Raw genomic sequence first — 41,946 nt, forward strand, 5'->3', positions numbered from 1 at the left:
CGGGTATGAAGATCGCGGACTCGAAAAAGATCACGAAGGGTATGAGGAAATATCAGGCCAAGTACCGCCGTCTTCAGGGTTTTCGGCGATGGCGGACTGAGGTCGGCCTCTTACCGGTCGAGCGTCCGGATACGACAGCGGCATATTCCCAATCTCGCCTTTTAAGACAGTCGCTCGCGCCGAAAGTGTGACGGCACGAGCATGCTGCGCGAGTAGTGCAGTACGACCGACGTTTCCAACCAATTCATAGGCTGCCAATCATTTGAACTGATCTGCGCCGCCTCCAATTCCATTGGAAATGAATGTGGCAAGCATTTTTGTCTTTGTCTCAACATCGGTTTCTTCAATTTTATTTTCAGAAAGCCGTCCAATTCGATGATCGAATGCGCCCATAACAAGCGCGCCAACCGCAAACAAGTAACTCCAGCACAGGTACTCTTCCGAGGCCTTTGGCAACGCTCGTCGCAGTGCCGAGATGTATGCTTTGGCAAGTGGGTCGTAATATTCTTCAACGATGCCGCGCGTTGCCTCCTGCGGATCAGATGCCTCTCGCGCAACGAGTTGCGCATACTCCCGGCCCTCTGGAGTTGCATAGCTCATAACGATCGGCGATACCCAGGCCATCGCGATTTTCAGCAAGATGTCGGGTTGATCGAAATCGGAGATTTGCTCAAGCTGAGCCAGACGCTCTTCAACCAGTCCCTTTCTGTATTCAAAAATTGATTTATACAGTCCAAGCTTCGTTTCGAAGTGGTAGACAATAAGCGGAAGACCTACTTCTGCTTCCTTTGCTATATCACGCATTGAAACTCCGTGATATCCCTCGCGAGCGAAAAGCCGCTCGGCCGCAAGAATCGCGCGTTCCCGCTTGTCTATTTCCGGCTTCTTGTCGGATTTGCCACGCCCACGTTGCGTGTCGCGCGACGTCGTCTGAGTCATACGTATTTGTCCCATTATTGCTATCGGCTTCGATTGTACTGCAGCGTAGAAAACGAACGCTCAGTCAGGCGGTGGGCACACCCGCCACATAGGTATTAATCCTACGTGACACTAAAAACTAGACACACGTACAGTCAGCTCCGTGCTGATCATGGGACGATGAATTTCCCGACGCAGCATTCTTTTTGGCCGGTGCTTTCACGAGAAGCAAGGTCTTTGACTCGTGCCCGACATCCGGTGCGATCCGTACCCGGCTCGTGCCTTTCCATTCATGACGGGTATCAAGCCAGCGCTCGAAAGCGCGCAAGGCGACCGTGGGAATTTCAAAGCCCCCGAGAAGCGTGGCGCGAAGACCTTCCCCCGCCCGTCTCCCAAGCTTCGGGTGACGGCCGCTGGCTTCAAGCAAACCATTGCGATAGTGGGCCGGGATTGACCAACAAAACAATCGACAGCCGCTCGGGCGCCATAGTCTGACTCAACGGACATATTGGAATAGGAGACAACATTATGATCAGGATTGCGAAATTTAAGAGAGCCGCATTCCTTCTTGGCAGCTGCATTTCTACTGCGGCGATAGCACAGCAGTCTTCGGTGCAGCTCTACGGGATTCTCGATGCTGTCGTCGGATCCTTCAAACCAAGTGGCGCAAGCGGTAGCAGTCTGGCGATGCTGAGTGGCGGTCAAACGACCTCCTTCTACGGCATCCGGGGCTCTGAAGATCTCGGCGGCGGTCTCCGCGCCAACTTTGCCGTAGAGGGCTACCTGCTCTTGAATTCCGGGCAGTCCGGTCGGTTCGCAGGGGACAACGCATATTCACGAAACACCTATGTCGGGCTGTCGGGTCAATGGGGTGAAATCCGAGCGGGGCGGCTAATCAATCCTCTTTTCTTCATCACTGCCCGAACGAATTCATTGGGTGGGTCCACGCGCTTTAGCCCGCTCATGGTCCAGACTTGGATAGCCGACTTCGGGCGAGCAGTGGCCGGTGATACCAGTTGGGACAGCGCTGTTTCCTATGAGTCGCCCGCCATAGCCGGCACGAAGGTCACGGTGCAATACGGCATCCCCGGGAGTGGCGCGCACGATATCTCCGCGGCCGTTGTCTACGATCAGGGGCCGCTTTATGCGTCCGCCGTTGCGCAGCGGACGGGGTATGGGCCCGGCTTCACCCCGGTGACCTCGCATCAGAACGTCTACTTTGTCGGTGTCACCTACAAGTTCCAATACCTGTCGCTGTCTGCGTCGTTCGACCGCACGCTGACTTATCCCTCGGGGCGCTCAACCAAAACATGGCAAACCGGTTTCTCAATTCCAATTGGCGTCTCGAGCATCGGTGCCTCCTGGGCTCGTACGGACTTGTCCGCGGCGACGACGCATCAGCACCGCGACACCGCTGGCCTGACTTACAACTATCCACTTTCCAAGCGCACCGACACCTATCTGAGCTACCTGTACGACAAGCTCAGCACCGCAGGCACCGGCAACACCTTCGGAGTCGGGCTTCGTCACCGCTTCTGACAGGCGCGCTGATGTCGAGTGGTTGCACTCAATATATTTCGCATTACTGATTTTAAGCGTTGCTGTCGAATGTGAAGCGTGGACCTTCATGCGCCTGGATGTCCGATGCGGGCGCGGATTGTACGTGAGCGAACCGGGCTGCAACGCCGATGCCGCACAACGATGTCTTGAGCAGACACACGGGCGGGTCATTGTCGCGGGCGTTCGAAAGCAGCGATTTTGCCGTGCCTGACATCGGATCACACGTCCTTGTCGCAACGGGGCTCATCTGACGTCGTGCGGGCATGACCATTTATCAAAGAGAGGGGGGGGCCTAGAGAGCGGCAGCATCTCGTGGTTTCCCCTAGGAAAATTACCGACTGACTGGACGTATAGTTCGTAGCGTAAACAAAACTGTACGACTGTACAGTCAACGCCGTAAGGCGGCGACTCCAGGAGACAACCACCATGCTTCACTCCGCACCCAACCTGAAATGGCGCGTGCTGATCGGATACTTTTTGAGCTACATGTTCGACGCCGTGGACATCATCATCCTGGCGATTGCGATGCCGGCAATCAGGGCATCGCTACAGATCGGCCCGGCACAAGCGGGGATGCTGGTCACTGCAACCTTGCTCGGTGTCGGCATTAGCGGCCTGGTCATGGGCCCCTTGGCCGACCGGTGGGGGCGCCGCAGCGTGCTGTTGCTGTCGCTCGGGAGCTTCGGCTTGCTCACGATGGCGATTGCCGCAGCGACAGATTGGCGCGAAGTGCTCGTACTGCGCTTTCTCTCAGGATTGGGTCTGGGCAGCGTCTGGAGCCTTGCCGCATCGCACATGAACGAGACATGGCCGACGGACCAACGCGCGCGAGCCACATCCTTTGTGCTGAGTTCGTTTTCCATCGGCGCAGCCGTCGCCTCGGCCGCGGCTGCCTATGTCATCCCGACCCACGGCTGGCGCGTGCTGTTCTTCGTCTGCGGTGCAGCAGTCTCGATCGCCATGGCCTACGTTTGGTTGCGAGTGCCCGAGTCCGAAGCGTGGAAGGCGAAGCAGCAGCACAAGGGTAGCGGCCCGAACCACCCTGGCAACGGCAGTGGCGTGGCGTCACTGTTCGCCCCGGGCCTTCTGCGGGTGACGTTACTGGGAACGTTGACGTCGGCGCTCGCGCTTGCCGCGTACTGGGGCGCCAGCACGTGGCTGCCGACTTTCCTGGTGAAGGAGCGCGGACTGGAAATGGGCATGATGGCGCGTTTCCTGGCCCTGCTCAACGTCGGCATGTTCATTGGCTACAACGTTTTCGGCTACATCGCGGACCGCATCGGCAAGAAAAAGGCCTTGCTAGTTTCTCTGATCTGCACCGGCCTGCTGCTGCCCTTCTATGTCCAGGCCACCGACCGGACGGTCCTGCTGTTGCTGGGCCCGGTGTTCGCCTTCTTCATGGCCTTCGCGGGGCTGATGGGCTCGTATTTCGCGGAACTGTTTCCGACCCAGGTACGCGCTACAGGCACGGGATTCTGCTTCAACGTGGGACGCGGCTTTTCTGCATTCGCGCCTCTGCTGTTGGGCTCGATGTCCAGCGCCTTCGGCTTTGGCCCGAGCATTGCCGTGTGCGGTGGCGTGTTCGTGGTGGCTGCCGTGGCCGTCCTGATGCTGCCGACCGGAGAAGCGCTTTCCGCGGAAGAAGCCGTCACCGCGCATTGAATCCTGCCGAATCTACTTGTACTTCAAGAACAGGGATCTTTATGACACGTCGATTCGTTGATCTGTCCATCTACCTGGAAAATGACATCGTCTCCGATCCGCCGGCCTTCAGGCCCGAGATTCAGTACTTCACCCATGAGCACACGGTCGACCAGATCGAACCGTTCTTTCCGGGCTTGAAAAAGGAGGACCTGCCCGACGGCGAGGGCTGGGCCGTGGAGAAGGTCACGCTTTCCACCCACAACGGCACGCACCTGGACGCACCCTTTCACTTCCACAGCACGATGGACAAGGCGCTGGGCGAGAAGAAACGCGCGTGGACCATCGACGAAGTGCCGCTGGAGTGGTGCTTCCAGCCCGGCGTGAAGCTGGACTTTTGCCACTTCGCCGATGGCTACGTGGTCAACGCCGCCGACGTCGATGCGGAACTCAAGCGCATCGGCCACACGTTGCAGCCGCTGGAGATCGTGGTCGTCAACACTCGTGCCGGCAGTCGCTATGGCAACAACGACTACGTGTCGGCCGGCTGCGGCATGGGCTACGACGCCACCATGTATTTGCTCGAGCGCGGCGTACGCTTGACCGGCACCGACGCGTGGAGTTGGGACGCGCCCTTCGTCCATACCGCCGAAAAATATGCCGAGAGCCGCGACGCCGGATTGATCTGGGAGGGCCACAAGGCGGGCCGCGACATCGGCTACTGCCACCTGGAGAAGTTGCACAACCTGGAGGCGCTGCCACCGGACGGCTTCTTCATCAGTTGCTTCCCACACAAGATCCGTAACGCCTCGGCCGGTTGGACGCGCGCAGTCGCAATCTTCGACGACAGGCTGACCGCAGCCGCCTGATCCATTCACCTTCCCTCCACCACACGACGAGGAACACTCATGAGCAAGACCATCATCAGTTGCGCGATCACCGGCTCCGTGCACACGCCCACGATGTCGCCGTACCTGCCCTGCACGCCGGACCAGATCACCGAGCACAGCATCGCCGCCGCGCAGGCGGGCGCAGCCATCATTCACCTGCACGCGCGCAACCCCGTCGACGGCAGCCCTTCATCGTCGGCCGACGTATACATGCAGTTCCTGCCGCGCATCGCCGAGCAGACGGATGCCGTGCTCAACATCACCACGGGCGGCAGCGTGACGATGACGCTCGAGCAGCGACTCGAAGGCGCACTGCGCGCCTCGTCGGAGATGGCTTCGCTGAACATGGGGTCGATCAACTTCGCGATGTTCCGCATGGCCGAAAAAAGCCGCGAGTGGAAGCATGACTGGGAGGTGCCCTATCTGAAGAATACGGAGGACGGGATCTTCCGCAACACCTTTCGTGACATCCGCTACATCCTGGAAACGCTGGGTAAGACGCATGGCACCAGGTTCGAGTTCGAGTGCTACGACATTGGCCACCTGTATAACCTGGCCTATTTCGTCGAGATTGGCCTGGTCAAGCCGCCATTCCTCATCCAGTCTGTGTTCGGCGTGATGGGCGGCATCGGTGCCGACCCGGAAAACGTGCTGCTGATGAAGCAGACGGCCGATCGCCTTTTCGGCAAAGACTACGTCTGGTCGCTGTTCGCCGCAGGCCGCCAGCAAATGCCGTTCGTGACGATGGGCGCGGTCATGGGCGCCAACGTGCGCGTCGGCCTGGAGGACAACCTGTTCATGGGACGAGGCCGGCTCGCCACGTCGAACGCCGAGCAGGTAGCGAAGATCAGCCGCATCCTGACCGAACTGGGGCTGGAAATTGCCACGCCGGGCGAGGCGCGTGCGATGTTGGGCCTGAAAGGGCGGGACAAGGTCAATTTTTGAGAGGCAGCAGTGAACGAATTTTTCCCGACTGACCGTGTTTGGAATCCGTCCGTCAGCTTCGTGTCGGGACGGAGTGCCAATCGAAGTGAAATCGATGGAATCGGTCGCGAGTTCGTCGTAGCGGCTCGGATCGGCGACGGCCATGCATCACATGAATCTGTTTCCGCTTGGCGCGGTTCCGGTGAATGGAAATTCACCCCGAAAACAGAGAGCGGTACCGAGCAGCATGCACACGGAGAACGAACATGAGCCGCGCCGCGAATCCCCTTTCCGGCTGGACGCTGGATCGCGCTGACATCCGGCAGGTTGGCCGGGATTTGCGCCGACCGGAATGCGTTCTCGCCGAGAGCGACGGCACGTTATGGAGCGCCGATGCGCGCGGCGGCGTGATGCGCATTGGCGCCGATGGCGGGCAGACACTCGTCACGGAGCAGCATGGTGCGCGTTTCGATTTCAGTGCTGGCGAGCAATCCAGCCTTCTCGGAGGTACGCTGCCGAACGGTCTCGCATTCGCACACAACGGCGATTTGCTCATCGCGAACTTCGGCACTGATGCGCTCGAGACAATGACGCGCGATGGCCACACACGCATTCTGCGGAATTCGATCGACGGCATGCCGCTCGGGAAGGTGAACTTCGTGCTACGCGATTCGAAGAATCGCGTCTGGCTGACCGTCTCTACCCGCATCAATCCGTGGACCGACGCCATCCGTACTGACCTTGCCGACGGCTACATCGCATTGCTGGATGAAAAGGGGCTGCGCGTCGTTGCGGACGGTTTCGCGTTCACCAACGAGATTCGTTTCAATGCAAGCGAGACGTATCTGTACGTCGCGGAAACAACGGCCAATCGCGTGAGTCGATTGCGCGTCGCCGACGACGGCTCACTGAGCGGACGCGAAGTCTTCGGGCCACGCGATCTCGGGCGTGGCCTGATCGACGGCATCGCGTTTGACGCGCACGGCAACCTGTGGGGCGCAATGGTATTCGCGGATCGACTGATCGCGATCACGCCTGAAGGCGAGTTGATGACACTGTTCGACGATTGCAACGTGCCGGCGATCGAACGCTTCGAGTCCGAATTCCACTCCGGCCGCGCCGTGAGTTATGACACGCTCTCCGCGTGCGGCGGCACTGTCGCGCCCTGGATGGCCAGCGTGACGTTCGGCGGTCCGGATCTGAAGACTGTATATATCGGCAGCCTGAAGGGTACGACGATTCCGAGTTTCAGGTCGCCGGTCGCGGGTCTGCCGATGATTCACTGGCGCCAAGCCGTGTGTAATCGATGATCGTATCGTCGTGCGAAAAATGGAAATGCCCGCTCATCGAACGGGCATTTGAAGAGGTGGGGCAGGGAGCTTGCCGTGGACGACGTCCAGCAAGATCCGCTCCCTGTTTTCTGTCGCCGGCCATAGATCGGCTTTGACTTGAGAATGACCGCTGCGTTGCAGGCTCGCAACGTGGACTTCGCGCTTTACCCTCCTGCACCAGCGTTGAGCGAACCCACGTAGCGAAGCAGGTCCATTGCGATGCCAATAGAACGCGCTATTTACGTCTCCGGAAATGTCGGTCGCCGCCCGGATGATCCGGATTGCGTCTCCAAGGTAATTTTGCGCACTTTCGGAGCCAGGCAAGCAAGCGTTTGCATATCGATATGCAGGGCGGCAGCGAAGCGTCGCGCAGGGAGGGTGGGCGTGGCGCTTTCCGGCTCCCTCAGAGGTGCCATGAACGGGTCGAAACCGCGACGCGGCGTTGAACCGCGGGCCTGCTCGGGTTCCATGGTAGATTAGCCCGCGCACACGATTTGCACATTGATGGCACAAGCGTCGTGGATGCCGCTGGACGCTGAAACGCATTTCAACGGCACCGCTTGTCGCCAAATTTCGTGGAGACACGCAGGCAGGGCTTGCGACATTCCCAAAGACAACTTTTCCGGGGATATCCGTAGCCAAGGACATCTTCTCCGAGGCGAAAGGCAGGCAGTCTTCTCGGAAAGATGTCCAAGTCCTTGATCTGGCTAGCGGGTGAAAGCCCCCTTTTGTGATAGCCCACATTCGTCGCATGAAACTCCACCAGCTCCGCGCGCTCGTGGCCGTTGCCCGCTCGGGCAGCATCCATGAAGCCGCGTACCCTGCACCTCACGCAACCGGCCGTCACGCGCTCGCTGCGCGATCTCGAGGACGAGCTCGGGCTGATGCTGATCGCCCGCAGTTCGTCGGGCGTGACGCTGACCGATGCGGGGCGCGCGATGTTGCAGCGGGCCGAACTGGTCGTCAATGAGGTTGCGCGCACCGAGGAGGAAATGGCGCAGTTGCGCGAGAACCGGCAGGGCCGGCTCGCCATCGGGATGACACCGCTGGCGGGCATCACGGTGCTGCCGGCTGCGTACAACCGCTTTCGCCGCGCGATGCCCGACGTCCAGCTCGAATTCGTCGAGGGCAGCCCGTCGCAACTGGTCGAGCAGTTGAAGAACGGCGCGCTCGATTTCGCGCTCGGTGCGGGTGCGGATGCGCAGGACTTCACGTCCGTGCGCTGCGAGCATCTCGACACCTTTCCGATGTGGTTCGCGGTGAGCCGCAAGGGCAAGCTGGCCGGCGCGACTTCGCTGGCCGATCTGCAGGATGCGGAATGGCTGCATACGGGGCCATCCGCCGAATTCCGCGCGTTTCTCGCGGAGCTGTTCGCGCAGGCCGGCCTGCCGGTGCCGCGCCGCGTGACGCGCTGCGCATCGCAGACGCTGTTCTACGCACTGGCCGTCAACAGCGACGTGGTGACGGCGTGGACGCAGCTCGCACTGCGCAGCGAAGATGCGTCCGATACGCTGAAGACGCTCGATCTCGTCGGGCAGCCGCCCGCGCGCAACCTCTATCTGTTGTTCCGCGACAGCGCGGTGCTCACGTCGTCGGCCGAGTACTTCGTCCGCTGCATCGATGAAGCCGTGCAGGCCGAGCGTGCGAATGCCGGCGGGAAGAAACGCGGTACGCGCTCGCGTGCGTCGCACGCGTGAGGTGCCGGCCTACGGTGCGACGCGCGATAACGGCACCGCTTCGTCGCGCAGCTTCAGCACATCGCGGCCCGGCGCATCGCCGAACAGGCGCGCGTATTCGCGGCTGAACTGCGACGCGCTCACATAGCCGACACTGCGGCACGCCTGCCGCGCATCCATCTCCGACAGGCACATCAGGCGGCGTGCCTCCTGCAGCCGCAACACCTTCTGGCATTGCAACGGGCTCATCGACGTGACCGCACGGAAGTGGTAATGGAAGGTCGACGGGCTCATGTCCACCTGCCGCGCAAGCGATTCGACCGTCATCGGGTCGAGGTAGTGGTCGCGTATCCAGGCGACGGCGCGCGAGATGCGCTGCGTCGTCGAATCGGCCTGGCCGACCTGCGCGACGCGTGCGCCCGACGGGCCCCGCAGCAGCCGGATGAGGATTTCGTCGACGATCAGCGGCGCGAGCAGGTCGATGTCGTCGGGGTGCGCGATCAATTGCATCAGGCGCACGACGGCGTCGACGATTTCAGGCGGCGTATCGTGCGTGTCGAGCGCGCTGTAGTCGGCGGCTTTCGGCAGCCCGTGCGGAAACACGCGCGGCGTGAGTGCCGCGATGCGGTCCGGGGCGAGATCGAGTTGCACGTAAAGGAACGGCTCGGCCGGGTTCGCGCGTATCACGCGGCCGGTGACGGGCAGGTCCGCTGTCGCGACCATCATCCGCGATTCGTCGGTCACGTAGGTTTCATCGCCGACCCGCGTCGATTTCGCACCTTGCCCGACGATGCTCAGGCACGCGTGGTGCACGCCATGGTTCCAGGGCGGCGGTGACGCGGACGCGCGCCCGATGCGCATGCCACGTACCGGGAGCTCGAACGTGCCGTCGTGCGGTGCATAAGCGGCGATCAGCGCGGCGAGCCGGGCCGTGGGCGACCGCGCCGGCAACCGAGGGTCGTGATCGGGCGTGATGCGCTGTAGCGGCGGCGTTCGGGCGTCGATTTCCATGGTGCGTGAGCGGATGGCGGAGTGGTCAGTGCAAGGTGCGCGGCTGCGATTCCGGGTTGGTGTCCCGGCAGGGGTGCCGGCACGGCGGTCACATCGTACGGCGAGTCGCGTGCACGTGATTGCCTAAACCTGTGGGAAATTAGCCCGATCATCCGGATCTGCATGGCCGGTGGCCGCATCGCTGGTCACTGCGCGGTGTGCAGCGCACAAATTCGGAAATTAAGGCAAAACAATCGCAGGATCGGGCAAGCCATTTTCCGGCCGTTTTCATACCATTGCACCTGCTGAAACAAACGTGATCCAGTGCACTCCGGCGATACGGGTATGACCGTCGCATGGCCGGGGGATACCGCTGGCATTGCCGCAGCGAACCACTGGAAAAGACTCAGGACTGCTATTCGAATAGTCATGCATCGGGCCAGCCGAGGCCGGCTTGCGTCCGTTGCATGCCGGCTCGCGTCTGGCGCGAGCGTGCCGACCGACCCGGCGTGGCTGGCGTCGGTGCAGCCGCATTGGCCGGGCCGTTGCATGTCGGTCGCGATGCGGCGACGGAGGTGCGCGTCAACGCAGTCGACCGCGCAGGGAAATCCGGACAAATGGACCAACTTCAATCGATTCGGGCATTCGTGACGGTGGCAAGGGAAGGCGGCTTTCGCCGGGCGGCGACCCGGCTGCGCGTGTCGACGGCGATGGCGAGCCGGCTGGTCGATGCGCTCGAGACGCGCCTTGGCGCACGCCTGCTTCAACGCAGCACCTGCCACCAGTCGCTGACGGAAATCGGCGAGCTGTACCTCGCGCGCGTCGAGCGGATTCTCGGTGCGATCGACGAGATCGACGGTCGTTTCGTCGCGATGGGCAGCAAGCCGGAAGGCGCGTTGCGCATTGCTGCGCCGGTCGCGTTCGGGCTCAGCCAGTTGAGCGCGTTGCTCGATCGTTTCGTCAACCGGTTTCCGGACGTGCGGCCGACCGTCACGCTGACCGATGCCCATGTCGACCTGACATCCGAAGACATCGATGTCGCGTTTCTGACCGACGGCATGCCGGTGACAGGTGCGCATGCGCTGCACACGCTGGCCGCCTACGAATCCGTGCGCGTCGCGGCGCCGACTTATGTCGATGCGCATGGCGGCGCGGCTGCGTCGGGCGACTGGCCGGACATCACGGCCGTGCGGCTCGATCTGCCGGCGACCGGCGATGACGATGCGGTTGCGTTTCGACCCGACACGGCGCCCGGCGGCAGTTTGGGTGTCGGCCATCTCGAGATGGCACGGCGGCTGGCTGTGGCCGGCATGGGCGCTGCGGTGCTGCCCGCGTATCTCGTCGACGCCGATCTGGTGGCCGGCACGCTGGTGCGCGTCGCGCCGATTCGCCCGCTCGCGCCCGTCACGCTGAAGCTCGCGCATGTGCGCACCGCGCATCTGCCGGCCGCTGCACGGGCATTCATCGAATTCGCCGGCGCCGCGTTCCAGCCGGCGAGCTAGCGGCCCGGTTGATAGCCGCGGCAATGCCCGCCCGCCAGGGCAGCGGGCTCATGGTTTTTTCCACGGAAGCAGTTCGACGAACGAACGCTCCGCAGGGCGCAACGCACGCCCGAAATACGTGACCTCATTCGCGGCAAACAGGAAGCGACAGCATTCCGGCCGCGCGTGCAGGTCACGAGGAGATCTGGTGATTCCCATTGAAGGTCGTCTATTTGCGAGAGGTCGCTCCATGCGCGTCGAACGGGTTCCATACCGCTTAATCACTGCTGCAACGGCTGCCGTTTTCCTGGCCGCGTGCGGAAAAAAAGAATCGGCACCGCCGCCGCAAACGCCGGAAGTCGGCATCGTCACCGTCCAGCCGCAGGCCGTGCCGGCGGTAACCGAACTGCCGGGCCGCACCAGCGCATTTCTGGTCGCGCAGGTGCGCGCGCGGGTCGACGGCATCGTGCTGCGTCGTGAATTCACCGAAGGCACCGACGTCAAGGCCGGCCAGCGGCTGTACAAGATCGACCCGGCGCCGTACGTCGCCGCGCTGAACAGCGCGAAAGCGACGCTCGCGCGGGCACAGGCGAACCTCGTCACGCAGAACGCGCTGGTCGCGCGCTACAAGGTGCTGGTGGCCGCTAACGCCGTCAGCAAGCAGGACTACGACAACGCGGTGGCCACGCAAGGCCAGGCCGCGGCGGACGTCGCAGCCGGCAAGGCGGCAGTCGATACCGCGCAGATCAACCTCGGCTATACCGATGTCGTCTCGCCGGTTTCAGGCCGAGTCGGCATCTCGCAGGTGACGCCGGGCGCGTATGTGCAGGCGAGCCAGGCGACGCTGATGTCGACGGTGCAGCAGATCGATCCGGTGTACGTCGACCTCACGCAGTCGAGCCTCGACGGGCTGAAGCTGCGCCAGGACGTGCAGAGCGGCAAGCTGAAAACGAGCGGCCCGGGCGCCGCGAAGGTGTCGCTGATCCTGGAGGACGGCAAGACCTATTCGGAAGCCGGCAAGCTGCAGTTCTCGGACGTGACGGTCGACCAGACCACCGGCTCGGTGACGATTCGCGCGATCTTCCGGAATCCGGGCCGCGTGCTGCTGCCGGGCATGTTCGTGCGCGCGCGGATCGAGGAAGGCGTGAACGAGAACGCGTTCCTGGTGCCGCAGATCGGCGTCACGCATGACCAGAAGGGCCAGGCGATCGCACTGGTCGTGAACGCGGCCAACAAGGTCGAGACACGTCCGTTGACGACGGCCGGCACGTACGGCCAGGACTGGATCGTCGAAGGCGGTCTTCAAGCGGGCGATCACGTGATCGTGCAGGGCGTCGACAAGGTGCGCCCGGGTGCGACCGTGAAGACCGTCGCGGCCCAGCTCGCACCGGCGCCGGACGCTGCGTCCGGCACACCGGCAAGCGCTGCGAATGCGTCCGGCGCCGCGCCGGCGAGCACCGTCGCCCATGCTGCCGTGCGTTCGACCGCTGCGTCGTCCGCGCAATAACAAGGAGTCCGTTTCATGGCCAAGTTCTTTATCGATCGCCCGATCTTTGCGTGGGTGATCGCGATCGTGTTGATGCTGGCCGGCGTCGCATCGATCTTCAAGATGCCGATCGCGCAGTATCCGACGATCGCACCGCCGACGATCCAGATCCAGGCGAACTATCCGGGCGCTTCCGCGAAAACTGTGGAAGACACGGTGACGCAGGTGATCGAGCAGCAGATGAGCGGTCTCGACAACTTCCTGTACATGTCGTCGACGAGCGATGACTCGGGTAACGCGACGATCACGCTGACCTTCTCGCCGGGCACGAATCCGGACGTCGCGCAGGTGCAGGTGCAGAACAAGCTGTCGCTCGCGACGCCGAACCTGCCGCAGGTCGTGCAGCAGCTCGGCATGCAGGTCACGAAGTCGAGCAGCAACTGGCTGATGTGGTTCGCGTTCAACTCCGACGACGGCAGCATGTCGAAGGAGGACCTGACGAACTACGTGGCGTCGCACGTGCTCGATCCGCTCAGCCGCGTGAACGGCGTCGGCCAGACGCTGCTGCTCGGTTCGCAGTTCTCGATGCGCATCTGGCTCGACCCGGTCAAGCTGACCAACTACAGCCTCACGCCGACCGACGTGTCGGCTGCGATCACGCAGCAGAACGTGCAGATCGCGGGCGGCCAGATCGGCGGCACGCCGGCGAAGCCGGGCACGATGCTGCAGGCGACGATCACCGAATCGACGCTGCTGCGCACGCCCGAGCAATTCGGCAACATCCTGCTGAAGGTCAACCAGGACGGTTCACAGGTGCGCCTGAAGGACGTCGGCCGCGCGGCGCTGGGTTCGGAGAACTACACGTTCGACACGAAGTACATGGGGCAGCCGACGGCCGGCCTCGGCATCCAGCTCGCGACCGGCGCGAACGCGCTGGCGACCGCCACCGCGCTGCGGGCCAAGGTCCAGGAGCTGTCGAAGTACTTTCCGCACGGTCTCGTCGTGCACTACCCGTACGACACGACGCCGTTCGTGCGCCTGTCGATCGAGGAAGTGGTCAAGACGCTGCTCGAAGGTATCGTGCTCGTGTTCCTCGTGATGTACCTGTTCCTGCAGAACCTGCGGGCGACGATCATCCCGACGATCGCGGTGCCGGTCGTGCTGCTCGGCACGTTCGCGATCATGGGCGTCGCCGGTTTCTCGATCAACACGCTGTCGATGTTCGGCCTCGTGCTCGCGATCGGCCTGCTGGTGGACGATGCGATCGTGGTGGTGGAGAACGTCGAGCGCGTGATGGCGGAGGAGGGCTTGTCGCCGAAGGAGGCGACCCGCAAGGCGATGGGCCAGATCACCGGCGCACTCGTCGGTGTGGCGCTCGTACTGTCGGCGGTGTTCGTGCCGGTGGCATTCTCCGGCGGGTCGGTCGGCGCGATCTATCGGCAGTTCTCGCTGACGATCGTGTCGGCGATGGTGCTGTCGGTACTCGTCGCGTTGATTCTGACGCCGGCCCTGTGTGCGACGATCCTCAAGCCGATCCCGCAAGGGCATCACGAAGAGAAGAAGGGCTTCTTCGGCTGGTTCAACCGGACGTTCGACCGCAGTCGCGATCGCTACACGAGCGGCGTGAACCACGTGATCCGGCGCTCGGGCCGCTGGCTCGTGATCTACCTGGCCGTGTTCATCGCGGTCGGCGTGATGTTCGTGCGCCTGCCGAAGTCGTTCCTGCCGGATGAAGACCAGGGCTACATGTTCATGATCGTGCAGACGCCGTCGGGCTCCACGCAGGAAACGACCGGCAAGACGCTCGACAACATCAACACGTACCTGACCACCACCGAGAAGGATGTGGTCGACTCGGTGTTCACCGTTAACGGCTTCAGCTTTGCGGGCCGCGGCCAGAACGCCGGTCTCGTGTTCGTGAAGCTGAAACCGTACGAGCATCGCCAGCGTTCGGACCAGAAGGTGCAGGCGCTGATCGGCCGGACGTTCGCGCACTACGCGCAGTACAAGGACGCGATGGTGATCCCGTTCAACCCGCCGTCGATTCCAGAACTCGGCACGGCTGCCGGCTTCGACTTCGAGCTGACGGACAACGCCGGTCTCGGCCACGAAGCGCTGATGGCCGCGCGCGGGCAGTTGCTCGGGATGGCCGCGAAGGATCCCGCGCTGGCACTCGTGCGCCCGAACGGCCTGAACGATACGCCGCAGTACAAGGTCGACATCGACCGCGAGAAGGCGAATGCGCTCGGCGTGACGGCTGCGGCGATCGACCAGACGTTCTCGATCGCTTGGGCGTCGCAGTACGTGAACAACTTCCTCGATACTGACGGCCGGATCAAGAAGGTGTACGTGCAGTCGGATGCACCGTTCCGGATGACGCCGGAAGACATGAACATCTGGTACGTGCGCAACAGCACGGGCGGCATGGTGCCGTTCAGCGCGTTCGCGACCGGCCACTGGAGCTACGGTTCGCCGAAGCTCGAACGCTACAACGGCGTGTCGTCGATCGAGATCCAGGGGCAGGCCGCGCAAGGCAAGTCGACCGGGCAGGCGATGGCGGCGATGGAAGCGCTCGCGAGCAAGCTGCCGGAAGGGATCGGCTATTCGTGGACCGGCCTGTCGTTCCAGGAAATCCAGTCCGGCTCGCAGGCGCCGATCCTGTACGCGATCTCGATCCTCGTCGTGTTCCTGTGTCTCGCGGCGCTGTATGAAAGCTGGTCGATCCCGTTCTCGGTGATCATGGTGGTGCCGCTCGGTGTGGTCGGCGCGCTGCTCGCGACGATGCTGCGCGGTCTCGAGAACGACGTGTTCTTCCAGGTCGGCCTGCTGACGACCGTGGGCCTGTCCGCGAAGAACGCGATCCTGATCGTCGAGTTCGCGCGCGAGTTGCAGGCCGGTGGAAACATGGGGCCGGTGCGCGCGGCGATCGAGGCGGCGCGCCTGCGGCTGCGTCCGATCCTGATGACGTCGCTCGCGTTCATGCTCGGCGTGCTGCCGCTCGCGATCAGCAACGGCGCGGGCTCGGCGAGCCAGCACGCAATCGGTACGGGCGTGATCGGCGGGATGATCACGGCGACGTTCCTCGCGATCTTCATGATCCCGATGTTCTTCGTGCGGGTTCGCGCGATCTTCAGCGGCGAGACGGAAAACGTCGACGACGCATGGCGTCTCGTGCAGGGCGACCTGCAGCGCGGTCACGACGACGCACACGATTCGAAGGGGCAGTAACGATGCAAAAACACGCTTTGACTACGACCGCGGCTGCCCTGGCTGCCGCGTTGTTCGCCACGGGCTGCACGATGGCGCCGCATTACAAGCGGCCCGACGCACCCGTCGCGCAGGCGTACCCGGCCGGCGGCGTCTACGCGACGCAGCCGGGTGCGGCCGGCGCGCGCAGCGCGAACGGGCAAGCTGCGACCGCCATCGGCTGGCGCGAGTTCTTCGTCGATCCGCGCCTGCAGCGGCTGATCGAGATCGCGCTGAAGAACAACCGCGACCTGCGCGTGTCGGTGCTGAACATCGAGGCGGCGCGCGCGCAGTACCAGATCACGCGCGCGGGGTTGTTCCCGACGCTCGATGCGACGGGTACCGGTAATCGTCAGCGCCTGCCGAATGCGCTGTCGGTGGCGCCGGGCCGGAACATCACGACGACCTACAACGTCGGCCTGTCGGCGTCGTGGGAGCTCGACCTGTTCGGCCGCGTGCAGAGCCTGAAGGACCAGGCGCTCGCGCAGTACCTGTCGACCGCGTATGCGCGGCAGGCGTCGGAGATCTCGCTGGTGTCGCAGGTGGCGGATCAATACCTGACGCTGCTGTCGACCGACGATCTGTTGAAGGTCACGGAGAACACGCTGAAGACGGCGCAGGACTCGTACAACCTGACGAAGCTGCAGTTCGACAACGGCACGGGCTCCGAGCTCGAGCTGCGTCAGGCGCAGACGGTGGTCGAGCAGGCGCTGTCGAACCAGCAGGCGCAAGCACGGGCGCGTGCGCAGGCGTTGAACGCGCTGGTGCTGCTGATCGGCGAGCCGCTGCCGGACGATCTGCCGGCGGGCATGCCGCTCGACGCGCAGAACCTGCTGACGGATGTGCCGGCCGGCCTGCCGTCCGACCTGCTGACGCGTCGCCCCGACGTGATGCAGGCCGAGCAGTCGCTGCTGGCGGCGAACGCGAACATCGGTGCGGCACGCGCGGCGTTCTTCCCGAAGATCTCGCTGACGGGCGCGTTCGGCACGGCGAGCCCGACGCTCGGTGGCCTGTTCAAGGCCGGCACGGCGGCGTGGTCGTTCGCGCCGAGCATCGCGTTGCCGATCTTCGAAGGCGGCGCGAACATCGCGAACCTCGATCTTGCGCACGTGCAGAAGCGCATCGAGATCGCGAACTACGAGAAGGCGATCCAGTCGGCGTTCCGCGACGTGGCGGACGGGTTGGCCGCACGCGGCACGTACGACCAGCAGATCGCGGCGCTCGAGCGCAACGAGCACGCGCAGCAGCGACGTTTCGACCTGTCGGACCTGCGTTACAAGAACGGCGTCGACAGCTATCTGTCGGTGCTGACTGCGCAGACGGATCTGTACAGCGCGCAGCAGTCGGTGATCAATGCGCGTCTGGCACGCTGGACCAACCTGGTCAACCTGTACCGTTCGCTGGGCGGCGGGTGGATCGAGCGGGCCGGCGAAACGCCGCGCGCGCCGGATGCACCGGTCGACTACGACAAGACGGCTGCTCCGGCGCCTGCGTCGGCAACGGCGACGAACGGGTAAGCAAGACCAAGGGCAGGGGCGAGCCATTGTCCCTGTTCGCGGAGGCTGCCCGACGCGAAAACGAAAACGCCACGGATGAAAATCCGTGGCGTTTCTTTTTACGCAGTCTGCGTAGCCGCTCGCGCCTGAAACGGCGTTACGTTTAACCCTGCTTTTCCCAAAGCGTGCGGCCGAAGAACGTCAGCGTGCGATCCCACGCCATTTGCGACCACACCGGATCGAACTGCGTGCCGGCGATACGGCCGGGGCCGACAGCCGTTTCGTTCGCGAATGCGTGATGCGCGAGATAGCGATGGAATTCGACATTGACCTTCGCATCGGTCAGCTTCTTCTCGAGCGCATCGACCTGGTCGATCGCAAAGAACGCATCCTGCGTGCCCCAGTGGCCCATCAGCGGTACCTTGAGCTTCGCCGGATCGAGGTAGTCGAGCGGCGGGAGGCCGTACCACGTGACGCCCGCGTCCGCATCGGCGAACTGCAGCGACAGCAGCGTGAGTGCGCCGCCCATGCAGTAACCCGTCACCGCGACACGCGAGGCGAGCGTCTTCAGATGCGTCACGGCGCCCGGAATGTCCTGCGAAGCCGCGTCGCCGAAATCGAGCCCGGTCATCAGGTGGTGCGCTTCCTCTTCCTCGACCGTCGATTTGCCGCGATACAGGTCGGGCACGAGCGCGAAGTAGCCGCAGCGCGCGAGGCGATCCGCGACGCCGCGGATCTGGTCGTTCAGCCCCCACCATTCCTGGATGACGACGACCGCGGGCGCGCCCTCGGTCTTGGCCGGCGTGGCGAGATAGCCCTGCAGTTCCTGGCCGTCCGGGCGTCGAAACGTGATCATGGAACCGGATGTTTGAGACATGAAACCGCTCCTTTTCGAAAAATGCGATGAGTGCGGCATCGGGGCCGGCCTGCGGGCGCGGCGACGATCGGGCAAGCCGGGGCGTCGTGGTTCCGCTCGCGTTCGTTTCGGCCGACGCCGACCACGCGGCCATTCTATGCGCAAACACCGGCTGCCGTCGTGAATGGAGCCGCGCGGCACGCGACTCGCGAGACCGCATCGATCGGGGCGCGCAATCCGTTCCGGGAGCGGACGACCGGAAAACAAACACCCCAAAGGTTGGATCAAAATCCAACTTTTGGGGTGCAGTTCAGAGCGGGGTGTTTCGTTTGCTGCGCGCGTATCGGAATACGCGGTCGCGTGTCCGGCTTACTGGCCGAAATACACGGAGTCGCGGCCATCCTGCTTGACTGCGATCGCGCGGCCGGCGCGTACGCCGGCGGAGGCTTGCGCGCCGTAGCCGGTTTCATCGGCGTTCGTCACGCGGGCCTGGGCGGTCTGCAGCGCGCGCGGGTAATACTGATCGGAGACTTCGGGCTTGTAGCCGGCCTGTTCGAGCTGGACGAGTTCCGCGCGCACCTGGGCACGCGTCAGCTGGTCCGACGGATTCGATTGTGCCAATGCGCCGTACGAGACGGACAGGGCGGTTGCGGCGACGACAGCGTAGATGAACGACTTCATGATGACCTCCGGTTTCATTGATTTCGCGCTTCGCTTGTTGCGTTCAGCGGTTGATTGCATCGTAGCGATCGCGTTACCGGTCGGAAATACGCGTTCCAGCGAATAATTATTGCAACTGGGTAAACGATCCGGGGCGGCGCGCATTTCATCTGATGATTGCGAGGCTGTCCCGCGCTGGATAGGGACTGCGGACGGAGCCATGAGTGGGGCGATGCCGTCGATCGGTCGGGGTCAAAAAGCGATCAGTTAAATCGCATTCCGAAGTATTTGTGTGAGGCTGTCTATATCGTTCTTGCCGTATTTCTGGCACACGGCCGCGTCACTCGACCAGGACCGCCTGCCGTTTCCGGTATTCGGCGGGTGTGATTCCGACGTGCCGGGTGAACGACCGCCTGAGCGTATCGACATTCGCGAAGCCGCATTTCGCGGCGACCTGTTTCGGCGTGTCGTGACCGTTCTCGAGCAAGTGGCGGGCGGCCGAAATGCGGGTCGCCTCGACCCATGCGGCCGGCGTCATGCCGACTTCCGCGCGGAACAGGCGTGCGAAGTGGCGCGGGCTCATGCCCGCATGCTTCGCCATTTCCGCCACCGAATGCTCGAGTTCCGGATTCGCCGCGATCCAGCGCTGGACCTCCTGTAGTACCGAACGTCCGGCGGGGCGCGCCTCGCCCTTGCGGCTGAACTGGAGTTGCCCGCCCGGGCGCTTGAAGAACATGACCAGTTGTGCGGCGACGCGCCGCGCGATCTCGCGGCCGAGATCTTCCTCGACCAGCGCGAGCGCCAGATCGAGCCCGGCCGTGACGCCGGCGCCGGTGCGCAGCTTGCCGTCGCGCACATACAGTGCGTCCGCGTCGACGGCGAGCGATGGATAGGCTTCGGCAAGCGCATCGGCTGCAGCCCAGTGCGTGGTCAGGTGACGGCCTTTCAGCAGGCCGGTGGCCGCGAGGATGAACGCGCCGGTGCAGATCGAGCCGTAGCGCTTGCTCTGCACGGCCGCCGCTCGCAGCCACGCGAGGACGTCGGTGCGCAGTGCGATCCGGCCGGCGCTCGGCGCGCCGGCGACCAGCAGCGTGTCGATGCGCTCAGGAATGTCGGGAACGATCCAGTCGGGCAGTAACTGCGCGCCGGACGAACTGCGGATCGGACCGGACTCGCTGGCGATGATCCGCAATGTATAGAACGGCTTCCCGCATTCGGCGTTCGCTTGCGCGAAGACGTCGAGCGGTGCGGAGACATCGAGCAGTTGAACGCCCGGAACGGCGAAAATTCCTACGACCTTCGGCATGATCGATGGTGTGGTGTGTCGAACGTGGCGGGTAGCAGTATAGAGGCGCCAGTGGCGCACGATGCTCGCAGACGGGCCTGTTTCCGGTGTTCTTCCCGCTGCGCGGGCGCCGTGTCCGTCGGTCGCGCAAAATGGCAGGATCTGACGTAACACGTCTATTGGAGACAGCTATCGGACGCCGGAGAATCGAGGGTGTTTTCAATGGAGGTCGATCATGACTGAGAACGTTGCAGGCATCACCATTCCCGATAGCCAATTGACGCGCGAGATCACCGAGCTCGTTCGCGATACCGCGTCTCCGTTGCTGTTCCATCATTCCAGTCGAGTGTTCTATTTCGCGGCGCTTGCGGGCGAGCGGCGCGGGCTGAAATACGATCCCGAGCTGCTCTACTGCGGCTGCATGTTCCACGACATGGGGCTCACGCACAAACACAGCAGCGCGTGCGAGCGTTTCGAGGTGGACGGCGCCAACGCCGCACGCGATTTCCTGAAGGGCAAGGGCATTTCGCAGCAGGATATCGACGTCGTGTGGACCTCGATCGCGTTGCATACCACGCCGGGCATCCCGCAGCACATGCATCCGGTGATCGCGCTCGTTACCGCGGGCGTCGAGATGGACGTGCTGGGCCTGACCTATCCGGAATACAGCGATGTGGAGCGCGAGGCCGTCGTTCGTGCGCATCCGCGCACGCCGCACTTCAAGGAAGACATCATTCAGGCGTTCTACGACGGGATCAAGCACAAGCCTGATACGACGTTCGGCAACGTGAAGGCCGACGTGCTCGCAGACAAGGATCCGCATTTCCACGCAGGCAATTTCTGCAGCGTGATCCGGTCGTCCGCGTGGGCTGGCTGATTGCTCGCGGCGTGGCGCACGATCCTGGGTATTGGGCGGAGGTTGTGCGCGAAAAGTGAATCGCGGCTCCTGAATGACCAGGTCGTGCGACTGTATATGGCAACCGCGCGATCGAACCTGGGCACCCGTGAACGCCGCATCGCCCGGCGATAACGCCATCATTCGGACAGCCGGCCCGCGCAGTCTCGCACCGCTGCAGGACGTCTGGCGCGATCGCGCAGTGATCCTCATGGCGCGGGCATCGCGACGACGCCGGTTCGGCTGGCGTCGTCGTCGAGGCAAGCGGGGCGGGTTCGTTTTGTGGTATCGGCCGCGTCGCGGGCGGAAAGGTACCCGTGTATGGGAGCGCGATTCGTAACGCTGCCGAATTTTCTACCGATACGAGCGTTCCAATGGCTTCCACACTTCATGACTTACCCGACAGCCCCTGTGTCGGAGTGTGCTCGACGTTGTTCGACGATGTCTGCAAGGGATGCGGCCGAACGGCCGACGAAGTCTTGCACTGGGTGTTCATGAACGATGACGAGAAACGCGCGATATGGGAACGCATCCGTCACGAGTGCACGGCGATGCGATTCCATCGCGACGGACGATGAATCGCCAGAAGCGGCGTTCCGGGTGACCGGGCACGCTTGAAGAACATCTCCTTGTCCTGATCGAACCACTCGACCTTGTCTGGAAGGATGAGCCGGCGAAATCGGAGAAAATGAAATCAGTTAAAAAGTTGTTACGTGACAACCGTACGACGTTTGGCTGGACTTTATATACTGAATAATTGCATCCCATCCCCCAGGCGAATCTTCGATTCGCGGCCACAGAAGCTTGCTTCCAGGTCGGTGGGGCATGTCGTCCTCGCCTTCGCAGGCACCCCGACGAGCACCACAGGCGCGCCCATCGCCCACGCCTGCATGCTTCCGGCAAAACGCCTATAATGATTGGGCAAATTGCCGGGAGAGGTCATGAGCACCATTGCTTTCCATCCTTCGGGCGTCGCGCATCCGCGTCAGGCCGAATTCACGATTCTCGAACAGCTGCTGGCGATCCGTGTCCGATCGGGGGCCGATCTTGCCGAGCTGGCGAGCGCCCGCATCGACGTCTCGGTGATCGACCGTCTGTCCGAGCGCGGGCTGAAATCCGACGAGCTGGCCTTCATCATTCCGCGTCGCACGCTGAGCCATCGTCGGCAGGCGCACGAACGCCTGTCGCAGGAGGAATCCGACAAGGCGATCCGTCTCGCGCGCATCGTCGCACAGGCGACAGCTACGTTCGGCGACCAGGAGAAGGCGATGGCATGGCTGCGCAACGGGCTTCAGCGCTTCGGCGGCCGCACGTCGCTCGACATGGCGAGCACCGAGCATGGCGCGCGGCTCGTCGAGGAAGCCCTCACGCAGATCGACGAGGGGTACTTCGCTTGACGACACTGTGGCGGATCAGCAATTTCGCCGACCTGAAAGGGATCGGCGGGTTGCGCGCCGGCGGGCGCTGGCATTTTGCCGGGCAGCCCGTCGTGTATCTCGCCGAGCATCCGGCGCTCGCACTGCTCGAGACGCTCGTTCATTTCGAAATCGCCACGGTCGCGCAATTGCCGAGCGGATACCAGTTGCTTCGCATCGAGGCGGCCGATTCGATCGATATCGCCGAAATCGCGGAGGGCGACGCGCCGGAGGACTGGCGAACCAACGTCGACTGGACCCGCAGCGCCGGCACCGAGTGGCTGCACACGCAGCCGAGCGCGCTGCTGCGCGTGCCGAGCGTCGTCGTGCCGCACGCGCACAACTTCCTGCTGAATCCGCTGCATCCGGCCGCTTCCGAGGTCCGTATCGCCGAAGTCATGCATTCGCCGTACGACACACGGATTCTGCGGCTGATCCAGTCGCCGTCGGTCGAATAGGGCGCCGAGCGACTCGCGGCGCGCGCCGAGCGCCGAGCGCGGGCCGGATCAGCGCTCGTGCGCGGCGCGGTCCGCGGCCGCATCGGGCGGCAGCGTCTGCCGGATGCGCGTGACCGTTCGCGTGCTGACGAGACCGAGCATCGCACTGACGTCGGCCTGCGCGTGGCCTGCAAGCAACTGGCGGCGTGCATACGTATTGCGCAGCACGCGCGGGCTCATGTCCGCCGCGTGGAAACCGATCGCGGTCAGCGCGTCACGCACCACGAGCAGCAAGATCATGTCTTTCATCGCGCCACCGCCGCGCGGCGCGGGAAACAGCAACGCGGATGCCGGCGTGTCTGCCGAGCGCACCCGCCATGCGGCGAGCGGCGCCAGCGCAAATTCGGCGAGCGTGATTCGGCGCGCCGGCCGCGCCCGATCGCGCGGCACGGCGAGCGCAGGCGGCTGCGCGTCGAGATCGGGCGCGTCGCAGGTTGTCGCCCGTATCTCGGCCGACGTGATGCCGCTCGCAAGCAGCAGCGCGACGATCGCGCGATTCCGGCAGTCGGTGGGCGTGTCGTTTGCCCGCGGCTGCACGTGGCGCTGCAGCGCCGCGTCGGCATCGGGTGGCAGATAGCACGGCTCGGGCTCGCCGTCCGGCCATGCGAAATCGCGCGTCGTCCGGCCGGCCGGATGGATCGTGCGCACACCGGCGTCGACCAGATGCCGGCCCAGCCGGTCGATCAGCTTCGCGTAGCGCACGCGGGTCGACGTGCCGGGCATGCAGGTGCGATCGAGTTCCGCCAGGAAGGCCGCGACGTGGTCGGGTCCGAACGTGGCCAGCGACACGCGTCGTTCGGTCAGGTAACGCAGGAACCGTTCGAACATCGCGACGTGCTGCACGACCGATCGCGGCGCGAACGGCCGGCGATCGGCGCCGGTCGCGGCGGTTTCCTGCCACGCGCGAAAGGCGCCGACGGGGTCGTGAATCCAGCGATTCGTGTCCATGCACGATTTATAGCCGGACGCGGTCACGCCGGCAATCGTCCTGATGTCCTGTTGGCCGCCCGGCCCGATGCAAGCGGCGTGTCAGTGCGCGGTATGCGTGTCGTCGATGCCGTCGTTGTTCATCGTCAGGTAGACCAGCACGAGCAGCAGCGTGATGAAGAAGCGGAACGCGTCCGGCACGCCGTTCCATTGCTTCGACATCCACATGCCGAACCACTCGCCGCCGACTGACATGAAGGCGACCTGCCACGTGAGGAAGCCGAGCGTCAGGCCGGCGATCGCATACGCCTTGGCCGCGCGGAATGCCGTATCGCCGGCGCGTCGCGCGCGCAGCAGGCGGGCACCGCCGATCCAGCACAGCACGGCCGTCAGCGTTTCCATCGAGATGATGCCGAGATAGCCGGCGTGATGAACCCACGTCGTGCCGATCGCGCGATACATGATCCCGTTGCCGGGGAACGTCGTGTCCATCAGGAACACGTGATGCACGAACGCGAAATTCGTCGCGTAGTCGGTGATGTTGCCGAACGCGACGAGCGAGGCGAAAAAGGCCATGGCAAGCACCATGGCTGCCTTGGAAAGACGAACCATCATAATGGACTCCGAAATGAATGGGCAGGCGAAAGCGCGACCGCGCGGCGATCAGCCGGCGTTCGGGGCGATACCTGCGTGAGCGTGTCCGGCGGGGCCGGCGGTTTGCGTGCGTGGCACGGCGGCGCGGAGATCGGGACTGGAAGACCTGAAGCCGGGGCGGCGTCGAGGAGACGCACACGCCGGCTGGATCGAGTGCCCGCGCCAGGAGGGAGCGGCGATTGTCGGTCGAACGACGGGCGTCGTCAAGCGGGGCTTGCGCGCGTGTCGCGCTGCCGGCCGTCGCCGTCAGGCGTCGCGCGAAGGTGCTGTTGCCGATGCCGTTCCCGCCTGTCCGCTCAGTCGCGCCAGCGCAGCGAACGCCAGTTGCGTTGCAATGGCCGCGAGCGTGCCGGCCGCCATGCCGTTGCCGAGCACGATCTGCACCGGTGAGCCGAAATGGCGATACAGGTTCGGCACCAGGATCGGCGCAAGGCCGACGACGAGCGCGGCCGCGAGCGTGTACTGGTTGGCGCGCGCGTGCAGGTCGGCGCTGGCGAGCAGCCGGATGCCCATCACGCCGATCATCGCGAACACGACCAGCGCGGTGCCACCGACCACGGCGGCCGGAATCGCATAGGCGAGCCGCGCGAGCGGCGCGAACAGCGCGATGACGATCAGGATCGCGCCGGCGGCGGCCGTCACGTAGCGCGAGCGCACGCCGGTCGTCTGCACGACACCGATATTCTCGGCGCTGGTCACGATCAACGGCGTGCCGAACAGCGCGCCGGCCAGCGACGCCAGCGCATCGCCGCGTATCGTCTTCGGCACGTCGCGCGACAGCGAGATCGCCTTGCCGCACGTTTCACCGACGGCGACCGTCTGCGCGGTGGCCTCGGCCATCGAGATCGCCGTGAAGATCAGCAGCGGCAGCGCGGCCAGCAGGTCGAAGCGCGGCATCCCGAACGGCAGCCATACCGGATGAGTGAACAGCGGGCCGTGCCACACGTCGGCGAGCGCCGGCATCGCATCGAGCGCCCAGCCGAGCGTCGCACCGGCCATCAGGCCGATCAGCACCGCGAGACGCCCGAGCGTGCCGCGAAACGTACCGGCCACGATGACGGTGGCGACGATCGTGGCCAGCGCGAGACCGAGCGCGCGCGGCTGGGCAAAGTCGGCCGAACCGGGCTGGCCGACGACGATCGCCGCGTAGATCCGGATCAGGTTGACCGACACGAGCAGCAGCATCGCGCCGACGACGATGCGCGGAAAGAGCCGCAGGCAGCGCGTGAAGACGGGCAACAGCACCCAGTAGAACGCACTGGCGAGCAACGCCGAGCCGGCCGCCGTCGGCAGGCCCGATTGCGCGGCGATGCCGGCGAACAGCATCGTCGGTGCACCGCCGGGCACCATCACGAACGGCATGCGTGCGCCGATCGGCCCGGCACCGAGCGATTGCAGCAGCGTGCCGATCCCGCACGCGAAGAACGTCGCGCCGATCAACTGGACCGTCAGGTCCGCCGGCAGCGCGAGCACTTTTGCGATCAGGAACACGGCCGTGATCGGGGACGCGGCCATCGACAGCACGTGCTGCAGCCCGAACAGCGCGAGCTGCCAGGCGGGCAGCCGTGCGTCGATGGGTGTTGAGATCGGATCGTGCGACACGGCAGGCCCCTTCGAAGCGAACGGCGACGAGCGCCGGAAACCGGCGGTGAACGAACGGTCAGGCCCGCAGCCAGGGCAGTTGCGCGGCGCTGTAGCGGAACGTCTGGAATACGCTGTTGAGCTGCCCGGGGCCGGTCTTGCGCGCGGCTTCGTCCGGGTATTCGGCGAACCACGGAATCACGTATTCCCAGACGACCTCGCCGGCGGGCGTCACTTCGAACAGCCGGCCCGTCGACGATTCGGTGACGTGCGTGTTGCCGTTCGGCAAGCGTTGCGCGTTGCCCATGAACGGCGTGTAGAACAGGTTCACGACGTCATCCGCATACGACCACACGACGCGTTGCGTCGCCGGATCGATCTCGACGACGCGCGAGAACACGACGTGCGCGCCGTGGCGGAAATTGCCGTTGTCGAACGCGAGGATGTTGCCGTTCGGAAGCGGCACCGGCGCATGCTGGTGCGACACGACGTCGGGTCCGATCCGCAGGTCGACGCGGCCGGTTTCGCGATTCACGCCGATGATGCCCGACGTCGTGCGCAGGCTCATCAGCACGCGGCCGTTCGCATCGACCGCGAGGCCGTTGACGAGCGGCCAGTGATAGCGCCCGAAACCGGCCGCGATCGGGAAATCCTCGGGCCGCAGATGGTCGCGCGCATGCCATTCCCAGACGATCTGCCCGGCCCGGTTCACTTCGCGGATCACGTCCGCATACATCACTTCGTCGTCGCCGTGCGGCGTGCCGCCCGGCACGCGCCGCGCGAACGCGGCGTCGACCGGCGCGCACGCGGCGTAGAGCAGGTTGCCGTTCGGCAGCCACTGCGCATCGTGGTGGTGCGCGGGATCCTCGTAGCGCCATACGGTTTCGCCTTGCGGCGTGACTTCGTAGAAGTCGCCGCCATGCCACATCGACCACGGCGCATAGCGCGATTCGGATTGCGGATGGTTGCCGTTGTAGCCGAGGTTGCCGTTCGGGAGGATCACCGCGTGGCGGCCGGGGCGCACGGGCATCTTCCACTGATGGACGACTTCGCCGTCGATGCCGACGAGATAGACGTTGCCGTCGGCCGTCTGCGGCGCGATGAGCGTATAGCCGCCCGCGGACAGGGCGGGATCGTGGGCGATGAGGCCGACGCCACGGCGGCGCTGGGTAATCTGGTCGACGGTTGTCACTGCGGTCTCCATTCGAATCGGATGCGGGGATGCAGCGGAATCTAGACGATCCGGACGGTCAGTAAAACTGGATTATTCTTGACGGCCTGTTCGGAAAAATCTAACGGACCTTGCATGCGTTCGATATCGCAGACATTCCGCTGTTTCGACGAGGTCGCGAGGCGCGGCTCGATTCGCAAGGCGGCCGACGCGCTGCACCTGACCGCTGCGGCGGTGCACCAGCAGATCCGCAATCTCGAGGAGCAGGTCGGCGTGCCGCTGTTCGACCGGTTGCCGCGCGGCATGCAGTTGACGCTGGCCGGCGAGATCGTGATCGCGGCCGTGCGGCGCGGCCAGCGCGACTTCGACAACGCGCTCACGCAGGTCGAGGACCTGCGTGCGCTGCGGCGCGGGCACGTGAACCTGGCGGTACCCGCGTCGACCGCGGAAAGGCTCGTGCCCGACGCGATCCTCGCTGCGATGCAGCGCTATCCGGGCGTCACGTACAGCGTGCGCTCGGGAAACGGCGAGAGCATCGTGCGCTGGGTCGAGACAGGCGAGGCCGACATCGGCTATGCGTTGCGCCGGCGCACGGCGGCGGGCGTCGTCGAGGTGCGCGCGTTCGCACAGCCGCTGGGTGTCGTCACGGCGCCCGGCCATCCGCTCGCGGCGCCCGGCGGCAAGGTGCGGCTGCGCGACTGTTTCGCGCATCCGCTGATCCTGATGACGCCCGACACGGAGCTGCGCGCGATGTTCGACCAGATCGATGCGCGGCAGCCGCGCAACGTGCGGCCGCTGATCGAGACGGGCTCGGTGCCGATGGTGCGGCGCCTCGCGGCCGAAGGCGCGGGTGTCGGCTTCCTGATCGCCGAGAACGTCGCGGACGACGTGGCCGCCGGCCGGCTCGCGTGGACGCCGCTTGCCGATGCGGGGGCGCGTTCGTTCAGCTGCATCTATCAGCGGGCCGACATGAGCGCGACCGTCGCGATGACGATGTTTCTCGATTTCTTCTCCGAGGCGATCGAAACGATGGAGAGCGGATTCGCGCGCGCCGGCGGCGCAGCCGGCAAGCGCCGACGAGCAGCAAAGTAACGCCGTCGGCCGCGCGGGCGCATCGCACTGCGATGCAGTGCAACACGCGAACCCGCGTGCGTAATCGGCGACGTTGCGCACACAACATCCGGCCGTGCTACGCCAATCCCTCATTGCGGAAAAAATTTTGTTCATGGGACTATCGAACGCGTTGCCGGCGCACCGAGGGGGTCGCAGGCAGCGTGATGTCCATCGCAACGACCTACGAGAACATCGGCAGACAATGAACAGAACAGCGATTTTTCCGTATGCGTCCGCGTTGCTCGCGGCCGCCCTGTTGACGGCATGCGGCGGCGACGTCGAGAACGACGCAGGCCGCACGCCGGCACCTTCCACCGATGCGAGCTGCCTCGCGGTCGACAACAGCGGCGCGACGGTCGTGGTGGGCTCGAACCAGCCGGGCGACCCGTCGCTGCCGGAAGCGTCGTCGGGCTATCGCACCGGGATGAAGCCGGTCTATGCGAAGACCTATCTGGTGGCCACGTCGAACGCGTACGCGAGCGCGGCCGGCTGCGCGGTGCTGAAGAAGGGCGGCACGGCCGCCGACGCGGCGGTCGCCGTGCAGGCCGTGCTCGGCCTGACCGTGCCCGAGGCAACGGGCCTCGGCTCGGGCGGCGTGCTGCTCTACTACGATGCGCGCGGCAAGACGCTGCAGGCGTACGACGGCCGGGAAACCGCGCCGGCGGCCGCGACGGAGAACTACCTGCGCTACGTCGATGACGCGACCGACCACTCCGCGCCGCTGCCGAACGCACGTGCGAGCGGCCGCTCGATCGGCACGATCGGCGTGCCGAGGCTGATCGAGGCGCTGCAGCAGGATCACGGCCGGCTGCCGTGGCAGAACCTGTTCGGCGATGCGATCACGCTCGCGACCAACGGCTTCCCGATCGGTGGCCGGCTCGCCGACGCGATCGCGGCCAACGCCGCGAACCTGAAGCGCGACCCCGAGGCCGCCGCGTATTTCCTGAACGCGGATGGGTCGCCGAAGACGCTCGGCACCGTGCTGAAGAATCCGGCCTATGCACGCACGCTGACGCTGATGGCGCAGTCGGGTGCGAACGCGCTGTACACGGGGCAGATCGCGCAGGACATCGTTGCGAAGATCGCGACGACGAAGGGCGCGGACGGGTCGACGCTCACGCCGGGCAAGACGACCGTCGCCGACCTGGCCGCGTACCAGGCGAAGCGCCGCGATCCGGTGTGCACGACGTATCGCAGCTACTGGGTATGCGGGATGCCGCCGCCATCGTCGGGCGGCATCGCGGTCGCGTCGGCGCTCGGCATTCTCGAGAATTACGACCTGAAGTCGTTGAAGCCGACGGCGATCGATCTCGAAGGCGGCAAGCCGACCGTCGCGGGCGTGCACCTCATCACCGAGGCGGAGCGGCTTGCGTATGCCGACCGCGACAAGTACGTGGCCGATACGGATTTCGTGCCGCTGCCGGGCGGCACTTGGAACACGCTGCTGAACAAGCCGTATCTGAAATCGCGCGCGGCGTTGATCGACCCGACCAAGAGCATGGGCACCGCCCAGCCCGGCAATCTGGGCGCGGTGCCGCTCGGTGTCGACACGACGCTGATCGAGCACGGCACGAACCAGTTCACGATCGTCGACGGCGACGGCAACGTGCTGAGCGCGACGACGACGGTCGAGTCGAGCATGGGCTCGTTCCACATGACCAACGGCTTCCTGCTGAACAATCAGCTGACCGATTTTTCGGCGAACCCGGTCGATAGCGCGGGCAATCCGGTGGCCAACCGCCTGCAGCCGGGCAAGCGGCCGCGCAGCTCGATGGCGCCGACGATCGTGTTCGGGCAGGCCGCGGACGGTTCGCGCGGCGATTTCGTGATGGCGACCGGTTCGCCGGGCGGCGGCACGATTCCGCAATATGTGGTCAAGACGCTCGTCGGCGCGCTCGACTGGGGGCTCGACGCGCAGCAGTCGGCGGGGCTCGTCGACTTCGGCGCGAGCAACAGCCCGACGACCACGATCGGCGGCGAGCATCCGAACGTCAACACGACGAACAACGGGGCGAACGATCCGCTGATCACGGGGCTGCTCGCGCTCGGGCACAAGGTGTCGACGTCCGCGCAGGCGAGCGGCGTCAATACCGTGATGCGCGTGACGGTCGGCCAGTCGCCCGCGTTGCAGGGCGGCACCGATCCGCGGCGTGAAGGCGTCGTGCTCGGCGATACGTTCCGGCCGTAGCCGGGCAGGACGCGCGGCCCCGAACTGCCTGCATGCATCAACGGGCGGTCGGGGCCGCGCATCGTGAAGGTGTCGCAATGACGAGCGTGCATCTGCTTGAAATGGACGCCATCCTGTCGGTGCCGGGCTTTTTCGATTTCCTCGGCGACCTGGATTGCAATCGCGCGCTGGACAGTCGCGATGCCAAGCCGTTCGACGCGCAGTGGATGGCGTCGTTCGATGAAGTCGATGGCGATCCAGGCACAGCGGTCGACCGGCCGGCCGTGAGCGCGCTGACGGAAATGGCGTTCAAGCTCGCGTTCGGCGCAGCGGGGAACGCCGGTGCGGCGGCATGCGTATCCGACGATATCGAACTCATCGCGAGGAGCCGGTTGTCGGGCCGCACCGACGGCTGGGCGATACACGTTCTTTGGAATGCTTATCGAAGCGGCCGGTTTCCCTGCCAGGCGTTTTTGCCGGCCTGTTTTCCCGATCGGCCGCGACATGCTCCGCGCGGCAGGCCTCCAGGTTCACCCGATCCACCGCTCAATTCCGCCGCAAGCCCCCGATTGTCAAACTATGTGAGGCAATCGTCAGCATTTGCAACGGAAGTAACAGTCCCCGCAAATCAGTCGTTTTGCGCGTCCGCGCCGCTACATTAGCTCCACCTGCCGCACGTCGCGGCAAGGCATGCGACAAGCCGCACGAAGGCGGCCCGCAGCAACAACGTCTTTGGGGAGAATGACCATGAACACGATTCGTACGATTCTGGTGGGTGCTGCACTGACGGCGATGGCGACTTCGGCTGCTTTCGCACAGACGGCCCAGACCGGTGCCCAGGGTTCCGCAGGTGTCGGCGCGCAGGTTCAGACGCCGCTGCTCGGTGGCGGCGTGGGCGTGCAGGCTGGCGCCGGCGCGAATGCGGCAGGCTCGGGTTCGGGCGCGGGCAACGCCGTTGGCGGCGCGCTGAACGGCGTCGGCAAGACGGTCGGCGGCGTGGGCTCGGCAGCCGGCGACGCGGTTGGCGGTGCGACGCATGCGGTCGGCTCGGCAGCGGGCACCGCGAAGGATGCCGCCGCATCGGCCGTCCACTCGACGAAATCGCACGTGAAGCACGTCGCGGGCACGGCAAAGAGCCACGCGCAAGGCGCGGTGTCGACGGCAGGCGACGTCGCAGGCGGCGCGAAGGCGAAGGCCGGCGAGGCGCTTGAAGGCGCGACGAACTCGGTGCAGGGTGGCGCATCGGTCGGCGTGAAGGGTTCGGCGTCGGCGCAAGGCGGCGCGCTGTAAGCGTCACGCTTCCCGATAGAGCCCGGCCCGCTTCGATGCGGGCCGGGTTTTTTTATGGGCGCGCGCGGCGCGCCGTTCATCCCGTCCTCGATACCGGGATGCGTCGGCGTTCGCCACCCCTCCGGCGACGCGACGGGCCTGCCCGCCTGCCGGCACGGACCGGCAACGGGCGGCGTGTGCACCCCCTGCCCATCGCCCGCCGGCCATGCTTAAATAGCGAGGCTCCCGGTTGCCGGGCCGCCGCGATCGCGGCGCCGTCCGATACGGGCCAGCATGTCCGATCGACATCGTGACGACAGACGACACCAAAACGCCGTTCCGGCCAGTCCGGCGCGGCCCGATAACATTCCGAGGCCTCACGTCATGACCATCCTGTTCCGCCTTCTCGCGCTCGCCTGCGCGCTCTGGCTGGCCGCCTGCGCAGGGTCGCCCCCGCCGTCCGGCAGTACCAGCGCATCCGCCGCCGCACCGGACGCCAGCGAACGCCGCGGGCTCGGCACTGCATGGGGCGAGTCGGTGCGATCCGAAACCCGCCAGGTCGATTTCGAACGCGCGGATCCGGCGAAGCCGACGGATCTTGCGTCGGTCTACTACAACGATGCGTTGCCCGGACATCCTCCCGCGTCCCAGGTTCGCCGGTTGCCGACCCGCGTCGCGCTTGCCAACGGCGACATCGCGCTGTCGTTCACGGACGAAAAGGGCGCGCCGCTGCGTCTGGCACGCAGCGACGGCCGCTGGCACATGGCGGGCGTCGAAGGTTCGCGCTACATGATCGTGCTGCGCAACCAGGGGCGCCGTACGTTCGAGATCGTGTCGAGCGTCGACGGGCTCGACGTGCTGTCGGGGCGGCCCGGCAGCTATACGAACGGCGGTTACGTGCTGTATCCGGGCCGCACGCTGACGATCGAGGGTTTCCGCAAGAGCCGCGACGAAGTCGCCGCGTTCCGCTTCGCGGCGGTGCCCGACAGCTATGTCGCGAATTCGAAGTATGGCGATGCCGCGAACGTCGGCGTGATCGGCGTCGCGGTGTTCGCGCAGAAGGAGAACGACGAGGAAGCGCTGCGCCGCAACGCGAATCCGTTCCCCGGCAATGACAACGGCTATGCACCGCCGCCGGTGCCGCGTGGCGAGTGACGGCACCTCGTGGATCAGCCGCGTGCGTCGTGACGAACGACGCGCGCGGGGCGCTCCTGGATCGGGGCTGCCCGAACGGCATGCCGGCGCATGCGATGAACTTCACGACCCTCCTGCGCGATTGATGCGGACACGGATCATCCCGACGAAATCGATGGCGTTGAAGCTCGCGGCGCTGGCGCTGCTGGCCTCGAATGCCGCCGTTGCCTTCGCCGAAACGCCGGCGCCCGAATCGGTGCGGCTCGCCAATGGTCACGAGATCGAATGGGCGCGCCCGGGGTTGTTCGAGGTCGACGCAGCCCGCCACCGGAAATCGGCACTGATCGTGCCGGCCGCGCTTCACCATGCATTGCGCGATGCATCGAGTGTTGCGTTTCCGTCGGACCGTCCGAAGCGGATCGACGGCAAAGACTATCTGCTGGTCGTCATCAACCGCTCGTCGAGCAGCCGCCCGACAGGCTATTGCGGCGCGGGCGAAGAAGGGGCGCTGTACGTGCTGGAGCTGCACGGCGCCCATGCCGTGCCGCGTTTCTCGCTGCCGGTTCAAAGCTGCCTCGACTCCGTTTCGCTCGACACCGACGGTGGCGCGCAATCGCCCTACCTGGCGATCGCGTGGCGCGACGACCCGGTCGGCATCGACATCCGGTGGGAATTTCTTGCTCGCGGCGGTGCAACGCATCGCGTCTATCGTTTCGTGAACGGCACGTTTGTCGAGACCGGGATTCCGCAGTAACGTGGCCGGGCTGCGGCACAATGGCCGTTCGAATTCGCATCGCGTGCGCCCCCACCATCCGGATCGACGGAGAGCCTCATGTCGTTACCCGCTTTCAGGTACCATCCCGACCCGCTGGCAACGGGCAGCGTGATTCGCTCGGACGCGCGCTGCGTGTGTTGCGGCGATGCACGTGGTTACGTGTATGCAGGCTCCGTGTACGCGGTCGACGAGTACGAGCAAAGCATCTGCCCGTGGTGCATCGCCGACGGTTCGGCACACGGGCGGCTCGATGCGGTCTTTACCGACACGTACGGCATCGGCGGCGGCGAATGGGATGACGTGCCTGACGCGGTCGTCGACGAAATCGCCTGCCGCACGCCGGGCTTCCAGGGCTGGCAGCAGGAACGGTGGTGGACGCATTGCGGCGATGGCGCGCAGTTCATTGGCCGGGCAGGTGCAGGCGAACTGACGGCGCTCGGCCCGCAGGCCGTTGCGTCGATTCGGGATTCAACCGGACTCGACGAGGACGCCGAATGGGAGCGCTTCTTCGCGGTACTCGACAAGGACGGCTCGCCGACCGCGTATATGTTTCGCTGCATCCATTGCGGCGAACTCGGCGGCTACCAGGATTGCGATTGATGGCCCGGCTGGCGGCATCGTACGTCGATCGCTGGCCCCATCGTCATGAAACAAAGGAATCTTCGTGAAGTTCATCCACGCGGCAGACATACACCTCGACAGCCCGTTGCACGGCCTGAGCGCCTATCCCGACGCGCCGGCCGCGCAGTTGCGCAACGCGTCGCGCGAGGCGCTGCGGCAGCTCGTGGATCGTGCGATCGAAGAGGAGGTCGCGTTCCTCGTGATCGCCGGCGACCTGTACGACGGCGACTGGAAGGACCACAACACAGGCATCTTCTTCGGCCAGCAGATGGGGCGCCTGCGCAAGGCCGGCATCCGCGCGTTCGTGCTCGGCGGCAACCACGATGCCGAAAGCGAGATGACGAAGAAGCTGACGCTGCCCGACAACGTCACCGTGTTCGGCCACCGCAAGGCGGAAACCCACAAGCTGCCCGAATTCGACGTCGCGCTGCACGGGCAGAGCTTCAAGGACAAGGCTGTCGTCGACAATCTCGCGATCGGCTATCCGGACCCGGTGCCCGGTTACTACAACATCGGCGTGCTGCACACGGCGCTCGAAGGCAATACGGTGCACGCGAACTATGCGCCGTGCACGCTGGCCGAACTCCACGCGAAAGGCTATGACTACTGGGCACTCGGCCACGTGCACGAATTCCAGCAATGGTCGGGGCCGTCCACGGTGGTGTTTCCCGGCAACCTGCAGGGGCGCCATATCCGCGAGACGGGCCGCCGCGGCGCGGTGCTCGTGACGGTCGAGCAGGGCCGCACGCAGGTCGAGCGCCTGTATCTCGACGTGCTGCGCTGGGAAGCCGTGTCGGTCGACGCGTCCGATTGCCTTACCGTCGCCGACCTCTCGAGAAAGATCGGCCAGTCGCTGGAAGCGCTGCTGACCGTCGACGGCCATGTGCCGCGCGCGGTGCGCGTGACGGTCACGGGGCGCACGCCCGCGCATGGCCTCTTTTTCGGCCGCGCGCCGCAGTTGCGCGCTGAGGTGCTGAACCAGATCGGCATCATCGGCAACGAGCGGCTGTGGCTCGAGAAGGTTCGGCTCGCGACGTCCGCGGCCGATCATCAGCCGGGCGAAAGCGAGCAGCTCGAAGCGCTGGAGGACCTGAAGCAGATCCTGGCCGACGCCGCGCGCGATCCGGATTTCCTCGAACTGCTCGAGCGCGACCTGAAGCCGTTTGTCGGCAAGGTGCGCAGCGACGTGAAGGAAGAGGTGCCGTTGTTGACGATGGCGCGCGCGGGTGAGCTGACCGCACTCGTCGAGCAGGTCGGGCCCGCGTTGCTCGCGCGGCTGGCGAGGGGGGAATAAGCGATGAGGATCAACCAGCTCGATCTGATCAAGTACGGCAAGTTCACCGACGAGACGCTGCGATTCCCGTCGGCCGGCGAGGATTTCCACGTGATCGTGGGGCCGAACGAGGCCGGCAAGTCGACGATCCGCACGGCCGTGTCGGAGCTGCTGTTCGGGATGAAGCTGCAAACGCCGCTCGATTTCCTGCACAGCACGCCCGAACTGCGGATCGGCGGCGTGCTGGAGAGCGGCACGGGCGAACTCGTGTTCCACCGCGCGCGCGGACGCAGTCCGCTGCGCACACCCGCTGACGACAAACTGCCCGACGACTTTCTGGCCGAGGTCCTTGACGGCGCCACGCGCGAATTCTTCGAACAGATGTTCGGGCTCGATCACGGGCGTCTGGTCGACGGCGGCCGGAGCATTCTCGACGCATCCGATAAGCTCGGCCAGGTGCTGTTCGAATCGGCTGCCGGTGTCGGCAGTCTCGGGCCGGTGCGTGAGGAGCTCGATGCGCGTGCGGTCGAGCTCTGGGCGCCGCGCCGCAGCGGCAGCGCGTTTGCACTCGCCGAATCGTCGTTCAACGAAGCCGTGACCGAACTGAAGACGGTTCAGGTGCGCACGCGCGACTGGGTCGAACGCAAGGACGCGCGCGAAGCGGTCGAACAGCAGATCGAGCAGGCACGCGCCGAACAGCGTCGGCTCGAAGCGCTGCGCTCGAAGCTCGAACGCGTGCGACGGCTGGCACCATACCTGAAGGAGCTGACGGTCAAGGACGCCGCGCTGGCGGAACTGGGCCCGGTCGTCGAGTTGCCGCCCACCGCGTATGCGGACCTGCTGAAGGCGCAGGGCGATCTCGCGGCCGAACAGAAGGTGCTCGAGGAACGGCGTGCCGACCTGCTCGCAAAACGGCAGGCGCGCGATGCGATCGACGCCGACGCCGACACGCTGGCGCTCGAAGCCGACATCGAAGCGCTCGACCGGCTGCGCGGCGCGTGCATGAATCACGCGCAGGATCTGCTGCTGCTCGGCGCGGATGTCGAGCGGCACTTGTCCGCCGCATTTGCGGCGGCCGCCCAGCTCGGCTGGCCGACGGACGAAGCGTCGCTGCGTGCGTCGCTGCCGACCGCGTTGTCGCTGAAGACCGTTGCAAACCTGTTGCGCGAACACGGTGCGCTGCACCAGGCGCTTGCCGGCGCGCGCGAATCGCTCGACGAACGCACGCGCGAGCTTGCGCAGGTGCAGGAACAACAGGCGCGCCTGTCGACCGTCGACGTGCCGGAGGCGCTGCGTGCGGCGCTGGCCGATGCGCAGGGCTTTCGCAACAGTGGCCAGCGCGAGCAGGCGCTCGAACAGGAAATCGCCGCCGCCGAACGCACGTTGTCCGGCGCACTCGATGCGCTCGGCCAGTGGCGCATGCCGGTCGATACGCTGCGTGCGCTCGACGTGCCGTCGGCGGCGCGGCTCGGCACGCTGCTGAAGGAAGACAGCGAACGCGCGAGTGCGGTCGCTGCTGCACGCGACGCGCGGGACGGCGCACTCGAAGAGCTCGAGCGGCTCGAACTGCAGGAAAAGCACTTCGCGGAGAACCACAAGGTCGTCACGACCGCCGACGTGCTGGCGGCGCGCGCGCGACGCGACGGCGCGTGGGGCGATATCCGCAGCGGCGCGGTCGATCTCGCAACGGGCGCACCTGCGGTCGACAACGCGATTCGCCTGGCGGACGAACTCGTCGACGCACAGCTCGGCGCGACGCAGGCGGCGGCGACGTTGCAGTCGCTGCGCCAACAGGTCGAATCCTCACGTGCCGGCGTGACGCGCAAGCAGGCGGCATTGGACGAGCGCGAGCGTGAGCTCGCCGCGCATCGCGACGCATGGGCCGCGCTCGCGACGACGGCCGCGGTGCCCGGCATGCCGCTGGCGGCGATGGGCGACTGGCTGGCGAAGCGCGACACGGTGTTCGCCGCGCAGGCCGACCTCGACCGGCTGCGCCGCGAATTCGACACGATTCGCGCCGCGCGGGCGGGTGCAGAAACCACGCTGCGCACGGCACTGCGTACCGTGTCGCGAGGCGGCGAGTCGGATGGTTTGGCGGCGCTCGTCGCGATCGCCGAGACCTTCGTGCAGTCGGCCGAGAAAGCGCTCGCGCAGCAGGACAGCCTCGAGGATCGCGCGCGTGAAGCCGAACGCGGATGCGCGACGGCGCAATCGCGCGTCGGCCATGCACAGGCGGCCTACGATGCGTGGCAGGTGCAATGGCGCGACGCGCTGGCCGCCGCGAAGTTGTCCACGAGCGCGGCGACGCTGGCCGCGGCGGAAGGTGCGCTCGGCCTCGCCAATGCGGTGACGGCCGAACTGGCCGATGCCGATGCGCCGCGCAACCGGATCGCCGCGATCCGCGCCGAGCTGGCCGCGCTCGAGGCGGGCGCAAGGCGGCTTGCCGAAGCGCTCGCGCCGGAATGGCTGACGAGCGGAGACTGGCTGGACGTCGCGCGCCGGCTGACGATGCGCCTCGCGGCCGCCCGGGAAGTCGCGCGCGCGATCGGCCGTGCCGACGACGCTGTTCGGCAGGCCGACGACAAGGTCGCGGACGCGGCGGCCGCGGTGGCTGGTGCCGATGCACGCATCCAGCCGCTGCTGCAACTCGCCGGCGTAGCGTCGATCGACGCGGCGCTGCCGCTGGCCGAACGCTCGGATCGCCAGCGCCAGCTTCGGCAGGCGGTCGATGCGGCGCACGAGGCACTGGTGCGCGATGGTGACGGCCTGTCCCGGTCCGCCGTCGAAGCGGAAGTCGCGGAACAGGACATCGCCGACGTACCGGCGCACCTCGAAGCGGTGAAGCAGTCGCTCGGCGACGTCGGCAAGCGGTTGAACGAGCTTGCCCAGCAGCAGGTCGTGGCCGATCAGGCGTTCGGCGCGATCGACGGCCAGGCGAACGCGGCCGTTGCCGAATCGAAGCGACAGGAAGCGCTGGCGGCGATGGGCGAAGCAGCCGAACAGTATCTGGAGGCGGCCACGGCGAGCCGGTTGCTGAAGTGGGCGACGGATCGCTATCGGGACCAGAAGCAGGGGCCGATGCTCAGGCGTGCGGGCGAGATTTTCGCCGGGCTTACGCTGGGCGAATTCGCGCGGCTGACCGTCGATACCGAACGGACGCCGCCCGCCCTGTATGCACGACGGACGCAGGGGGCATCGGTCGAGGTCGCCGGGTTGAGCGAAGGGACGCGCGACCAGTTGTTCCTCGCACTGCGGATCGCGGCGCTGGAGCTGCAGCTCGGCAGCCGGACCGCACTGCCTTTCGTGGCCGACGACTTGTTCATCAACTTCGACGATGCGCGCGCGAAGGCCGGCCTCGATGCGCTGCGCGATCTGTCGACGCGAACCCAGGTGCTGTTCCTGACGCACCACGACCATCTGCTGCCGCTCGTGAAAGATGTATTCGGCGCGCGGGTCAACGTGGTCGAGCTCCAGCGCGCACCGGCGGGCGCGTGACGCAGGGTGTGCGTGAATGCCGGCGCGCGGGCAGGGTCATCACGAACAGGTAGTATGTGCGGTTCCGAAATGCACGCGGCCGGTTCTGCCGGTCGCGGGCCAGGCCACACGAGGGGGGAATATGAAAAAGCTGGTAGCCGCCATCGCATTCGCGGCAGACAAGCATCGCAATCAGCGGCGCAAGGACGAAGAAGCGTCGCCGTACATCAATCATCCGATCGCACTCGCCGACGTGCTGGCCAACGAGGCCGGCGTCGAGGACGAACGTGTGATCGTCGCGGCCGTGCTGCACGACACGGTCGAGGATACCGAGACGACCGAGCAGGAACTGCTGCGACTGTTCGGCAAGGACGTGGCGGACATCGTGATGGAAGTCACCGACGACAAGTCATTGCCGAAGGAGGAGCGCAAGCGTCTGCAGGTCGAGCATGCGGCGACCATCAGCCGGCGCGCGAAGCTCGTGAAGCTGGCCGACAAGATCTGCAACCTGCGCGACATCGCGCGGCATCCCCCCGCGGACTGGCCGCTCGAGCGCAAGCAGGCGTATTTCGACTGGGCGAAGTCGGTCGTCGACCCGATGCGCGGTGTGCATCCCGGTCTTGAGGCGATCTTCGACACCGCCTACGACGCACGGCCGGCGGACTGAGGCGCCCGCATGCGATCCGCTCGATCCTTCGGATCCGCCACGTGGCAATCGCCGGCCGTCGCGGGTGTCGATGTGGGTGGCGAAAAGAAGCAGTGCGATCTCGTGATCCTGCGCGGACGGACAGTCGTCTACCGCGAGGAACGGATCGCGCCCGAGGCGGTGCCTGCGCTGTGCCTCGCCCATGACGTCGTGGCCGTGGGTGTCGACGCACCGAGCCTGTGGTGGACGGGGAGCGGGCGCCGCGCGGCCGAACAGGCGCTCGCGCGCGAACGGATCTCGTGCTTTCCGACGCCGTCGCGGGAACAGGCGGTTGCAAGCACGTCAGGTTTCTTCGACTGGATGTTCATGGGAGAGCGTGTCTACCGCTCGCTCGCGGATGCCTATCCGCTGCTGACCGGCGCCCACTATGCGGGCGGGCGCGCGAGCTTCGAAACCTATCCTTATGCGATCACCTGCGCGATGCTGGGGAAGGCCGTCGCATCGGCGAAGCAGAAACGCAACCAGCGCCGGCAATTGCTGGAACGACTGGGCGTCGACGTGTCGACGCTGAAGTCCGTCGATGCGCGAGACGCGACCCTTTGCGCGTTAACGGCGCAATGCGTCATCGACGGGAATGCGCACGCGTATGGCGATGCGGAGGGCGGATATATCCGCGTGCCGATCGTGAGCGAGACGATCGTTCTCGACGCACCATAGTCGTGTCGCGCGGCCCGGGCGACGGGGGGAGCGAAAAGGCGAGCTTTTGCGGGAGGGCGGCGGCCCGCGTGACGGCGAAGGCTTCAGGCCGGGACTGCAGGCCGGCAAACATCGGGATGGCTGGCGCATACGACATCATGCCGGTGCGCTACGCGATCCCGAGCGGCGTCGCTCAATCCTCGAGGATTGCTTTCGGCACGCTGGACAGATCGCAGGCGTGTGCCTGATCGAAGTAACCTTCCGCATCGTCGATCATCACGACTGCGACGTCGATCAGCTCGTCGAGCCGTTGCAGCAGCGACTCACGCCACTCGATGTCTTCGTCGCGCTCGGGCGTCTTGTCCAGTTGCTCGATGATCGAATCGGCCGTCTGCAGGAAAGGAATCGCCTGCTGATAGTTTTCGATCGAGACCATCGCTGCGTTGCGTGCACCGACGAGTCGCTCGCGATGCTCGTCCGCCAGTTCGGATTCACCGCTGATCCGCGGCAATACATCCGAGATGCGCTGCAGAAGCGGTGGGGCCTGTTCTTCCAGGATGATGGCGCGCTCGCGCAGCGCTGCATATTCGTCGCGAAGGTCGGCGTCGCCGGATTGAGAGGTGCTGTCCATCGTGGATATGAATGCGTGGTTCGGTCGCGGCATGATACTCGACGGCATCCGCTTCCTTGTCCGTTCCGCGACCTCATATATAGCGGGACGACAGGCATACGTCACATCAATAGAGGGGGGCTCGCGTTGCGATGCGTGGCCTGCCGAGCCCCAAGCCCCCGTGCGCGTGAGCGCACGGGGGCTTTTCAAAATATTTTCACAAAGGGGCTTGCGTAGACGGGGGCGCGTGCTTAGAATCACGCCTCTTTCGCGCTAACGGAAACGCGGCGCGGGAGAAGGGAAGCAGGGTGGGTGGTGCGCAGCAGTCTGGAGCGCACAGCTGGCCTGGAAGTTGAGCCCCGCAGTCGCAACGATGCAGTAAAAAAGTTGTTGACGAACTGCGAAACACGGTTCATAATCTCGCTTCTCTGCTGCTGAAAACGCAGCGCTGCTGAGAAACACGAAGTTCCTCGCAGAATGCTCTTTAAAAATTAACAGCCGATAAGTGTGGGCGCTTGATGAAAGCGAGCTGATCCTCGGATCAGATAGCGAAAGTATCAAGAGTCTCACACTAAAGTAAGTCAGGTT

The 41,946-nt window shown here is 65.2% G+C and carries 36 protein-coding genes (1 of these 36 running past the window's edge); 26 read left to right on the forward strand and 10 right to left on the reverse strand.

The annotated features are described in order from the left end of the window. Positions 1-9: the end of an HNH endonuclease signature motif containing protein gene (locus CFB39_RS35555; protein ID WP_089476477.1), read on the forward strand. It extends 327 nt beyond the left edge of the window; the window shows 9 of its 336 coding nt (coding positions 328-336); its start codon lies off the left edge, out of view; it ends in the stop codon at positions 7-9. Positions 10-258: 249 nt separating this feature from the next. On the opposite strand, the gene CFB39_RS35560 is transcribed toward CFB39_RS35555, so the two are convergent. Next, positions 259-939: a TetR/AcrR family transcriptional regulator gene (locus CFB39_RS35560; protein ID WP_241025972.1), complete on the reverse strand. Its 681-nt coding sequence runs from the start codon at positions 937-939 to the stop codon at positions 259-261. A gap of 507 nt (positions 940-1,446) precedes the next feature. Between CFB39_RS35560 and CFB39_RS35565 the strand changes: the two genes are divergently transcribed. The 6 genes from CFB39_RS35565 (at position 1,447) to CFB39_RS35595 (ending at position 8,961) form a co-directional block, all read left to right on the forward strand. Beyond that, positions 1,447-2,457, forward strand: coding sequence for a porin (locus CFB39_RS35565; RefSeq protein ID WP_089476479.1), 1,011 nt, complete (start codon positions 1,447-1,449; stop codon positions 2,455-2,457). Positions 2,458-2,904: 447 nt separating this feature from the next. Continuing rightward, on the forward strand, positions 2,905-4,140 hold the full coding sequence (locus tag CFB39_RS35570; RefSeq protein WP_089476480.1) for an MFS transporter: 1,236 nt from the start codon (positions 2,905-2,907) through the stop codon (positions 4,138-4,140). 41 nt (positions 4,141-4,181) lie between these two features. Further along, on the forward strand, positions 4,182-4,988 hold the full coding sequence (locus tag CFB39_RS35575; RefSeq protein ID WP_089476481.1) for a cyclase family protein: 807 nt from the start codon (positions 4,182-4,184) through the stop codon (positions 4,986-4,988). A gap of 39 nt (positions 4,989-5,027) precedes the next feature. Beyond that, on the forward strand, positions 5,028-5,954 hold the full coding sequence (locus tag CFB39_RS35580) for a 3-keto-5-aminohexanoate cleavage protein (RefSeq protein ID WP_089476482.1): 927 nt from the start codon (positions 5,028-5,030) through the stop codon (positions 5,952-5,954). Between the two features lie 245 nt (positions 5,955-6,199). Then, the gene (locus tag CFB39_RS35585) at positions 6,200-7,243 is read left to right on the forward strand and encodes an SMP-30/gluconolactonase/LRE family protein (RefSeq protein WP_089476483.1); all 1,044 of its coding nucleotides are present in this window, start codon (positions 6,200-6,202) and stop codon (positions 7,241-7,243) included. 827 nt (positions 7,244-8,070) lie between these two features. Then, complete coding sequence (locus CFB39_RS35595) at positions 8,071-8,961, forward strand: LysR family transcriptional regulator (protein ID WP_089476484.1); 891 nt, start codon at positions 8,071-8,073, stop codon at positions 8,959-8,961. A gap of 9 nt (positions 8,962-8,970) precedes the next feature. Here CFB39_RS35595 and CFB39_RS35600 read toward each other — a convergent pair whose 3' ends face one another. Continuing rightward, entirely contained in the window at positions 8,971-9,951 is a 981-nt protein-coding gene (locus CFB39_RS35600; RefSeq protein WP_089476485.1) for an AraC family transcriptional regulator, read from the reverse strand. Positions 9,952-10,547: 596 nt separating this feature from the next. Between CFB39_RS35600 and CFB39_RS35605 the strand changes: the two genes are divergently transcribed. The 4 genes from CFB39_RS35605 (at position 10,548) to CFB39_RS35620 (ending at position 17,660) form a co-directional block, all read left to right on the forward strand. Further along, on the forward strand, positions 10,548-11,432 hold the full coding sequence (locus CFB39_RS35605; protein WP_089476486.1) for a LysR family transcriptional regulator: 885 nt from the start codon (positions 10,548-10,550) through the stop codon (positions 11,430-11,432). 229 nt (positions 11,433-11,661) lie between these two features. After that, positions 11,662-12,918: an efflux RND transporter periplasmic adaptor subunit gene (locus tag CFB39_RS35610; RefSeq protein ID WP_089476487.1), complete on the forward strand. Its 1,257-nt coding sequence runs from the start codon at positions 11,662-11,664 to the stop codon at positions 12,916-12,918. A gap of 15 nt (positions 12,919-12,933) precedes the next feature. Beyond that, positions 12,934-16,125: an efflux RND transporter permease subunit gene (locus tag CFB39_RS35615; protein WP_089476488.1), complete on the forward strand. Its 3,192-nt coding sequence runs from the start codon at positions 12,934-12,936 to the stop codon at positions 16,123-16,125. 2 nt (positions 16,126-16,127) lie between these two features. After that, positions 16,128-17,660: an efflux transporter outer membrane subunit gene (locus CFB39_RS35620; protein ID WP_089476489.1), complete on the forward strand. Its 1,533-nt coding sequence runs from the start codon at positions 16,128-16,130 to the stop codon at positions 17,658-17,660. Between the two features lie 142 nt (positions 17,661-17,802). On the opposite strand, the gene CFB39_RS35625 is transcribed toward CFB39_RS35620, so the two are convergent. From CFB39_RS35625 to CFB39_RS35635, 3 genes are all read right to left on the reverse strand, one after another. Beyond that, a complete protein-coding gene (locus CFB39_RS35625) occupies positions 17,803-18,516 on the reverse strand; it encodes a dienelactone hydrolase family protein (protein WP_089430049.1) in 714 nt (237 codons plus the stop codon). Positions 18,517-18,864: 348 nt separating this feature from the next. Then, positions 18,865-19,176, reverse strand: coding sequence for a DUF4148 domain-containing protein (locus CFB39_RS35630; protein WP_256991539.1), 312 nt, complete (start codon positions 19,174-19,176; stop codon positions 18,865-18,867). Positions 19,177-19,495: 319 nt separating this feature from the next. Beyond that, positions 19,496-20,461, reverse strand: coding sequence for a GlxA family transcriptional regulator (locus CFB39_RS35635; protein ID WP_043185412.1), 966 nt, complete (start codon positions 20,459-20,461; stop codon positions 19,496-19,498). 214 nt (positions 20,462-20,675) lie between these two features. Between CFB39_RS35635 and CFB39_RS35640 the strand changes: the two genes are divergently transcribed. The 4 genes from CFB39_RS35640 (at position 20,676) to CFB39_RS35655 (ending at position 23,208) form a co-directional block, all read left to right on the forward strand. Continuing rightward, on the forward strand, positions 20,676-21,317 hold the full coding sequence (locus CFB39_RS35640) for an HD domain-containing protein (RefSeq protein ID WP_089476491.1): 642 nt from the start codon (positions 20,676-20,678) through the stop codon (positions 21,315-21,317). A 392-nt stretch (positions 21,318-21,709) separates the two neighbouring features. After that, on the forward strand, positions 21,710-21,913 hold the full coding sequence (locus CFB39_RS35645; RefSeq protein WP_089476492.1) for a DUF1289 domain-containing protein: 204 nt from the start codon (positions 21,710-21,712) through the stop codon (positions 21,911-21,913). 363 nt (positions 21,914-22,276) lie between these two features. Next, entirely contained in the window at positions 22,277-22,732 is a 456-nt protein-coding gene (locus tag CFB39_RS35650) for an antitoxin Xre/MbcA/ParS toxin-binding domain-containing protein (protein ID WP_089430054.1), read from the forward strand. Continuing rightward, positions 22,729-23,208 carry an RES family NAD+ phosphorylase gene (locus tag CFB39_RS35655; protein ID WP_089476493.1) on the forward strand — a complete coding sequence of 160 codons (480 nt, stop codon included), beginning with the start codon at positions 22,729-22,731 and terminating at the stop codon, positions 23,206-23,208. The genes CFB39_RS35650 and CFB39_RS35655 overlap by 4 nt, the downstream gene beginning before the upstream one ends. 48 nt (positions 23,209-23,256) lie before the next feature. On the opposite strand, the gene CFB39_RS35660 is transcribed toward CFB39_RS35655, so the two are convergent. The 4 genes from CFB39_RS35660 to CFB39_RS35675 form a co-directional block, all read right to left on the reverse strand. Continuing rightward, on the reverse strand, positions 23,257-24,195 hold the full coding sequence (locus CFB39_RS35660) for a site-specific integrase (protein ID WP_089476494.1): 939 nt from the start codon (positions 24,193-24,195) through the stop codon (positions 23,257-23,259). An 81-nt stretch (positions 24,196-24,276) separates the two neighbouring features. Further along, a complete protein-coding gene (locus CFB39_RS35665; RefSeq protein ID WP_089476495.1) occupies positions 24,277-24,789 on the reverse strand; it encodes a DUF2165 family protein in 513 nt (170 codons plus the stop codon). A 285-nt stretch (positions 24,790-25,074) separates the two neighbouring features. Beyond that, the gene (locus CFB39_RS35670) at positions 25,075-26,430 is read right to left on the reverse strand and encodes a uracil-xanthine permease family protein (RefSeq protein ID WP_089476496.1); all 1,356 of its coding nucleotides are present in this window, start codon (positions 26,428-26,430) and stop codon (positions 25,075-25,077) included. A 58-nt stretch (positions 26,431-26,488) separates the two neighbouring features. Beyond that, positions 26,489-27,613: an aryl-sulfate sulfotransferase gene (locus tag CFB39_RS35675; RefSeq protein WP_089476497.1), complete on the reverse strand. Its 1,125-nt coding sequence runs from the start codon at positions 27,611-27,613 to the stop codon at positions 26,489-26,491. 102 nt (positions 27,614-27,715) lie between these two features. On the opposite strand from CFB39_RS35675, the gene CFB39_RS35680 reads away from it, so the two are divergent. The 11 genes from CFB39_RS35680 (at position 27,716) to CFB39_RS35730 (ending at position 40,769) form a co-directional block, all read left to right on the forward strand. Next, positions 27,716-28,672, forward strand: a complete 957-nt coding sequence (locus CFB39_RS35680) for a LysR family transcriptional regulator (RefSeq protein WP_089476498.1) — start codon at positions 27,716-27,718, stop codon at positions 28,670-28,672. Positions 28,673-28,895: 223 nt separating this feature from the next. Next, complete coding sequence (locus CFB39_RS35685) at positions 28,896-30,881, forward strand: gamma-glutamyltransferase family protein (protein WP_089476499.1); 1,986 nt, start codon at positions 28,896-28,898, stop codon at positions 30,879-30,881. Positions 30,882-30,958: 77 nt separating this feature from the next. Further along, the gene (locus CFB39_RS41060) at positions 30,959-31,522 is read left to right on the forward strand and encodes a hypothetical protein (RefSeq protein WP_241026101.1); all 564 of its coding nucleotides are present in this window, start codon (positions 30,959-30,961) and stop codon (positions 31,520-31,522) included. A gap of 85 nt (positions 31,523-31,607) precedes the next feature. Then, on the forward strand, positions 31,608-32,150 hold the full coding sequence (locus CFB39_RS35695) for a hypothetical protein (protein ID WP_089476552.1): 543 nt from the start codon (positions 31,608-31,610) through the stop codon (positions 32,148-32,150). Positions 32,151-32,513: 363 nt separating this feature from the next. After that, entirely contained in the window at positions 32,514-33,284 is a 771-nt protein-coding gene (locus tag CFB39_RS35700; protein WP_089430063.1) for a hypothetical protein, read from the forward strand. Between the two features lie 154 nt (positions 33,285-33,438). Next, positions 33,439-34,017 carry a hypothetical protein gene (locus tag CFB39_RS35705; RefSeq protein ID WP_144030368.1) on the forward strand — a complete coding sequence of 193 codons (579 nt, stop codon included), beginning with the start codon at positions 33,439-33,441 and terminating at the stop codon, positions 34,015-34,017. 78 nt (positions 34,018-34,095) lie between these two features. Next, positions 34,096-34,638, forward strand: coding sequence for a CbrC family protein (locus CFB39_RS35710; protein ID WP_089476501.1), 543 nt, complete (start codon positions 34,096-34,098; stop codon positions 34,636-34,638). Between the two features lie 64 nt (positions 34,639-34,702). Continuing rightward, positions 34,703-35,953 carry a DNA repair exonuclease gene (locus CFB39_RS35715; protein WP_089476502.1) on the forward strand — a complete coding sequence of 417 codons (1,251 nt, stop codon included), beginning with the start codon at positions 34,703-34,705 and terminating at the stop codon, positions 35,951-35,953. 3 nt (positions 35,954-35,956) lie between these two features. Next, positions 35,957-39,427 carry a YhaN family protein gene (locus tag CFB39_RS35720; RefSeq protein ID WP_089476503.1) on the forward strand — a complete coding sequence of 1,157 codons (3,471 nt, stop codon included), beginning with the start codon at positions 35,957-35,959 and terminating at the stop codon, positions 39,425-39,427. Between the two features lie 121 nt (positions 39,428-39,548). Continuing rightward, entirely contained in the window at positions 39,549-40,073 is a 525-nt protein-coding gene (locus tag CFB39_RS35725; RefSeq protein ID WP_043185438.1) for an HD domain-containing protein, read from the forward strand. Positions 40,074-40,082: 9 nt separating this feature from the next. Next, on the forward strand, positions 40,083-40,769 hold the full coding sequence (locus CFB39_RS35730) for a DUF429 domain-containing protein (protein ID WP_089476504.1): 687 nt from the start codon (positions 40,083-40,085) through the stop codon (positions 40,767-40,769). Between the two features lie 172 nt (positions 40,770-40,941). Here CFB39_RS35730 and CFB39_RS35735 read toward each other — a convergent pair whose 3' ends face one another. Next, a complete protein-coding gene (locus CFB39_RS35735) occupies positions 40,942-41,379 on the reverse strand; it encodes an ATPase (protein ID WP_256991534.1) in 438 nt (145 codons plus the stop codon). Between the last annotated feature and the right edge of the window lie 567 nt (positions 41,380-41,946).

Source organism: Burkholderia sp. AU6039, from assembly GCF_002223365.1.
In the GTDB taxonomy this organism is placed as follows: domain Bacteria; phylum Pseudomonadota; class Gammaproteobacteria; order Burkholderiales; family Burkholderiaceae; genus Burkholderia.

Excerpts from the sequence above, each read along its gene's own strand:
- CFB39_RS41060 (WP_241026101.1), top strand. The coding sequence starts at position 30,959 with ATGACGAGCGTGCATCTGCTTGAAATGGACGCCATCCTGTCGGTGCCG.
- CFB39_RS35630 (WP_256991539.1), bottom strand. The coding sequence starts at position 19,176 with ATGAAGTCGTTCATCTACGCTGTCGTCGCCGCAACCGCCCTGTCCGTC.
- CFB39_RS35615 (WP_089476488.1), top strand. The coding sequence starts at position 12,934 with ATGGCCAAGTTCTTTATCGATCGCCCGATCTTTGCGTGGGTGATCGCG.
- CFB39_RS35725 (WP_043185438.1), top strand. The coding sequence starts at position 39,549 with ATGAAAAAGCTGGTAGCCGCCATCGCATTCGCGGCAGACAAGCATCGC.
- CFB39_RS35710 (WP_089476501.1), top strand. The coding sequence starts at position 34,096 with ATGTCGTTACCCGCTTTCAGGTACCATCCCGACCCGCTGGCAACGGGC.
- CFB39_RS35575 (WP_089476481.1), top strand. The coding sequence starts at position 4,182 with ATGACACGTCGATTCGTTGATCTGTCCATCTACCTGGAAAATGACATC.
- CFB39_RS35700 (WP_089430063.1), top strand. The coding sequence starts at position 32,514 with ATGACCATCCTGTTCCGCCTTCTCGCGCTCGCCTGCGCGCTCTGGCTG.
- CFB39_RS35705 (WP_144030368.1), top strand. The coding sequence starts at position 33,439 with ATGGCGTTGAAGCTCGCGGCGCTGGCGCTGCTGGCCTCGAATGCCGCC.
- CFB39_RS35570 (WP_089476480.1), top strand. The coding sequence starts at position 2,905 with ATGCTTCACTCCGCACCCAACCTGAAATGGCGCGTGCTGATCGGATAC.
- CFB39_RS35695 (WP_089476552.1), top strand. The coding sequence starts at position 31,608 with ATGAACACGATTCGTACGATTCTGGTGGGTGCTGCACTGACGGCGATG.
- CFB39_RS35650 (WP_089430054.1), top strand. The coding sequence starts at position 22,277 with ATGAGCACCATTGCTTTCCATCCTTCGGGCGTCGCGCATCCGCGTCAG.
- CFB39_RS35720 (WP_089476503.1), top strand. The coding sequence starts at position 35,957 with ATGAGGATCAACCAGCTCGATCTGATCAAGTACGGCAAGTTCACCGAC.
- CFB39_RS35685 (WP_089476499.1), top strand. The coding sequence starts at position 28,896 with ATGAACAGAACAGCGATTTTTCCGTATGCGTCCGCGTTGCTCGCGGCC.
- CFB39_RS35640 (WP_089476491.1), top strand. The coding sequence starts at position 20,676 with ATGACTGAGAACGTTGCAGGCATCACCATTCCCGATAGCCAATTGACG.
- CFB39_RS35660 (WP_089476494.1), bottom strand. The coding sequence starts at position 24,195 with ATGGACACGAATCGCTGGATTCACGACCCCGTCGGCGCCTTTCGCGCG.
- CFB39_RS35730 (WP_089476504.1), top strand. The coding sequence starts at position 40,083 with ATGCGATCCGCTCGATCCTTCGGATCCGCCACGTGGCAATCGCCGGCC.
- CFB39_RS35625 (WP_089430049.1), bottom strand. The coding sequence starts at position 18,516 with ATGTCTCAAACATCCGGTTCCATGATCACGTTTCGACGCCCGGACGGC.
- CFB39_RS35595 (WP_089476484.1), top strand. The coding sequence starts at position 8,071 with ATGAAGCCGCGTACCCTGCACCTCACGCAACCGGCCGTCACGCGCTCG.
- CFB39_RS35645 (WP_089476492.1), top strand. The coding sequence starts at position 21,710 with ATGGCTTCCACACTTCATGACTTACCCGACAGCCCCTGTGTCGGAGTG.
- CFB39_RS35600 (WP_089476485.1), bottom strand. The coding sequence starts at position 9,951 with ATGGAAATCGACGCCCGAACGCCGCCGCTACAGCGCATCACGCCCGAT.
- CFB39_RS35585 (WP_089476483.1), top strand. The coding sequence starts at position 6,200 with ATGAGCCGCGCCGCGAATCCCCTTTCCGGCTGGACGCTGGATCGCGCT.
- CFB39_RS35635 (WP_043185412.1), bottom strand. The coding sequence starts at position 20,461 with ATGCCGAAGGTCGTAGGAATTTTCGCCGTTCCGGGCGTTCAACTGCTC.
- CFB39_RS35680 (WP_089476498.1), top strand. The coding sequence starts at position 27,716 with ATGCGTTCGATATCGCAGACATTCCGCTGTTTCGACGAGGTCGCGAGG.
- CFB39_RS35620 (WP_089476489.1), top strand. The coding sequence starts at position 16,128 with ATGCAAAAACACGCTTTGACTACGACCGCGGCTGCCCTGGCTGCCGCG.
- CFB39_RS35565 (WP_089476479.1), top strand. The coding sequence starts at position 1,447 with ATGATCAGGATTGCGAAATTTAAGAGAGCCGCATTCCTTCTTGGCAGC.
- CFB39_RS35605 (WP_089476486.1), top strand. The coding sequence starts at position 10,548 with ATGGACCAACTTCAATCGATTCGGGCATTCGTGACGGTGGCAAGGGAA.
- CFB39_RS35675 (WP_089476497.1), bottom strand. The coding sequence starts at position 27,613 with ATGGAGACCGCAGTGACAACCGTCGACCAGATTACCCAGCGCCGCCGT.
- CFB39_RS35580 (WP_089476482.1), top strand. The coding sequence starts at position 5,028 with ATGAGCAAGACCATCATCAGTTGCGCGATCACCGGCTCCGTGCACACG.
- CFB39_RS35560 (WP_241025972.1), bottom strand. The coding sequence starts at position 939 with ATGACTCAGACGACGTCGCGCGACACGCAACGTGGGCGTGGCAAATCC.
- CFB39_RS35665 (WP_089476495.1), bottom strand. The coding sequence starts at position 24,789 with ATGATGGTTCGTCTTTCCAAGGCAGCCATGGTGCTTGCCATGGCCTTT.
- CFB39_RS35610 (WP_089476487.1), top strand. The coding sequence starts at position 11,662 with ATGCGCGTCGAACGGGTTCCATACCGCTTAATCACTGCTGCAACGGCT.
- CFB39_RS35735 (WP_256991534.1), bottom strand. The coding sequence starts at position 41,379 with ATGGACAGCACCTCTCAATCCGGCGACGCCGACCTTCGCGACGAATAT.